We start from the raw sequence: 57671 nt of genomic DNA, 5'->3' as shown, positions 1-57671 counted from the left end.
TGCCTCCTTGCGACATGGGCCCGCGCTTGCTGCCGGGCCCCGCTGAACGATGCCGGTGGCGCTTCGGCCGCCCGGCTCAGCCAACGTAACGACGGCGGGGGCCTGAACCGGCCCGTCAGCCGGGGTGCAGTACACCCAGGCTGCCGCGGCGGCCGGTTGGTTAACGTGGAGCCATGACGAGGGAGAACGCGCTGGGCGACTTTCTGCGGGCACGCCGGGACCTGCTCTCACCCGAGGACGTGGGGCTGCGGTCGTACACCGTCCGCCGGGTGAAGGGGCTGCGGCGCGAGGAGGTCGCGCTGCTGGCGGGGGTCAGCACCGACTACTACACCCGGCTCGAACAGGGCAGGGAACGGCATCCTTCGCACCAGGTACTGGACGCCGTCGCACGGGCCCTGCGCCTGGACGCAGCCGCAGCCCAGCACCTCTTCCGGCTGGCCAGTCCGGCGCCGTCCGGAGCCGCGGTCACCTCCGAGCCGACCGTCAGCGCGGAACTGCTGCTCCTGCTGGACCACTTCCTGGACGTGCCGGCCTGCGTCCTCAGCCCCGCGCTTGACGTCCTCGCCGCCAACCCGGTCGCGGAGCAGCTCTACGGCGGGTTCGCGCGCTTCGACAATCTGCTGCGGATGACCTTTCTCGACCCGTTCGCCCGACGGTTCTTCCGTGACTGGGAGCGGGCGGCGCGCGGCGCGGTCAGCACGCTCCGTGCCCTGTCCGCGCCGTTTCCCGGTGACCGGCGCGTCGCGGAGGTCGTCGGGGACGTGTCGCTGCACAGCCCGGCCTTCGTGTCGCTGTGGTCCCGGTACGAGGTGCGGCCCCGGACCAGCGAGGACAAGCGCCTGTGGCACCAGGACGTCGGCGAACTGCGGCTGCACTACGAGGCGTTCACCATCACCAGCGCACCGGGCCAGCAGCTCTTCGTCTACTCCGCGGAGCCGGGCAGCCCCGCCGCCGACGCCCTGGCCCTGCTGCGCACGCTCGCCGGTGACCGCGTGCGTGACGGCGATACCGGCGACGGTCCCGCAGTGGAGCGGCTGGGGGAGTCCCGCGGGTGAGGGCGGCCGTGCGTTCCGGCCGGCAGGCGTCGTTCTCCGTTGCCGTCGGCGGCCACGCGACGTGGACGGGGGCCGTCGCACCCGTCGACGGCCCCCGTTCGCCTCCCGGCCGCGTGGTCAGCCGGTGGTCCGTCCCTCGGACGGGGTGAACGCGAACAGGCCGGGGGCAGTCAGCCGGTCGAAGCAGTCGAGCAGGTGCTCCGGGCGGTCGGCCACGGCGATGGCGGCGGCCAGGTAGTTGGTGCTGCCCCTCTCCGGCGACAGGCGGGCGCCGGCCTGATGCGGCAGAACGACTTCCTGGGCGCCGGAGACGGCCAGCACCTCGGGGGCTGAGGGCACATGCGTGAGGACGACGGCGTGGTCGGGCGGCTGCGGTATCAAGCGGCCCGCGTAGCGGTGCGGCTCGGGGGCGGCGGGCAGCGGGCCGCCGGTCGCCACCGCAGCGGTGGCCAGGACGAAGTCGTATCCGGCGCTGTGGTGCAGCATTTCGGTCGCGCCACCGCCGATCCGGCAGTTCACCTCTATCACCATCGGTCCCGCGGCGGTGAGCTTGAACTCGGTGTGGACCGCGGAGTTGGTGAGCCCCAGCGCCCTGATGGCCGCCGTGGTGCGCGCCTCGATCTCCCGGATGCGGTCGGGCGGCAGGACCGAGGGGAGCATGCCGCCGTTCTCACGGAAGGGCGGCGACAGCGGGAATTTGTCGGTCACCGCGAGATGGCTGATCTCCCCGCGGCGCACGAGGGATTCGACGCTGATGTGGTCGCCGTACCGGGTGTCCGGGTACCACGACGAGCCGATCAGGCGCTGCTCCAGGATGAAGGCGGGGCGGGTGCCGCCGCGCGGGTCGTTGAGGTACGCCTCGCAGGCCCGCGCCCAGATCGCGTCCGCTTCGTCCTCCGCGTCGACCGCGTGGGTGGCCATGCTGCCGGCGCCGACCACCGGTTTGAGCACCGCGGGGAGGCCGACCGTACCCCGGGCCTGCCGGAACTCATCCGCCGTGCGCACCTCCGCGAACCGGGGGACGGGCACACCGGCCGCCTGGAGCCTGGACCGCTGCTGGAGCTTGTTGCGCAGGGCGGGCAGCGACTCGGGCGGATTGCCCGGCAGGCTCAGTACCGCGGCGGCGGTGTGCGCCGCGACGACCGGTATCTCGCTGAACGCGACGATGCCGTCCGCCGCGTGCTGCTTGGCGTACTCCACGGTGAAGTCGGTGAGTTCGGCGCCTTCGGGGACGACGGTGTGCGTGCACCACGCGTCGAAGACGCGCTCGCGCTGCGCGTTCACGGCGGGGTCGGGGCCGTGGTGCCAGAGCATGTGGACGTCGTAGTGGGGGCAGAGCCGGGGCAGGTACCAGGAAGGGGTGGGGCCGCCGGGGCCGTCGGTGATCAGGAGTGTGGGGGAAGACATGGTGCTCTCAACAATCAGGTGGTGTACGCGGGGTGGTCGGGGGCGCCGGGGAGCGTCAGGTCGACGCTGTCACCGAGGTGACGGAAGCCGATGCGGGTGAACATCCGGCCGGACCTGACGTTGCCCGCGGTGACCGACGCGCCCAGGCTGCGCAGCCCGTTCCCGGCCGCCGCGGCGAGCGCGTACCGGATCAGGGCCGAGCCGAGACCCCGGCCGCGCGGCGCCGGATCCCGGAAGATCTGGGTGATCCACGGCGATTCCAGCGCGTGGACGGTCAGCGCGGCGGCAGGCCCTTGCTCGTCCGCGGCCACGGCACTGAACGGCATTACCGGGCCCAGCAGTTCGCCCCGCCACAGGCTCGCGAGGACCGCGAGGCCGTCCTCCGCCTGCGCGTAGCGCGTCCGGTCGGGGTGGCCGTGCGCGTAGGCGGCGAGCCACAGTTCGCGCAGGCTGTCCACCGGTGTTTCCGCGGCGGGCCGCAGGACGAGCGGGGCGGCGATGCCGGGACGCAGCCAGGCCGGGTCGGGAGGGTTCAGGGACAGGTCCCAGCCGTAACGGTGGGCCCGCCGCTGGACCGTGGCCCCCGCATCGATCAGCCCCGTGGCCACGCTGTCATCGGTGACCACCAGCCAGCCGGGTAACTCCCGCAGCAGCAGGGCGGCGGCCTGTACGGGTGTGCCCGCCTCGACCCGGACCGAGGTGGCCCGGGGGTGCCCCCGCCACTCCCCGGCACGGAAGCTGACGACGGCCGGTCCGTCCGCGCACCGCAGTGCCGTGCGGCCCGCCGGATCCTGGGAGCCGGTCGCCTCCCCGGCGCCGTCCCGCTCCCGCCTCTCGTCCATCAGGCCGTGCTCCACGTTCCGCTCCTGAATCCGTCATACCTGCGGGAACTGCCGGGCTGCTGTTCAACTCGGCAGAATTCGCCCCGGTTTCAGCATCACATCCACCGGCGGTGCACTTCAAACGATCTTGGAGATGCTGCCCCTTCGCGCCCTTCCGGTTGCCCTGAAGATCATCGTGACAATTGTTCAAGTCAACTTTCACAGATTAAGTTGTGCAACCTGGGTTGTCTATTTATGGTGGGGCCATGAAGGAGACGGTTGGCGGCACCGCCGGAAGGCTCATGCACCCATGACGCCCAGAGCCATCAGGCTCGTCCGCGCGCTCCGCCCCGGTTCCGGGGCCGCAGCCCGGGGCGCCTTCGACCGCAGGCTGCTCGCTCCGATGGTCCTGGGTTCGGTGCTGAACCCGGTCAACTCCTCGATCATCTCGGTGTCGTTGGTGCCCATCGGGGCCGCCTTCGGGGCACCGCCGTCGCAGACCGCCTGGCTGGTCTCCGCGCTCTACCTGGCCACCGCGATCGGCCAGCCCGTCATCGGGCGGCTCATCGACCTCTACGGCCCCCGCCGCCTCTTCCTCATCGGAACGTCCCTGGCGGGCATCGCGGGCCTGGCCGGCGCGCTGGCCCCGAACCTGTGGGCCCTGATCGCCGCACGGGTGCTCCTCGGATTCGGGACGTGCGCCGGGTACCCGGCCGCGATGTTCCTCATCCGCAGCGAGGCCAGGCGCACCGGACACGACAGCCCGGCAGGGCTCCTGACCCTGCTCGCGGTGGCCGGTCAGACCATCGCCGTCATCGGCCCCACCCTGGGCGGACTGCTCATCGGCATCGGCGGCTGGCGCACCACCCTGGCCGTCAACATCCCGCTGGCGGCGGCCGGTCTGCTGCTGGGCGTGCGGCGTCTGCCGAAGACACCCCCGCGCGGCACGGGCAGGCGCCCGGCGGCCGGTCTCGACCTGGCGGGCATGGCGCTCTTCGCCGCGCTGCTCGTCTCCCTGCTGCTGTTCCTGATGTCCCTGCCGGCCGCCCGCTGGTACCTCCTGGCCGTCACGGCCACGGCGGCAGCCGGATTCGCCCTGCGCGAGCTGCGGGCGGCGGAGCCGTTCATCGACCTGCGGGTACTCGGCGGCAACCGCCCCCTGCTGACCACCTACGCCCGTACCCTCCTCGCCTACGTCGTGTCCTACGCCTTCCTCTACGGCTACACGCAGTGGCTGGAGGAAGGCCGCGCGCTGACCGCGTCGCAGGCGGGACTCGCGCAACTGCCCCTGTTCCTCACCGGAATCCTCGTCTCGACCACCACCGGCCGCCGCACGGAGATCCGCGGCAAGCTCATCGCCGGTGCCTTCGCCCAGATCGCCGCCTGCGGCATGCTGCTGCTGTTCAGGACCGGCACCGCGGTCTGGCTGCTGCTCGCCGTGGCGCTCGTCTTCGGCATTCCGCAGGGCCTGAACAGCCTCGCCCTCCAGAACGCCGTCTACCACCAGGCCGACCCGGAACGAATGGCTTCATCCGCGGGGCTGCTGCGCACCTTCTTCTACCTCGGAGCGATGGTCGCCTCCAGCGCCAACGGCGTCTTCCTCTCCGCCCGCGCCGACACGAACGGCCTGCACCACCTGGCCTGGTTCATGCTCGCCTGCAGCGTCCTGTTCCTCGCGATCACCGTCGCTGACCGCTCACTGGCCAGGACCGGAACCGGCAATCCGGCGGCCCGGGATCCCCTGCCACCGACAGCCCGCCCCCAGGGCGCACCCGATGGGTCGGCCCCTGAGGCAAGTCGCCAACCGCACCAACGAACACCCGAAAGGCCACGCCACATGACGAACGACACCGCCCTGCTCGTGATGGACGTCCAGAACGCCATGGTGAGCCGCGTCGACGACCCCGGCTGTCTGCCGCGGCTCGCCCGAGCCGTCGCCGCCGCCCGCGAAGCCGGCGTCCAGGTCCTGCACGTCGTCATCGGATTCCGCTCGGGCCACCCCGAGGCCCACCCCCGCAACAAGTCCTTCGGCGCCCTGCCGTCCGGCGCCTTCACCGCGGACGATCCCGGCGCCGCCATCCACCCCGACCTCGCACCCAGGCCCGATGAGACCGTGGTCACCAAGAAGCGCGTCAGCGCGTTCAGCGGCAGCGACCTGGAACTCGTCCTCCGCTCCCGCGGTATCGGCCACCTCGTCCTGACCGGCATCGCCACCAGCGGCGTCGTCCTGTCCACCCTGCGCCAGGCCGCCGACCTCGACTACCGGCTCACCGTCCTGGCCGACGCCTGCTACGACCCCGACCCCGAGGTCCACCAGCTCCTCACCGCCAAGGTGTTCCCCCGCCAGGCGGATGTCGTCACCATCGACGAGTGGTCCACGACCCTCGGGTGACCCCCCGCCCTTCCGGTGGTGGTACGGCACACAGGGACCGCCGGCGGGACGGCGCGCTCGCTACCTGGCGGCCACCCTGACCGGGCCACCGGGGGACCAGCGCGCGCGGATCCGCATCCACCAGCACGCCGCGACACCCACCGGACGGCGGGAGATCTACCGCGCCCTGTACACCGCCCTGTCCGGCCGTCTCGCCGCCGCGGGCAGATTCGAGCACACCGTCCTCGTCGCGGCCGGCCACCGCGACGTCATCGACTGCCTGACCGAACTCGGCTTCGGCATCGACCAGATCAAGGGCATCAGGCCCCCGGATCCACCACCCGTCACCGCACGGGCCACCCGCGTACGCGCCGCACGGGCCGAAGACCTCGCCGAACTCCTGTGTCTCACCCTGGAGTTGCAGAAGTTCCACGCGCAGCCGCCGATGCTCAGCCCCGCGCTCATCGACACCCGAGTGGCCTGGGCGCACGCGGACTTGAGCTGTCGCGGCTTCCTCCCCGAGCCGTAGAGCGGGGTGCCCGGTGCCAGGACCGCACACCGGGGGCGGCCCACGTGTCACTCCTTCGTGGAGGTGGCGCGATGCGGGCTTTCGCCCGTGCCGCGCGTCCGTCAGACTTTCCCTTGTTGATTTCCGGGGGAAGGAAGCAGCCCATGGGCAAGCACGGAGACGGCAAGGGCGGATCCGACGGGGACAAACAGCAGTCCCCTCGCGAGGGGGACGGGCAGTGGCGTAAGCCGGTCCCCGACCCGCCGAAGAAGTAAGCACGTGAGTTCACCGGCACGGTTGTTGAAGACCCTCGGGGACAAGGGCTCGATCCCGCCCGGCTGGGCGGACACCGTGGGGAGCGTGCCGCGCGAGCTGTTCCTGCCGGACACCGTCGAGGTGCGGGGCCGTACGGTCGCGCGCGGCGAGCGCCCACAGGAGTGGCTGGCCGCGGTCTACGACGACGTGCCGGTGATCACTCAGGTCAATGACGGGCAGCAGTCCCCCCAGGGCGCGTTCCGGCTGCCGACCTCGTCCAGTTCGATGCCCACGATCATGCTGGAGATGCTGGGCCTGCTGCATGCCGAGCGCGGCCACCGCGTCCTGGAACTGGGCACCGGCACCGGCTGGAACGCCGCCTGGCTCGCCCACCGTCTCGGCTCGGACGCCGTGACGTCCGTCGACGTGGATCCCGCGCTGGTCGCCGTGGCCAGGGCCAACTGCCGTGCCGCCGGGCTGAGTCCGCGGATCGTCTGCGGGCGCGGGGAGCAGGGCCTGTCCGACGGCGCCCCCTACGACCGGCTGATCGCGACCTACACCTCCCCGATTCCCTACGCGTGGGTGGAGCAGGTCCCTGACGGCCGGATCGTCGCGCCCTGGGGCGGCAGCTTCTTCTCGCACAGCTTCGCTGTGCTGGAGACCGCTGACGGCCGGGCCCACGGCCGGTTCCACGGCTACCCCGCCTTCATGGGCACCCGTACCGGACGCCCCGCCCGCGGCTACCTCAGCGACTTCCTGCACCACCGCGGCGAGGAGCGGGAGACCCGGAGTCCCCTGTCGCCGCTGAGCATCGCGGGCGACGCGGAGGCACTGTTCTTCGTCGGACTCGACCTGCCGGACGCCTGGTACCTGCTCGCCGAGGCGGACGACGACAGCGGCGAATCGACGCTCTGGATCCTCGGCGACGACCGGCGGTCCTGGGCCTGCGCCGACTATGAGCCAGGGGCCGGCGAGTTCGTGATCGGCCAGTACGGGCCGCGGAACCTCTGGGACGAGGCGGAACGCTCCTACCGCAGGTGGGAGGGGCGCGGCCGGCCCGAAAGGGACCGCGCCGGGATCAGCGTCACCCGCGCGGGAGAGCAGGTCTGGCTGGATACGCCGGAGAACGTCATCGCCTGAGGGTCCGCCCGGCGGCCCGTACCGCCGGGTGCGCCCCCGGCCGGCCGGTCACGTCCCCGTGGCGGTCGGCAGTTCCGCACCGCACCAGCAGCAGAAGCGCGCCTCCGCTTCCCGGCTCGGGCGCCCGCACGACGGGCAGTCCCGCGCGGCGGATGCGGGTGCCGCTCCGGCGCTCCGGCGGCCGATGCTCAGACCGGGACGGCGTCGGTGGACGGTCAGATACGTCAGGCCGTCCGGGCCCGCGGACAGCTCCCGTCGCGCCGACCTCGGCAGCCACACCACGGCCCCCGGCTCAAGCGCCTGGTGGGTCACCCCGTCACCGAGCCGCCCGGCGCCCTCGACCACGATCAGCAACACGTCCAAGGCGGGCTCGACATGGGCGGCCACCGACCCGCTCCCGGGCAGCCGGACCAGGTTCGCGTCAAGCTGCCTGTCCCGCTCCGCGAGCCGCCACAACGCCCCGCTCTGCCCCTCGTGGGCCGCGGCGACGCACTCACCGATGACGGCCAGAATCCGGGACATCTCCTGCGGGGACACCACATACCTCCTCGTACGCCCGGCCGACGCGACCGGCGCGGCAAACGGTCCGCTCTTCCTGACGACATGCCCATACCTAGCACGTCCACGGTCCGCGCCTGACCCGTGTGCCACCGGCGGCACGCGCACGACACCCCCGGCGGGGAATGTGCCGGCGTCCGGGCGCCGTTGGGGCGGAGAGGAATGTGATCACGACCGGCCGGGTGGGGATCAGGGCCGGCGCGGACGGAGGGATGTCGATGACCATCTTGATCACCACGCCGAACGGCGGGGTGGGGCGCCATCTGACCGAGGCACTGCGCGAGCGGGGCGACGTGCGCTACCTGGTGCGCTCCGATGCCGGTGCCAAGGCGCTCGACGGGGTCCGTGGCGAGGTCTTCCGGGGGGACGTCACGGACGCGGCGGACGTCCGGCGTGCGGTCGTCGGCGTGGACCGGCTCTACCTCGCGCATCCCTTCGCCGACGATCAGGTCGCCGCCGAGACGAACCTCGCGACCGCCGCGGTCGAGGCCGGGGTACGCCGGATCGTCAAGCTCGGCGCCCGCGCGTTCACCGGCGACGGGATCGTCCCGGATGCTGTCACCGGCGCCCACGACCTCATCGCCGAGCGGCTGCACAGCGTGAGCGTCCCGGAACTGACCGTGCTGCGGCCCGACCGCTTCCTTCAGAATTTCCTCCCGGCCGCGGCCTCGATCGGCGGGGGCACGCTGGCCGACCCGGCGGGGCCCGGCGCCCGGGGGTATGTGGACGTGCGGGACATCGCGGAGGTCGCGGTCGCCGAACTTCTGGCGGAGCGTCCCGTCGGCGGGGACATCGAGATCAGCGGGCCGCAGGCGCTGACCCTGCCGGCGCTCGCCGGTCGTTTCGCCGCCGCCCTGGGCAGGCCGGTGCGGTACGTCGACGTCCCGCTCGACGCCGCCTGGCGGGACGCACTGCTGGCGCAAGGCGTCACGCCCGGTGTCGCCGACGGCCTGTACGGGCTGTATGCGAACTACCGCAGCGAAGGCGTGGCCGGTCTCGGTGACGGCGTCCAGCGGGTGCTCGGCCGCCCGCCCCGCTCGGTCGACGACTTCGCGGCCGACCTGCTCGTGCCGGCCCTGTCGGGTACCTGACGCGGGCCCGCCGTCGGCCCGTGCCCTTACCGCCGGGCCGCCGGGGAGGCCGTAGCGCTCAGGTCGCGGTGGATGACGCGGGAAGCGCCTTCGATGGTGGCGATGCCGTCGGCCATGGTGCGGTTGCCTGACGAGAGGACGGCCATGCTGTAGTCGCGGCCGTGTCCGGTGAAGGAGCCGACGCTGTGCACCCGCCACCCCTCGGTCGCGCGCGGCAGCCAGCCGTTCTTGACCTGCGTCGTTGTCGTGGCGGGCGAGCCGGTGGGCACTCCCCACCGCTGATCGGGGACGACGTGCCGCATCAGGCCGAGTGCGTAGTGGCGTGCGGCCGGGCTGAGCACCGGGTTGTCCGTGTCCAGGAGCCGCATCAAGGTGAGCTGGTCTCCGGCCGTGGTCTGGGTGAGGCCCCATGACGTGCCAGGACCCGGAACGGTGTGCCGCAGGTGCGCCAGGGCCAGGAAGCGCTTGATGCCGGCGGGGCCGATCCGGCGCCACAGGGCGGAGGTCGAGTCGTTGTCCGACTTGGTGATCATGGCCGTGGTCTGCCGCACCTCGGTCGGCGTCAGCTTGCGGTGTGCCTCATCGGCCTGCCGCAGCAAGGCGCTGAGCACCGTGACCTTCACCACGCTCGCGGAGTCGAAGTGCGTACCGGACTTGAACTCGCAGTGGGTCCTGGTGCGCCGGTCGTACAGGGCGAGCGCGGAACGGCCGTGCCGGGGCGCGAGGGCACGGGCGATGTCCCGCGACAGCTCGGGCGCAAGACCCGGTGTGCGGGAGGTGCACACGACCCGCGTGTCGCGCACGGTGGCGGTCGAGGTGTCGGCGAGCGCCGGGGTGGCGGTGGCGAGCCCGGTGAGCAGTGTCCCGGCGGCCAGGAAGGCGGCCAGTCCGCGCCGTGCGCAGCGCGCTGTGCGTGATCGGTGCATGAAGGCGTGTGTCCTGTCCGCTGGGTGTCGGAGGCTGCGCTGCGGGTCCGATGGGACCGGCGGGCGCCCGGCCGGCGGTGCGGGCCGGGGTGGATGTCCTCCGTGGTACATGGCGACCATACGGGCGGTCGGTGTGAGTGCTTTGAGGAGATGGGGAGAATTGATGCGCTTTGTCCTATTTGTCGGCGTGTGATGTTCGCCAAACCGGGACAAGTGTGGAGATCTTCGGCATCGGGTTAGGCGGGCCGGGTAGGCGCGCCGTCTTGATCGTCGCCACGGGGGCGGTCGGAGCTGTCGCCGGGGCGGGTGAGGGTTCCGGCGGGCAGGCCGAGTTCGCGTTCCGCGGTGGTGACGGCCATGCCGGTCACCGCGGGCGGGCGGTTGCCGGTTTCGGTGTTGGCGTGGGCGCCGAGCCCGTCGAGCACCACCAGGATCTGAATGGCCGTCACATACGGGTCGCCCGTGCGGAACTCGCCCCGTTCGGCGCCTTCGCGGAGTAGGCCGGCCAGCCGACCGCGCCACGCGGCCTCCTGCTCGCCGACCCCATCCCGCAGGGCGGGCCGGTAGCGGCTGAGGTGCCGGGCGTTGATCCAGAGGCGGCTGATGTCGTCGTACGCCTCTCCCGTCGCATGCGCCAGGAGCCGGGCGAGGTGACCCGTCGGCGTGCCATCGGGCCGATCGGCGGGGAGGAGGGTGTCGAGTTCGGCGCTCGCGGCGCTGCCGAACGCCTCGGCCACGAGATCATCGACCGCGGGGAAGTAGTGGCTGATCAACCCCGGCCGCACGGTGAGCCGTTCGCCGATCCGCCGCAGGGTGACGCACTCAAGACCCTCGGTCAGCGCGACCGATGCTGCCGCGTCGACGATTTCCGCACGGCGGTCGGCCGGCGACTTCCGGATGCGCTTGCGGGGGGCGGATGACGGCATACCGGGATGCTATTGAGCGCGTAACCAGCAAGCAAACCGGTGGGTGCCCCCGTCACCGCCAGGACCGGGGCGGTCAGAGCCCCTTGAAGAAGTGCGAGGTCGCGAGGAGGACCGTGTGCTCGGCGTCGCCGATCACCCCGTCCGCGCGCAGGCGTTCGTACGCGGCGAACACGGTCGCGCTGCTCCGCTCCCAGACGTGGCCGCGGCGGCAGAGCCGGGTGAACCACACGTCCGCCGCCGCGTCGTCCACCACCACGGCACTCCCGCCGGAACCGGTCAGCGCACGGTGGGCCTGCACGGTCGTGGTGTGCCCGCCGATCGAGTACAGCCGTCCGCTGTCGCCGGGGAAGTGGCCGGTGACCGGCGCGCCGTCCAGCACCGCGGCGAGGCGGGGAATCGGTTCCACCAGGTGGAGCCGTGGCACCGACGTCCCCCGCAGGGCGCTCAGCTCGCAAAAGCCCCGGTGGACGCCCCAGGCCAGGTCGCCCCTACAGGTGGGCAGGACGACGTGACGGACCTCGGCGGGCGCCTGACCGGCGATCTCCCAGGAGATGCGCTTGTAGCCCTCGATGCCCACCGGATGGCAGCCGACGAACGGCGTCGCGATGTTCGACACGGCCAACGTGTCCGCCCGCGCGCCCAGTTCGCGTACGCACCCGACGCGTTCCCGGTCCGTGTCGAAGAGCCGGAGGTCCGCACCCAGATCCGTCAGATGCTGCCGGGTCGCCTCCGGAAGCCGGCTGAAGCCCGCGACCGTACAGCGCAGCCCCGCCGCGGCGGCGTAGGCGGCCAGCGCGATCCCCGCGTTGCCCGATGAGCCGATGGCGACCGCGTCGAAACCCGAAGCGGCGGCGTGCGCCACGGCCATCGCGGCGAACCTGTCCTTGTGCGAGCCGGTGGGATTCGCGGCCTCGTTCTTGACGGAGGCGCCCGCCAGCCACGGCAGCCGCAGCAGCGGCGTGCCGCCCTCGCCCAGAGCGGGCGTGTTCCGGTACGGCAGCCGGTCCTCCAGGCCGTCCGCACGCTCGTCGTACACGCAGAACAGGTTGGCGTTGCGCCCGGCCGCGTCACACGCGGGGCAGCCCCGGGGATGATCGTCCACCGGGTACCTCGCAGAACACTGGATGCACTCCAGCGCGCGCAGCGCCGGGGACCGGACGAACTCCGGTGCTGTGTACGTCTCGACGTCCTTCATCGGGCACCTCCGGTACGGCGCGCCCGGTGCACGAGATCCCGCATCAGCGCGGCCACCTCACCGGGCGCGAACTCCATCGCGTTTTCCCCCACACAGACCTCGAAGGAGCAGTGGCCCTCGTACGGGGAGGTCCGCAGTCGCAGGTACAGCTGGACACCGTGCTCCCGGAGGATCTCCTGTGCGGCGTCTTCGGTCGCTTCCGGGGCGGCGGGCACATGGATGTGGAACAACGGCGTCTGCGGCGGGTCGGGAACCACGCGGACCACCCCGTCGGCGCGCAGCGCAGCGGCGACCGCCACCGCGTGGTCCCGGAAGACGGACATCCGGCCCGCCACGGTGTCAAGACCGACCAGGGCGGCAGCGGCGAGCGGCCAGGCGTCGTCGATGGTGCCGCCGAGCCGGTGCCGCCAGAGCGCGGCGTCGTCGATGGTCCTGGCATCGGACGCCAGGATGGCGCCGCGGATGCCCTCCAGGCCCTTGTAGAGCGAGACGTACACGGTGTCGAAGAGCGCCGCGATCCCGGCGTGCGGACGCCCGTAGAACGGCTGCGCCTCCCACAGCCTGGCACCGTCCAGATGGGCCGCCGCGCCCCGCTCCCTGGCCCAGGCCACCTGCGCCACCAGGTCGTCCCAGGACGGCAGTTGGCCGCCGATGTCACGCTGGGGCAGCTCCAGCAGCAGGGCCGCGAGCGGCTCCGTCACGGCGTTGAGATCGGCCGTGGTCAGCAGGTGGTCTCGGTCGCCGACCGGCCGGAATCGCAGCCCGTGCACCGCCGCGTACCCCCGCTCCTCCCAGACCTCCAGGTGGGTCAGCGGATGGGCGGCGAAGGTACGGGTGCCGCGTCGCTCGGCGTGCAGCCGCAGCGCCACCTGCTGTGCCATCGTGCCCGTGGGGAACAGCAGCGCCGCCTCGGTGCCGAGCAGCCGGCACATCCGGCGCTCCAGCTCGGCGACCGGATCATCGGGCAGACCGTCAGCGGGCAGCGCTTCCAGCATCGCGCGCAGCATCCGGTGCGGCGTCCTGCGCAGGGGAGCGTGCAGGGACAGTGAACGGACGATGCCCGCCCGGTTCGGGACGTGCGCCGGGCCGCTTCCGTTCTCCTTCACGCGGTCGCTCCGCCCCGGGGACGCAGCGTCAGCAGGCTTGCCGCTTCCCCTCGCGGGCCCTCAAGGCGGACCGGGTACAGCCGGCCTGCGGCGTGGAACGGGGTCTGGTCGTCGTAGTGGGGCGAGCGCGGATGCCCCGAACTGCCGTGCCGCAGCACGTCCCAGAGCCGCGGCCCGTCCGGCCGCAGCTCGGCGACGAACCGCCAGGGCGCCCCCTCCACCACCGTGCCCGTACGGTCGGGTGTCATCAGGCAGACGGAGTGCCCGCTGCCGCCGGACGGCGTCGTGACACCGCCGAACAAGGAGCCCAGCGCCGGCACCGCCTTCGCCAGCGCGTGCCGGTCGCGGATCCGGTGGGTCAGGTCGTAGCGCCAGCGCTCGGGTTCCGTGCCCTGCTCCTCGGCGATCCAGGCGGCGGCTTCAGTGAGCGCGCGGCGTACGACCACCGGCAGCGGGTCGGGTTCGCCGAGCCCCGCCCTGGCGGCGGCGGTGGTGACGAGATGGTCGACCTGGAGCGTCACGTCGGGCATGGCCGCCGCCAGGTCGGGGCCGAGCCGGTCGCGCACCCACCGGTCCGTCAGCTTCTGGAGGAGGCGGAAGAAGACCAGCGGCGCGGCCAGTTGACCGTGATCGTGGCCGTCCCAGTCCGCCAGCAGCCGGTGGCAGGCCGCCGCGAGCGGTTCGGCCGGGGGATCGTCGGCCAGCGCGGCGAGGAGCGTGGGCAGCAGCTTTGCGGCCCGCCCGTTGGCCACGTCGCCCTGCCACCGGCCGCACGCCTCCGGGGTGATCTCCGGCGCCGTGGTGATCAACTCCTCGATCCGCTCGGCACGGTAGGGGGCGACCCAGTCGGCTCCGACGTCCACCGGGTCGTCGTCGGGCAGCATCTTGTGGTTGGCCGAGACGACGTAACCCCGTTCCGGATCGGCGTCCTCCGGGAGGTCGTCGAAGTCGAGGAAACCGCGCCAGGACGCCGCGACCTGCTCCTTCTCCGCCGGGGCGCGCCCGCTGCCGGGCACCCGCGCCGGGACGTGACCCGCGGTCTTGACGGATACGGTGCCGTCCTGGCAGGCCAGGACCACATTCAGCACCGGCACCCCGAACCCCCGCAGCACCTCGCGGAACTCCCCGGGTCCGCCCGCCCGCCACATCAGCTGGCAGCACGCGACCTCCGCCGACGGCTCGAAACCGCTCCAGAACAGGCCGTACCGGTCCTCGTCGCCTGCCGTCGGCGGATCCATGGCGACGTAACGGTCCCCGCCGGCCGCCCGCACCGGGACGGCGGCGCCGCCGCGGACGGCGACCGTGCTCTCCTCCTGCCAGCTCTCGGCAGGCGAGTGCGGCAGCACGCACAAATCCTGGGTGTCGACAGTGGAGTTGGTGATGCCCCAGGCGAGCTGACGGTTGGCGCCCGCGATCAGGCCCGCGACGCCTGGCACCGTGACGCCGTACCCGAAGGCGCCTTCCCCGTCGCCCCCGTTGAGGTGCAGCCCCATCTGGTACCACAGGCTCGGCTGGGTGAAGGGCACGTGCGGGTCGTTGGCCAGCAGCGGGTGCCCGGATGCCGTACGGCTGCCGGACACCGCCCAGGCGTTCGAGCCGATCGGATGCTCGCCGTCCAGCAGCCCGTCGAGCCACCGCCGGGACTCCCGCGGCAGCGAGCCGATCGCCGGGGGCGGCACGGACGCGGCGCCGGGCCGGGTGCGGGGCCTGCGGCTGCGCACCGTCACGGGCCCGTCCGCCGGATATCTGGGCTCGGTGAACGCGGCACGGTACTCGGGGTGTTCGGCCGCGAGGCGGGACCTGAACACCTCGTTCTTGATGTTCACGGCCAGGTCGAAGCCCAGGTATTTCACGATGAGGATCGAATCCAGCGGAGTCCACCGGACGGGCCGGTAGCGCAGCAGCAGGAACTCCACCGGCAGCCCGCCGCGCCGCCGCATCCGGTCGGCCGCGGCGTTCACCCCGGCGCTGAAGGCGGCGAGCGCGGCCCGGTGCTCCGCCCCGAGCAGTTCTTCGGAGCGGCGCGCGACCCGGGTCAGCGCCAGCTTGCGGGCCCGCACGTCCTCCTGCACGGTCGCGGCCCCGAACACCTCCGACAGCCGGCCGCGGGCCCGGCGGCGCAGCACGTCCATCTGCCACAGCCGGTCCTGGGCCTGGGCGAACCCGGCGGCGAAGTACAGGTCCCTTTCGTTGTCCGCATCGACCCAGGGCACCCCGCGCTCGTCCCGTCGGACCGCGGCGCCCCGCAGCAACCCGGCGAGCCGCAGACTCCCGCGGTCGGCGTGGGCCCAACGGCTGGGCAGCGCCGCCAGGTTGAGGCCGTGCCGCACCAATTCCTCACGCCGGCTCATGCGTCTCCTCCTTGTCCGTGCCACGCGGTGCGGCAGGGACCGGGATCCGCCGCCTGACGAGAAGGTAGATGCCCACGCTGACCAGCGCGAAGGAGCCCACCCCGAGGAACATCGCGGTGCCTCCTGCCCCGGCCAGCAGCAGCCCGCCGGCGGACGGGCCCACGAACCCGCCGAGCTGGGTGAAGGTCTGGGCGCCGAAGTAGCTGCCGCGGCCGTTCTCGGGCGCGATCCGGTCGATGATGGCGAACTCCGACGGGATGATGAACGTCTCGCCCACCGAGAAGACCACCATGGACACCACGAACTGCCAGGGCTCGGCGGAGGCCGCGAAGCCCACCATGCCGCCGAACAGCAGCAGCCCGCCGATGGTGATCGACGTGACGGGTTCCCGCTTGCTCGCGAAACGGGAGGCGAGCATCTGGAAGCCCACCACCGTCACGGCGTTGGTGGTCAGCAGGTAGCCGAGGATCGTCGTCCCGTTGTCGAAGCCGATCGCCAGGTGCTGGGCGAGCAGCGTCGAGATCCGGCCGTGCACCGCCTCCAGGAGCAGCCCCGCCACGATGAAGCACAGCAGCAGACGGTCCGTTGCCACCACCCGCGCGCTGCCCAGCAGACCGCGCGTCACCGCCCCGAAACGCTCGGTGTCCGGCGCCGCCCCGGCCCCGCCCGCCGCCCGCGCACCGCGGTTCAGCAGCAGGCTCAGCCCGAGCAGGGTGAGATAGCAGGCGTACACCGCGGCCGAGACCAGGAACGCCGTCCGCCCTCCGGACAGGCCGGCGAAGCCGCCGATGAGCGGGCCGACGGCGAAGCCGATGTTGAGGGCCAGGTACTGGTGCGAGAACCACTTCACCCGCTTGTGGTCGGGCAGTACGTCGCTGAGCATCGCCTTGCCGACCGGGCTGAACGAGGCCGCGCTCATCGACATCGCCGCGTTGCAGGCGAACACGGCCAGGACGTGATGGCTGAAATAGAAGCCGATGAACGACGCGATGACGCCGAGCAGGGAGAACAGCAGCAGCCGGGCGCGGCCCAGAATGTCGGACAGCGAACCGCCGACGAAGCCCGCGAAGACCGAGAAGAAGACGGACGAGCCGACGATGAAACCCACCGTCGACGGCGCGAGGCCCAACTCCCTGCGGAGGAACACCGCCAGGAACGGAACGGTGAACGAGTTCGCCAGGCTCATGATGCCGGAGCCGACGATCAGCAGCCTCGCGATGAACGGGGGCGAGGCGGTGGAACGTGTCATCGTGGCCGATGTCCCTTCACAGTTGCGTCGGCGTGCTCGTCGGGGCGGCGCCGCGGTCGTACGGAGCGAAGAAGCGCCGCATCAGCCCGGCGAGCGTCTCCGTGTGCGGGTGGCGCAGCATTCCCTCGTGATCGGCGGGAACGCTCCCGCAGGTCAGCCGGCCGGACAGCAGACGCTCCCAGTCCGGCCGGGGATCCGCCCTGCCCTGGCCGTTCGCTTCGGCGGCTTCCACCAGCAGTGTGGGCACACCCGCCCCGCCACCGGTCCGCGGCCAGCGCAATCCGGCCAGGCGCAGGTAGCGGTCGAACGCCTCGTGCAGCGTGCCGCCGAGCAGTTCGACCGCCGGCCCCATGATCTTTTCCGCCTTCCGCAGCACCTCGGCCTCCGGCAGCGTCCGCAGGTCGCGGGCCACCCCCTCGGCGTGCTGCCGGCCGATCTCGGGGAAGGCCGCCGCCAGACTGCCGAGGAAGAACGCCAGCAACTCGCCGCGGGGTGCGGACAGTTCCGCCTGGAGCGCTTCGGGAACGAGCGAGTCCAGCAGTACCAGTGACAGCACCGGGTGACCGTGTTCCGTCAGGGCGGCGGCGACGTGATGCCCCAGGGCCCCGCCGAAGGAGTGGCCCACCAGATGCACAGGACGGCCCGCCGCTTCGGCGGCGATGATCCCCGCACACTCGGCGGCCAGCGCGGGCACCGTCAGGCTTTCGCCGTGCGCCCGCACCAGTTCCTTGGTGGACAGGGCGTGGAAGGACCGCTCGGGGAAGCAGGCGGACAGCTGGGCGTAGGAGGCGCCGAGCCCCAGGATGCCGGGGAACGCGAACACGGGCGGTGCGCCGCCCGGATTCCTGCGCAGCGGGAACAGGGCGTCCGCGGCCCGCCGTGCCGTGCCGGCGGCTGCATCGGACGGCGCGACGAGCGGGGTGCGCGGGTCGCCGCAGACCCGCGCCAGCAGCTCGGCGAACTCCCGGGCCATCCCCGCCACCGTCTCCCGGTCGAACAGGTCCGTGTTGTACCGCCAGCGCAGGTCGAAGTCCTCGCCGTCCTCGGCTACATCGAGCACCAGGTCCGTCTTCGCCTCCTGCTCGGGGAACCGCACGGGCGTCACCGACAGCCCGTCCAGGCCCAGCGGCACCCGCTCGTTGTTCTGCACCACCAGCATCAGCTGGAACAGCGGAGTGTGCTGCGCGGAGCGCCGCGGGTTCAGCCGCCTGACCAACTCCTCGAAGGGCACGTGCTGGTGCTCCAGATCGCGCAGCGTCTGGTCACGCACCTGCGCCAGCAGGTCACCGAACGTCCCGGACGTGCCGACCCGGGTGCGCAGCACCATGGTGTTGACGAACATCCCGATGACGTCGTCGAAGTCGGGCGACGGACGGTTGGCCACCGGCGTGCCGAGCACCACGTCGGGCTCCTTGCCGCGCCGCGCGACGAACAGCGCGAAGGCCGCCTGCAGCAGCATGAACAAGGTGACGTCGGCCGACCGGCACGCCTGGCGCACCGCCGTGGCCGCCGCGCCCTTCACGGGGTGGGTGAGGGTGCTCCCGTGGTGCGTCATCCGCTGCGGACGCGGCCGGTCCATGGGCAGACCGTGCTCGTCCGGCAGGTCCGTCAGACGCCCCTCCCAGTAGTCGATGTCCGGCTCGGAGGACGGACCGCCGAGCCACTCCCGCATGCTGTGCGCGTAGTCGGCGTACGTCGCGGGCAGCGGCGGCAGCGGGTCGCCCCCGGCCTGCGGCTGTTCCTTGAAGTGGGCGTAGAGCAGCCGCAGTTCCCGGCCGAGCACGGCGTTGGACCAGCCGTCGCCGGCCGCGTGATGGATCGTCACCAGCAGCGCGTGCAGCCGCGGCCCGAACGGGATCAGCCGCACCCGCAGCGGCAGGTCGGCTTCGAGGTCGAACGGCCTGGCGGTCTCCTCGTCGGCCAGCCGCCCGACGATCCGCGCCACCTCGTCCGGCGTGCCGCCACCGGCGTCGGCCGGCGGCTCCTCCACCACAGGACGGAACTCACCGGCCGGCCGTGTGACCGCGGTGACCTCGCCGTCCACCAGGCGGAGCACCGTGCGCAGCGGCGTGTGCCGGTCGGCCAGCGCGCCGAAGGCGCGGCACAGCGCCGCCTCGTCCAGGTCGCCTTCCAGCAGCACGGACAGGTGCAGGTTGTACGCCGAGCTGTCCGGCTCCAGACGGGAGAGGAAGTACAGCCGCTGCTGGGCGGAGGTGGCGGGTTGGCGGTCGCCTTCCGGTGCCTTCAGGAGGGGAGGCACCGGTCCGTCGCCGCGGCCCGCAGCGGACCCGTCGCGTACGGCGGCGGCCAGGGCACGCGCGGTGGGATCGCTCAGGAAGTCGCGCAGCGCGACGGTCACCCCGAAGTCGGTGCGGATCCGCGCCAGCAGCCGGATGGCCAGCAGCGAATGCCCGCCCAGGTCGAAGAAGTCGCCCGCCGGGGTGACCTGTTCGGTGCGCAGCAGGTCGGACATGGCCGCGACGATACGGGCCTCCACCGGGTCACGGTCCGCGCCCGCGGGGCAGTCCCCGACGGCGTTTTCCGGTTCGGCCGGGTGGCCCGCCGACGGGTCGGGCAGCGCCCTGCGGTCGAGCTTGCCATTGGCGGTCAGCGGCAGCCGGCCGAGCGGGACGAACACGCCGGGCACCATGTAGTCGGGCAGCACCCGCGCCAGCCGCCGCCGCAGTTCAGCCGCAGGAACTTCCGGGCCGTCCGCGACGACGTAGGCCACCAGCGTCCGGCCGAGTTCCGGCAGGTCGTGGGCCACCACCGCGGCCTCGGTCAGGCAGTCCAGGCCCCGCAGCGCCCCTTCCACCTCGCCCAGTTCGATGCGGAAGCCGCGGATCTTGACCTGGTCGTCCTTGCGGCCGTGGTACTCGAACTCACCGTCGGGGACGATCCGGGCCAGGTCGCCCGACCGGTACCCGCGCCCGCCCGGCAGCTCGACGAACCGTTCCCTGGTCAGCTCGGGCCGCCCCAGGTAGCCGAGCGCCACGCCGGGTCCTGTCACCACGATCTCGCCGATCTCACCGACGGGGACCGGCGCCAGATTCTCGTCAAGGAGCAGGAAGTCCAGGTCGGGCAGGGGGCGGCCGATGAGGGAGACGCCCCGGTCCAGGTCCGGCAGGCGGACCCGGCGGAAGGAGGCGTGGACGGTGGTCTCGGTGATGCCGTACATGTTCACCAGGGCCGGGGTGTCGTCCCCGTACTTGGCGGTCCAGCGCTTGAGGTCGGAGAAGTGCAGGGCCTCGCCGCCGAACACCACCCAGCGCAGCGGCAGCCGGTCGGGGTGCCGGACGTCCTCGGCGATGAGCTGGTTGAAGGCGGTGGGGGTCTGGCTGAGCACCGTCACCCGCTCCTCCCGCAGCAGCACGCGGAAGGCGGCCGGGTCCTGCACCGTGTCCTTGGGAACCACCACCAGCGTCCCGCCGTACAGCAGCGCGCCCCACATCTCCCACACCGACACGTCGAAGGCGAAGGAGTGGGACAGCGACCAGACGTCGTCGGGACCGAACCCGTAGTGCCCCTCGCTGCTGCTGAACAGCCGCAGCACATTGCCGTGGGTGACCTGGACGCCCTTGGGGCGGCCGGTGGTGCCCGAGGTGAAGATGATGTACGCGCGGCTGTCGCGGTCCGCGGCCGGCCCGCCGGTGCTGCCCTCGACGGGCGCCGGGGCCGGCTCGTCCACGTACAGCACCGGCTGGTCGGCGGGCAGCGCAGCCGCCAGGTCGCGGGAGGTGAGGACCACGGCGGGCGCCGCGTCCTGAAGGATCAGCCCGAGCCTGGCGGGCGGGGTCGAGGGGTCGAGCGGCACATAGCAGCAGCCGGTCCGCAGTACGGCGAGTGCGGCGGCCACCATGTCGGCCGACCGTTCCAGCAGGATGCCCACCGGTCTGGCAGGGCCCCCGCTGCGGGGAGCCAGCGCGGCGGCGAGCGCGGCGGCCCGCTCGTCGAGCTGCCGGTAGGTCAGCGACTGCGCGCCGCAGCGCACGGCCACCCGGTCGCCGTACGCCCGCACGGCCGCGGCGAAGGCTTCGGTCAGCGATCCGGCGTCCTTCACCCCGGACGGGGCCGGCGCGGCGGCGGTCGCGGTGCCGCCCCGCCCGGCGCGCAGCGCGACGCGCCGGCGCAGCTGTTCCACACGGTCCTTGTTCATCGATGTGTTCCTTCCGCCCTCGTCACGGGCACCTGGTCCGTCAGAGTGCGAGCAGCAGGGCGCACAGCAGGCCGCCGTCGTCCACCCGCCGGAGGAACTCCTCCCAGTGGGGCGATTCGGCCACCTGCACGGCGTCGGCCGAGTCGCCGAAGTCGAGCAGCCCGCCGCTGACGTCCTGCCAGATACGCCGCAGCGCCTCCTGGTCGGCGGTGTCGATCAGCGCGATGCGGTGCGGTTCGCGGTCCGGCGTGGCCAGGAAACCCGCCAGCATCGCCCCGACCGCCCGCAGCAGCCGCCCGGCGCTCTCCTCGGTGAAGAGCGTGGTGTCGTACTGGAGCGTCAGCCCCGGCGCGCCGTCCGCCACGAACCGGAACGACAGGTCGAACTGGCTGGTGGCCGACGGCACTTGCTCCAGAGCGCCGACCAGACCCGGTATCCCGTCCAGGCGCAGCGGATAGTTGTCCACCGTCACCAGCACCTGGACCAGCGGCGAGGTGCCGGGACGCCGTTCGGCCCCCGTCACCCGGACGATCTCCTGGAACGGCAGATGCTGGTGCTCCAGCGCCTCCAGCGCGCTCGCCGTCACCGTCTCCAGCAGCCGCGTGGTGCTCAAGCCCGGCTCGACGTGGTAGCGGAACGGCAGGGTGTTGGCGAAGAAGCCGATCAGGTTCTCGGTCTCCGGCAGGGCACGCCCGGCCACCGCCGCGCCCAGCACCAGGTCGGACTGCTGGGCGAACCGCGACATGACCGCCGCGACCGCCGCGTGGAAGACCATGAACGGCGTGCTGTCGTGGGCGCGGGCCAGCGCCCGGATCCCCTCCGCCGTGGCACGATCCCAGACCGTGGTCAGCTGCCCGGCCGCACGGGAGCGGTCCTCGGTGCGTTCGCTGTCGGTGGCCAGTGCGAGGGTGTCGGGGCAGCCGTCCAGGTACGCGCGCCAGAACGCCCGCTCCTGGCCGGCCTGTGCGGCCAGGAAGTCCCGCTGCCACACCGCGAAGTCCCCGTACTGCGCCGGAAGTTCGGGCAGTTGAGGCTGCCGTCCCTCGGCGGCGGCCAGATACGCCTCGGTGATCTCCCGGACCGCCACGTCCGTTGACCAGCCGTCGGAGACGGTGTGATGGCTGCTCCACCGCAGGATGTGCTCGGTGGGGGAGAAGCGGTACAGGCGCGCGACGACCAGCGGCCCGCGGGCCAGGTCGAAGCGGTGCGCCAGCGCCTGCTCCCGCACATGCGCCACCATCGCATCGGGCGCGTCGAGCCCGAGCCCGACGGCGTCCTCGGTCTCAAGCCGCACCCGCGCCTCCGGATCCGCCGCCTGGTACGGGACGCCGTCCCTGGCGCCGAACCGGATGGACAGGATCTCGTGGCGGTCGGCCAGCAACTCCACGGCGCCGCGCAGCGCTTCGGCGTCCAGCGGGCCCGACAGGCGCAGCAGTGACGTGTTGTCGTAGGCACGGTCGTCGGGATCGACCTGGTTCAGGAACCACAGGCTCGACTGGCCCGCGGTGAGCGGGAAGGTGTCCGTCCCCGCGGCGCGCGGCGGGATCCGCAGGCCACCGGCGTCCGCGGACGAGCGGCCGGACGTCACCTCGTCGAGCCGGGCCGCCAGGGCGCGCGGCGTCGGGTTCTCGAACAGCAGGCGCAGCGGCAGGTCCTGCCCCAGACGGTCCCTGAGCCGCGCCATGACCTGGGTCGCGTGCAGCGAGTGGCCGCCCACGTCCAGGAAGTGGGTGCCAGGGGACGGCCTGCGGTCGAGGCCGAGCACCGCGGTCCATACGTCGATGACGGTGTTCTCGGTGGCGGTCGCGGGTCCGCCGTCCTGCTCGTCACCTGCGGCGACGGCCGTCAGGTCCCAGCGGGCGAGCGCCGCGGTGTCCACCTTGCCGTGCGGGGTGCGCGGCAGCCCGTCGAGCGGGACCAGGTAGTCGGGGACGGCGTACCGGGGCAGCGTCTCGGCGAGCCGGTCGCGCAGCGCGGCGGCCGTGACGCCGATCCGGCGGACCTCCGCCGCAGGCGGTGCGGCCTCGTCCGGCGCCCGGTTCTCGGCCGCCTTCGGCACGAAGAAGCCGACGAGCTGCGCGCCTTCGCCGCCGTCGCGGACGACCACGGCGCTCTCCTGGAGGTCGCCGACACCGGCGAGGGCACGCTCGACCTCGCCCAGTTCGATGCGGTGCCCGCGGATCTTCAGCTGACTGTCGATACGGCCGATGAACTCGAAGGTGCCGTCCGCGAGTTGACGCCCCCAGTCGCCCGTGCGGTACGCGAGGGCCGACGGGGCACCGGCGAACGGGTCGGGGACGAACGCCGCCGCCGTACGCTCCTCGTCGTTGACGTAGCCGGCCCCCACGCACAGCCCGCCGACGTACAGCTCGCCCGGGGTACCGAGGGGCACCGGCTGCCGGTCCGCGTCGAGCACGTACACCTTGGCGTTGCGGATCGGGCGGCCCACCGGCACCGACGCCGCCCGCTCGTCCGCCTCGCCGACCAGTTCGTGGTGGGTGCAGTCGTCGGACACCTCGGTGGCGCCCCACATGTTCAGCAGCCGCACCTGCGGCAGCTGCCGCCGGAAGGCGTTGGCACAGCGCGGCGTCAGCGTCTCGCCGCTGGAGACCACCCAGCGCAGCGCGAAAGGACCGAACGCCTGCGCCCCGTGGTAGGCCAGCTCGGAGCTGAAGACGCTGAGGACGGACGGCGAGACCTCAAGGACCGTGATGCCGTCGTCGGCCACCGCCCGCAGCAGGCGGGGCGGGTCCTGGCTGAGTTCATCGGGGTAGATCACGGTGGTGGCCCCGACCACCAGCGGGCCGAGCAGCTGCCACACCGAGATGTCGAAGGTGCTCGCCGCGTCCTGGGACAGCAGATCACCCGGGCCCATCTCCAGGTCGCCGAGCTTGGCCTCCAGGTGGTTGAGCATCCCGTCGTGCCGCAGCAGCGCACCCTTGGGCTCGCCCGTCGAACCCGACGTGAAGATCACGTAGGCGGCGTCCCGTCCCGTGGGCGCGGGGCCGGTGTACGGCGGGTGCCCCGCGGACTCGCCCAGCGCCCGCGCCAGGTCGAGCACCGCAATCCCGTCGCCCGCGGCTTCGGTGACGGCGGCCCGGAACGCGGTATCGCACAGCACCGTACGGGCGCCGCTGGTCCGCAGCATGCCGGCCACCCGGCGGACCGGACCGCCGGGCAGCGGCAGGTACACGGCGCCGGTGCGCAGCACGGCGAGCACGGCGGTCAGATGGTCGAGCCCGCGGGCGGCGCCCAGCGCCACCACCTCGCCAGGCCGCACCCCCTGCTCGTGCAGCCACGCCGCCAACGCGCCCGCGCGGTCGGCGAGTTCGCGGTAGGTGAGCGCGTCGTCCCCGCACCGGGCGGCGGTCCCGTTCGCGTACCGGTCTACCGCCTCGTCGAAGCGGGTGAAGAAGCCCGGCGCCGATAGCGGCACCGGCGGCTGCCCGGCCCCGTCCAGCAGCTCCTGCCACCGGTCATCGCCCAGCAGCTCGCGCTGCGTGGGCAGTGCGTGCGGGTGCGCCGCCACATGGGCCAGCGCATTGCGGTACATCAGGCCGATGGTGCGCAGCTGATCCTCGGTGACCCGCTGGACGTTGGCTTCCAGGTCCAGCGTCAGCAGCTTGCTGAAGGGGTCCTTGTTGAACTCGGTGCGCAGCGTGAAGTGCGTCTGGATGTACGCCTTGGCGTCCAGCACCTGGAACCCGGTCGCGTCCGCCAGCCGCTCGTAGCTGTGGAAGTGCGTGTAGTTGAAGCTGACGTCGGTCAGCTCACGGGCCCCGGCGAGCCTGATCAGCTCGGCGTAGGGGTACCGGCGCACCGGCAGCAGGGCGTTCTCCTTGTCGAAGGCGGCCCTGATCAGGTCGTGCCAGACGACGCCGCGGGTGGGCAGCAGGTAGGGCACCACGTTCAGGTGCACCCCCAGCACATCGGTGCCGCCCTCGCCCTCGAACCGGCCGTTGGACTCCACGCCGAGCAGCACCCGGTCGCGCGCGGTGAGCGCGGCCAGCACCCGGGCGTGCACGGCCAGCAGGACGTGCTTGAGCGAGACGCTGTGCTCGCGCGCCAGGTCGTCCAGCGCGTCCGACAGGTCGGGGTCGATGTCCACGGCCAGGAAGCCCATGGTCCCCTGGTGCACGTCGGACGGGCCGTCGGCCCCGCGCGGCAGCAGCGTCGGCTCGGCGTCGGCCAGCTCCTTGGCCCAGAAGTCCGTCACCGTGCCGTCGTCGAGCGCCTGCTGCTCCAGGGCGATGTAGTCGGCGTAGCGGCGCACCGCCCGCGGGGCGGCGGGCAGCTGCGGGTCGTCGCGGAGCGCCCAGTAGTCGGCGAGGATCTCGGTGATCAGCGACGACTCGCTCCAGCCGTCGAGCAGCGCGTCGTGGAAGCTCATCGAGAACAGGAACTCGTCGTCGCCCAGCAGGTGCACGGCGAAGCGGATCAGCGGGGGCTCGGCCCAGTCGTACGGGATGAGCCGCTCGCGCTGCTGCCACTGCGCCAGCTGCGCCTCCTGGTCCTGCGGCGCCTGCCCGCGCAGGTCCTCCACCGCGACGCGCAGGGTGGCCGAGCGGTGCACCAACTGGAGCGGCCGGGAGTAGCCGGAGAAGTGGAACGAGGTCCGCAGCACGTCATGGCGATCCACGGCACGCGCCACTGCCCGTCGCATCGCCTCGTCGTCGTACGCCGTCCCACGGAGCCGGAACATGAAGATGTCGCAGTACATGTTCACCTCGCTCTCGTAGGCGCTGTGGAAGAGCAGGCCGGCCTGGAGCGTCCCCACCGGGTAGGCGTCCTCGATGCCGTCCGCGGGCAGCGCCCTGCGGTCCGCCGCGTCGAGCAGAGCGAACGGCTCGGCGGGCGGCTGCTGTTCGGACTCCGATACCCACTCGGCGACGGCGGCCAGCGCCCGCGGCGTCTGGAGGGCGTAGATGTCGCCGAGTTCCAGGGAAATCCCGCGCTTGAGCGCCTGGGAGCGCAGCTTCAGCGCCAGGATCGAGTCGCCGCCCACACTGAAGAAGGAGTCGTCATCCGTCATCCCGGCCACGCCCAGGACATCGGCGAACACCTCGCGGATGGCGCCCGTCCCGGCATCGGACGCACCCGCGGGGGCGGCCTTGGGGGCCGACTCCCGCAGGGAGTTGGCGGCGGTGGGCGCGGGCAGCCGGTCCTGGTCGACCTTGCCGTTGTGGTTGACGGCGAGCGCGTCGACGGGCACCACGAACGCGGGAATCATGTACGGCGGCAGGCGCCTGCGCAGCCGCGCGAACAGGTCGTCGGCGTCGAGCCCGCCGTCGCCCACCACGTACGCCACGATCCGGGGGACGTCGCTCCCCGGCCTGCGGGCGCGGGCCTTGCCCCGTACGAGGTCCCGCACGTCCGTGATCCGCGGCGACAGCTCGGGCTCCTTGACCACGGGACCGGCCGGCGGCGTCTGCGGCCTGGTCACCACCACGGCGGCTTGGCGGACGGCCGGGACGTCGTTGAGCGCCGCCTGGATCTCGCCGAGTTCGATGCGGAACCCGCGGATCTTGACCTGGTCGTCCTTGCGCCCCTCGTAGGCGAACTCCCCTTCCGGTGTGAGCCGGGCCAGGTCACCGGAGCGGTAGCCACGGCCGCCGCCCGGCAGGTCGACGAACCGCTCGCGGGTGAGGTCGGGGCGGCCCAGATAGCCGGACGCCACGCCGGGCCCGGTCACCAGGATCTCGCCGGTCTCGCCGTCCGGCACCGGCGCGAGCGCGTCATCGACCAGGACGAAGTCCAGGTCGGGCAGCGGACGGCCGATCAGCGAGCGGCCGTCCTTGAGGTCGGCGCCGCGCACCCTGCGGTGGGAGGCGTGCACAGTGGTCTCGGTGATGCCGTACATGTTGACCAGCGCCGGTCCCGCATCGCCGTACTTGGCCACCCAGCGGCTCAGGTCGGAGAAGTGCAGCGCCTCCCCGCCGAAGACCACCCAGCGCAGCGGCAGCCGGTCCTGGTGCCCGGTGTCTTCGGCGATGAGCTGTTTGAAGGCCGTCGGGGTCTGGTTGAGCACCGTCACCCGCGCCTCGTCCAGCAGCCTGCGGAACGCCTGCGGATCCTGGGCGGTCTGCCGGGGCACCACCACCACGCAGCCCCCGTACAGCAGCGCGCCCCACATCTCCCACACGGAGAAGTCGAACGCGAACGAATGGAACAGCGTCCACACGTCGTCGGGCCCGAAGCCGTAAAGGGACTCGGTGCTGGTGAACAGGCGCAGCACATTGCCGTGCGAGACCTCAACTCCCTTGGGGCGCCCGGTGGTTCCCGAGGTGAAGATGACGTACGCGCGGGTGTCGCGGCCCACGGCCACCGGAGCCCCCGCCGCGGGCGCGGGCAGCGGATCGTCCACGCACACCGCAGGCACCCCGTCCGGCAGCAGACCCGCCAGGTCACGGGAGGTGATGACCACCGAGGGCGCCGCGTCCTGAAGGATCAGCTCCAGGCGCGCCGCGGGGCTCGACGGGTCGAGCGGCACGTACGAGGAACCGGTCCGCAGCGCGGCCAGGGCGGCGGCCACCATGTCGGCCGACCGCTCCAGCAGGATGCCGACCGGGCGTTCGGGATCCCCGGCCCGGTCCTTCACGGCGGCGGCCAGGGACCTGGCCCGCTCGTCGAGTTCCCGGTACGTCAGCGACAGGTCGCCGCAGCGCACCGCGGTGCGCCGGCCGTGTGCCCGCACCACGGCGTCGAACGCCTCGGTCAGGCTGTCCACGTCCGCCAGAGGCGAGGTCGGCACGGTGTTCTCCTTCATGTCAGCCTCCAGCGATTTCGGTACCGCGGGGTGGGGCGGCGGGGCCGGTGAACTCGGCCAGGGCGGCCTGGAACGCGTCGCGCACCCGGTGTGCGGTCTCCGCGGGGACCAAGTGCTCCTGGTGCTCCAGGCGGAACACCAGACGGTCGCCGTGCCGGGCGCCGTACAGGCTCACCGCGAAGGCCGCATCGCGCGGCGGAATGTCGACGGCGCCCACCTGGACGTCGCCCAGCGTCTGCCGGCACCCGCTCCACGGAATCGCGAACCCGTCGTCCAGCAGCCCGTCCGCGGACTGCTGGAAGGTCAACGTCGCCTGGAACAGCGGGTTCTGGCCGTGCCGTGGCGGCTCCAGCGCCTTGACGAGCCGGGAGAAGGGCACGTCCGCGAGCTCCATGGAACGCCGCAGCTCCTGCCAGGTGCGGGCCCGCAGCTCACCGGCCGCGTCACCGGAACGGAAGTCGCCCAGCAGCGGCACCATGTTGACCAGATAGCCGACCGTGCCGGAGAACCGCCAGTCGGAACGGTTGTGGTACGGCGTCGCGATGACGATCCGCTCCTGGCCGGTGACCCGGTGCAGCGCACGCAGATAGGCGGCGGCGAGCACGGCGAACGGGGTCTGCCCCTGAGCCCTGGCGTCCTCGTACACCCGGCGGGTGAGGCCCGCGTCCACCGCGAAGTCCACCACCCCCGCCGGAGTGCGGCGGCGCGGCGCCGGCCGGTCCGAAGGGAACAGCAGATGACCGCGGAACGGCCGCCACTTCTCCGCCGCTTCGGCGACCCGGCCCCTGGCGTCCGGGGTGTCCAGCGCACGGGCCTGGTGCCTGGCCCAGTCCACCGCGCCGCGGGTGGCACCCGCGGCGTCCTGCCCCGGTCCGTGCAACGGGGTGTCAAGGAGCGAGGACAGCAGTTCGGCCAGGACGATCCGCAGTGACCAGTAGTCGACCACCGCATGATGGGCCGTCAGCAGCAGCACGGTGCTGCCGGGCGCACACACCGCCGCGGCACGCACCAGCGGACCGCCGGTGAGGTCGAACCGCCGGTGCGCCACGTCCGCCAGCAGCCGCCGCGCCGCGCCGTCGTCGTCGGCGCCGGTCTCCCAGTGACTGAAGTCCAGGCGCAGGGCGCCCGGTTCGTGCAGCACCTGTGTGCCGGTTCCCGGTTCGCCCAGGGTGGTCCGCAGCGCCGGATGGCGGGCCATGACGGCGCCGACCGCGGCACGGATCCGCTCCGGATCGAGCCGGCAGCCGATGCGCAGGGCGACCGGCAGGTTCTGGGCCGTGTCGTCGGGCAGCAGCTCATGACGGAACTGGAACTGGACCTGCCCCTCGGTCGCCGGATACGGCCGGTCCGGGTCGGCCGGGGGCACCTCGCCCTCGCCGTCCGCCGCCCCGGTCCCGGCGGGCGCCCCGGTGGCCAGCGCCTGCGCGACGTCGTCGAGCGACCGGTCACCGAAGAACAGCTCGGCACCCACCCGCCGCCCCGCATGCCGCTCGATGCCGGTACGCAGCGCCACCAGCTTGAGCGAGTCGAGCCCCAGCGCCGCCAGCGGCTGCGCGAAGTCGTCCGGCGTCGGCGCGGCACCCACGTGCGGCGCGACCAGTTGGGCCAGGGCCGCCCGCACCACCTGCGGATCCGACGCGGCCAGGGCCCGTACGTCCACCGCACCGGCCTCCGGGCCTGGCTGCTCCGCCGTCGCCTCGCCGACCCGGCGCAGCCGTCCTTCGATGAAGCGCTGCCGTGTCTCGGACCTGCGGATCTTCCCGCTGGACGTCTTGGGAACCGAACCGGGGAAGACGAACACCACCTCGGCAAGATCGAGACCGCATTCGGTACCCACCCGGCGGCGCACCGCAGCCGCCAGCTCCCGCACCGCCCCGGCGTCGGCCCGCAGCCGGGACAGCGCGGCCCGCGCCGCCTCCAGCACCAGCACCACCCGGGGCTCCGCCAGATCAGGCTGGAACGCCGCCGCGCAGCCGCGCCGCAGATCGCCGGAGACGGCGGAGGCGACGTTCTCGATGTCGTGCGGATAGAAATTGCGCCCGGCGACGATGATCAAGTCTTTGCGCCGGCCCACCGGATACAGCTGGCCTTCGCGGAGCGCACCGAGGTCGCCGGTGCGCAGGAAAGTACCCTCCTGCCCGGCCACCCGGGCACGGAAAGTGTCTTCGGAGACCTCAGGACGCCCCCAGTAGCCGCCCGCCACACTGGCGCCGCGCACGCAGATCTCGCCGACCTCCCCGTCCGCCAGAGCGCGTCCGTCGTCCGAGCGGATCACGATGCCGGTGCGCGCGGCGGCCTTGCCGCAGGACACGACGGTGACGACGTCCTCGTCCCGCCCCGCCACCGCGTGATCGAGACGCCCGCGCTCCACCGTGCGGCGGCTCACCTGAAGGCTGCGGTAGCCGGTCATCGGCTCGGCGCCGGAGACGAACAGCGTGGCCTCGGCCAGCCCGTAGCACGGGTACACCGCCCGCTCGTCGAACCCGTGCCGGCCGTACAGCGCGGCGAAGCTCTCCAGCGTCGCCGGGATGATCGGCTCCGCCCCGTTGAACGCGATCCGCCAGGAGGCGAGATCGACACCGGCCAGCCGGTCCGCGTCGTACCGGTCGGCCAGCAGCTGGTAGGCGAAGTTGGGCCCGCCGGAACAGGTCGCCCCGTACCGGGAGATGGCCTCCGGCCAGATCAGCGGATCGTGGATGAACGCGAAGGTGTCCAGCAGCACGGCCTTGATGCCGAGGTACAGCGGCAGCAGCGCGGCGCCGATCAGCCCCATGTCGTGATAGAGCGGCAGCCAGCTGAGGATGACGTCGTCGGGACGGATCCCGAACCCCTCGGCGATGGCCCGCTCGTTCTCGACGAGATTGCCGTGCCCGACCATCACGCCCTTGGGCTGCCCGGTCGACCCCGATGTGTACTGGAGGAAGGCCAGCTCCCCGCCGTCGAGCGCGACGGTACGGTACGGGCCGGGCCCGGCTTCCCTGACCGACTCGACGCTGTGCAGCTCCAGTTGGTGCGTCCCGGCGAACCGCGGGATGTCCTGAAGGTGTTCCAGCAGCCCGGCGCTGGTGAGCGCGTGGGACGGCCGGCAGTCGCGGACCACCGCCTCGATCCGGTCGAGCTTCGCCCCGGGGCGCGGCGGGTACAGCGGCACCGCCGCCACCCCCGCGTACAGGCAGCCGAGGAACGCGGTCAGGTAGTCGAGGCCCGGCGGCAGCAGGAGCAGCACCCGGTCGCCCCGCTGTGCGGTCGACTGGAGGAACGCCGCGACGCCGAGCGCTGACTGCTCCAACTCCCGGTAACTGACGCGGTGTTCACCGTCCTGGGACGCGAAGACGTACGCGACGTCGTCGGGCCGCTGCGCCGCCCAGTGGGAGAGCGCGGCGGGAAGGGAGGGGAACGGTGTGTTCGGCTGCTCAGACACGGTTCCCGGCTCCTGCCTCGGTCGAGAGGGGACCGGCCGGCTCGGCCAGTACGCGTGCGACGACGTCGACCGCGTCGGCCACGTCCTGTTCGCTCAGCCCGCGGTGGGTGACGGCCCGCAGCCGCCCGTGCCCCAGCTCGGCAACGGCAAGACCGTGCCGGCCTGCTGCCTGCGCGAAGGTCTGCACGGTGAACCGGTCGTCGATGACCCGGAACATGACGATGTTGGTCCGGGTGGCGGCCGGGACGACCTCGATGCCCGGGATCTTCGCCAGACCGTCGGCCAGGCGTCCGGCGTTGCGGTGGTCCTCGGCAAGCCGCCCGGCATTCTCGATGGCCAGGATTCCGGCCGCGGCGACCACCCCGGTCTGCCGCATGCCGCCGCCGAGCATCTTCCTGATCCGGTGCACCTTGGTGATGAAGGGCCTGGTGCCCACCACCATGGAACCGATGGGCGCCGACAGCCCCTTGGAGAGGCAGAACTGGACGGAGTCCGCGTGCCGGGCGATGTCCGCGACCGGAACGCCGGCGGCCACGGCGGCGTTGAAGATCCGCGCACCGTCCATGTGGACCGGAGTGTCCCGTTCCCGGGCGAACTGCCGCACCTCGCGCAGGTAATCCAGCGGCAGGACGGCGCCGCCGCACCGGTTATGGGTGTTCTCCAGGCAGATCAGGCCGGGCAGCGCGAACTGCGGGTCGTCAGGATCGTCCGGGTACCCCTTGGCGAGATCGTCCAGGAGCAGCCGCCCGTCCGGCTGCGTGGGAACCGGCTCGCAGACGACGCCGCCGCACACCGAGGCACCACCGGCCTCGTAGATGTAGATGTCGCTCTCGTCGCCCACCAACGCCTTCGCGCCACGCGGCACATGCGCCATGATCGACGCCAGATTCGCCATGGTGCCGCTCGGCATGAAGCACCCGGCCTCCTTGCCGAGCGTGGCGGCGGCCAGCTCCTCCAGCCGGTTCGTCGTCGGGTCCTCACCGTAGACGTCGTCCCCGAGGGGCGCTTCGCCCATGGCCCGGCGCATCTCCCGGGTCGGCAGGGTGAACGTGTCGCTGCGCAGTTCGATCACTGTGCGTGCCCCTCTCGTGCGTCGTCGCCCTCCAGGACGACGGCGGTCCGGCCGACGGCGTCGGCCAGGATCTTGGTGACCTGTTCGTAGGTGTCGGCGTGGGCGATGACATAGCCCAGACGGTCATAGGCGTTGCGGGGCGCACGCACCTGTGCCCCCTGCCCGGCGGTGACCACCACCCGGTCCACCCCCGGGGTGTCCTGCGCACGGTCGGCCCCGGCCAGTTCGGCGAGGCTCCCCTCGCGGTCCGCCAGCAGGAACTGGATGCCTGCCTGCCGGGCGGGCGCACGCACCGGCTCCGGCGGCAGCCCCGCGGCGACCCGCACCTGCTGGTCGAGCAACTGCGTGCCGGTGGCCAGTTGGACCAGTTCCGGGATCATCCCGCCGGCCAGCCGCGGATTGATCTCGATGATCATCGGTCCTTCCGCGGTGAGACGCACCTCGGTATGGGTGGCGCCGAGCGTGATGCCCGTGGCGAGCACGGCGCGACGCACGGCGTCCTCCAGGGCAGCCGCCTCTCCCGGCGTCAGCGCGGCGGGGAAGACGTGCCGGTACTCCACGAAGTGCGGCAGCCCCGTCACGCTCTTCTCCGTGATCCCCACGCAGCGCGCCTCGCCCTCCCAGCTGAACATCTCGACGCTGAACTCGGGAGCGTCGACGTACTCCTCGATCAGGACGGCGCCCGCGGTGGGCAGCCCGCGGACGTTGAAACGGATGCCGAGGATCTTTTGCGCCTGCGCGACGGCCTCCTCCTCGGTCCTGCACAGCAGCACGTTGTTCGACCCGGAGTCATCGGCGGGCTTCACCACACAGGGCAGCCCCACCGCGGCCACCGCCGCGGGCACCGCCGCGACATCGGTGAGCGTGGCGAACCCGGGCTGCGCCACACCGTGCTCCCGCAGCCGCTCGCGCAGCAGCGCCTTGTTACGGCACACGGCCACCGCTTCGGCGGGATTGCCCGGCATCCCCAGCCAGGCGGCCAGCTCCGCGACGGCGGGCACGTAGAAGTCACTGGTGGTCGTGACACCCGCCAGATCCTCGCGCCGGAACCGCTCCTGGATCGTCCGGCGCGATTCCGCCGGGGAGTTGGTGTCGCAGACGATCACCTCGCAGCCGGCCTCGTCCAGCCCCGCGTAGCGCTCCGGGGCGCTGGTCAGCAGCACGGGCTCGAAGCCGAGACGCCGCGCGACGGACAGCGCCAGCATGCCGGTGCCGGTGGTGTTGGACTCCACGAACAGCAAGTGGCGCGGCTCGTCCGGCAGTTCACGCAGGGACGCGGTGGACCAGCTGTGGACGACCTGCCCCAACGGGACGGTCACCGGGGCACTGCGGGACTCCAGCCGGGACAGTTCCTTCTCGGCCCAGAAGTCCTCGCTGTGCACGGTCCCGACGTAGCGGTCACCCCGGTCCGGCAGGATGCCGACGACGCGGGTGCCCGGCTCCGCGTGCGCCGCCAGATGCGTCAGCACCCGGTACACCGACCCCGAGGTGTTGCCCGCGAACACCTGCTGCTCCCTCGCGAGGGCATGGGCGGACTCGAACGCCTCACGGTCGTTGAGCCAGTGCACCTCGTCGATGACCCGCCGGTTCAGGTTCTTCGGCAACAGGCTGTTGCCCAGCCCGCTCTGCAGCCGGCCTGGGACGTCCGGCTGCCCGAACAGCACACTGCCGACCGAGTCGACGCCCACCACGCGCAGTTCGGGCAGCGTCTGCCGCAGCGCGGTGGCCGTTCCGCACAGCGATCCGCCGCTGCCGACCGAGCCGACCAGCACGTCCACCGGACCGAGATCCGCCAGGATCTCTTCGGCCAACAGCCGGTACGCGCCGGGGTTGTCGGGATTGCTGTATTGCTGGGGCCAGAACGCGCCAGGCAGACCGGCCATCAGCCGCTCCAGCTCCTCCAGCCTGGCACTCTGCCAGCCGTGACTGGTCATCGCCCGCACGACGTGCACCTCACACCCCAGCGCACGCAGCTTCGCCAGGGTCAGGGCATCGATCCGGGGATCGGTGACGATGTGCACCGGGTGACCGAGCGCCGTCCCGACCAGCGCCACACCGAGCGCCATGGTGCCGGACGAACTCTCCACGATGGGCGCGCCCTCGCGCAGCGCCCCCGTGCGCCTGGCCTCCAGGAGCATGTTCCTGGCGACCCGGTCCTTCATCGCGAACGGATTCTGTAACTCCAGCTTGGCGTAGATCTCGACGCCGGGCGCTGCGGTACGCAAACGCACCAGCGGCGTATGGCCAATGGCATCGACCAGGCTGCCGAACAGCATGTCATATCCCCCGCGAATTGTTGGATACGGTCACTTCTTCATCGGCGTCGTAGCTGTGCGGACCCATGGAGCGGTAGAGCGAGACGACCCCGGGAAGCGCCTCACAGGACTTCCGGGCATGAGACAGGCGGTCCGCATGGTCACTGATGTCGTCGCGCAGCAGAATTCCGAGATTCGTGCCGCTGTGCGCCAGCACGAGACCGAGTCCTTCGACCTCGTGACAGATGCGCAGGATGTCGTCGAAGTACGCACGCGCCATGATCTTCGAATTCATGTGTGCGCTATGGGTGGAAATCTCGCCCACCGTTTCGAGATCGCCGCACGAGACCGCCTCACGCAGTCGGTCGAGCAGCTTGCTGTACTTCTTCCGGTCCGCCGCATCGAAGGGTTTGGGGGACCGGTTGAAAAGGACCGTGTCCACCATCCCCCCGATGTCATGGGCGACGATCGTCAACGGGGGCAGAAAGCCCAGCCGTTCCTTCAGCTGGACCTCCCGGTGGTAGAAGGCCACGATGCCCCGGTACATGACGCCGTCCGACGGCTCCACTTCCCTGAGCAGCGCTTCGATCTCGCTCTCCGTGAAGCGCAGCCCGAGGCAGTCGCCCACCGCGTGGGCGGTGGCCACCAGATCGGCGGACGAGCTGGCCAGCCCCTTTCCCTCCGGGAGCGTGCTGGTCAGCGTGAGGACGCCGCCGCTGTCGATCCGCCGGCTCCGCAGGATGCGCTGCGCCAGAGCCTGCGACTTCCTCTTGTGCACGGGGCTGACCTTCACCTCGCCTGCGCCCTCGGTCAGCCGGAATTCGGCGGTGGAGGACAGGGATATCGGCAACGTGACCAGAAAGTCGCGGCCGTTCCCTTCGAGCACCCCCTGCAACAACTCGCCGAACGTACCGTGAGCGGCACCCGCCCCGACCGCTTCCCCGGAAACGGAAACGTGACGATCCGTTCCCACGGAAAGGGGACCGGTACGACGCGTTCCCACGTCTCCCGCACCTCCCGCGCTCACCGGGTCACGCCTGGCGCGTCCGCAGGAGCGGATTCCGGCACGGCGCCGTCGATACCGAGCAGCCGGTCGGTCTCCGCGAGAGCGACGTCAGTCCTTTCCCCGCACGCGGCCCATTCCTCTTCCAGCGCCTCGAAACGGGCGGACTGGGTGTCCAGGAGAGCGCGGACCGCGTCCGGGTGTGCGGATCCCGGAGAGTTCTTCCGGAGAAGTCCGCGGCGGACGTCGAAGGCTTCCGCCAGGAGATGTTCCGGCCTGGAGAGGGTGAAGCCGCTTTTCAGGGCGACTTCCGACAGCAGGCCCGGATCGGCCTGCCGGGGCAGCAGTTCGCGTCCCACCGCTGCGGTGATGTACTGACCCGCGATGACCTGCGCCTTGCGCCACGGCACCCCCTCTTCAAGGGTGAGCAGATTGGCGAGGGAGAACCCGCCCAGATACTCGCGCTCGCACACCGCCAGCATGCGCGGTTCCCGGAATCGGAGATTGTCGAGAACCGTGGTGAACAGATTCAGCGTGGAGCACAGCGTGTCGAACGACTCCAGTACGTGGGAGCCGGCCTCCTTGGAGACCTCGACCGAGTTCGAGTACGGCGTGTTGCGCTGCCCGAGCAACACGTCCAGGTGCAGTGAGGTGAGGTGCGCGGTCTTTCCGCGGATGCGCTCCAGGATCGGATAGTTCTTCTTCTGCGGCATGGCGGACGATATGCCGGAGAGTTCGTCCGGAAGCTCGATCAGCCCGTACTCGGCACTGCCCCAGTTCATCAGGTCGGTGCAGAAGCGGCCCAGCGAAGTGGCGAGTATGGAGAGTTCCGCGGTGATTTCCACGACCCAGTCACGCGATGCCACCGATGCCAGGGCGTGCGGATGGGCCGCCCGGAAACCGAGCAGGTGCGCCATCCTTTCGCGGTCCCAGGGAATTTCCTGACCGGCCATGGCACCGGCACCCAGCGGGCAGAGATCGATTCCCCGATAGGTGTTGAAAAAACGTTCCAGCGAGTGAAGTACCTGGCCGGACACGGCCGCCAGGTAGAAGCCGGGAGTGATGATCTGGGCCGATTGAAGGTGCGTGTACCCCGGCATCGGAGTGTGCAGATGACGGGCGGCGAGCCGGTGGGCGGACCGCCCGAAAGCGGCGAGTGACGCGGCGGCCCGCAGCACCTGGCTCCTGCCGAAGAGCAACTGCGCACAGGCTTGAAGATCGTTGCGGCTCCGGTCGACATGCCACCGGGGCACGGGAGTGGTGAGCCGACGCTCGATATACCTCTCCATGGCGAAGGCGATATCCGAGTGATTGGCCTGCGGGTCCGCCTGGATCCGGTCGGCTGTGACCTCGTTCAGCAGTCGCCCGATGAGCCGGACGTCTTCCTCCTCGATCAGCTCCATGCGCCCGTATTCGGTCGCCAGGACCTTCTCGATGGCCACGTACCAGGGAAGAAGATTTTTTGCCTCGTACCGGAACTGGGGCTCCAGGATCTCTTCATGGAGTAACGCACTGGGGCTTGCGGAAATGCGTCCGCTCAAGCGTTCAGAAGCAACGTCGCGCTCAGGCATCGAACCCCCCGTAGATACGTGTCAGTACCTCGCTGCGGCGCTAAGAAGTCGAGACCGGTGAGCTCTCTCTCCGACCTCGACTGCTGTGGCCGACATAGCTTCGATTGGCGCTTGGGGTGGGTCAAGAGTGAAGTGGCGGTTGAGTCCCCGGATTTCTGACGCGGAATGTCTTATTCCTGCTGTTCAGTGGCGGTCGACCTGCACTGGACCGGCGTCAACACCCGTCTGCAGCTTGTCGCAAAACATTCACAGTGGCGAGATCCGGTTGCCAGGGCCAGGGGCACATGCCGTCTGCGCCCGCGATCGGCATCGCAGCAGGTCGGAGCCATCGGGGGACGCCGGCCACACCGAGCGAACGCCGCACCGGCCGACGGCTGACGACACGGGGCGGCCCCCGGCACACCACCGCCTGTATACGGCCGACCGGTCTCGAAGTCGCCGTCGCCTCGGGGGAGTGGCAGGAGCCATGAACGAGCAATCAGGCGGCCAGAGTTGACCGATCCAGCGCACGCGACGACGGCCACCGCCACCCACCACACCGCCATCCTGCGCGAGGCCGCCTCATCACCTCCCACCGCTCGGGCGGCCCTCGTGAGCGGCCCGCCGTGCGCGCGGGATCGTCGCCCCGTCGAGCGGCGACGTACGGGGTGCGTGCGGCGGGAGGGCGATCGACCGCGGCGTGCGGGAACTCCGGGACGCTCAGTAGGATCACCGGCTGAGTCACCTTCAAAGGGCCGGGGACGAAGGCCGGGGGAGCACACGGCATGACACGCGAGGGACGCCGTCCGACGGCAGGGGCCTTACCGTCACGAGGATCCGCCGCCCGGCGCAAGCGCGTCAGAGACCGGGCCCTGACCGAGGTCCGCGGGTGCCTGCGGGACTGGGACGACGGCCGGGAGGCGGCGCGCGAGGCCAAAGCCGTCGCCGAGACGATCATCTCGCCCGAATACGAGGGGCGGGTGCTCATCGAACTGCTCCAGAACGCGCACGACGCCCACCCCGCGCGAGCCGCCGACGGGCGCGTCGAGATCGTGCTCGACGACGACGAGGGAGAGCACGGCACCCTCTATGTGGCCAACCGCGGAAAGCCGTTCGGTGGCGGGGACTTCAAGGCGCTGTGCAGCATCGCCCTCTCCAGCAAGCGCGCCGACGAGGGCATCGGCCACAAAGGAGTCGGCTTCAAAAGCGTGCTGCACCTGTGCGACGCACCCGAGGTGTACAGCGTGGCGCAGGCCGGGGCCCGCGCCTTCGACGGATTCACCTTCCGCTTCGCCCTGCTCGACGACTTCGACGCGCTGGCCGCCGAAGTGGCCCCCGAACGCCCTGGATTCGCCGCGTACTTGAGGCAGAACCTCCTCCGGCTCAAGGTGCCGGTCTTCCTGGAGGAGGCGCCGCCGGCCGCCCGGCGATTCGCCCGCCGCGGCTTCGTCACCGTCGTACGCCTGCCCCTGAAGTCCGCCGACGCCCGCTCGGCCGCCGGGGCGCAGTTGCAGGAACTCATGGATGACGCGGCCCCGTTCGAGCTGTTCCTCGACCGCCTGCGACGTGTGACGCTGACACGGAAGACCGCGGGCAGGACCCGGAGCAAGACGTGCGAGCGCGAGGTGGAGACGCTCCACAGCTCCCGCGGCCTCAAGGTCCAGCGGGTCACTCTGCGCCGGCGGAAGCAACTGATCGTCGTCTGCGGGAAGGCCGACGCGAACCGGGCACGGGACGCGATTGCCACGTCGATCGAGAAGCGCATGATGCGGCACGACTGGGCGGCGTGGGAGAAGAAGGCCGAGGTGCGGGTCGCGGTTCCGGTCGGTGACCCGCTGGAATCCGGGCGGCTCTACACCTTCCTGCCGATGGCCGAGCAGATACCGGCGCCGGTCCGCGGCTATGTGCATGCGCCGTTCCTGGCCGAGATGAACCGCCGTTCGTTCAACGAGGCCGTGCCGTGGAACGGTCTGCTGCTCGACACCCTCGCCGAACTGTGCGCCAAGGCCGCACTCGCCGCGGCGGAAGGCCGGGTGCAAATCCCCCCGGGCGCCCTCGTCGACCTGATGTGCTGGCGGCGGGACGCCCTGCGACGGCTGGTCTCGGCGTTCCAGGCACTCGACGGCGACCTCGACGACGTGCCCTTCATCCCGGTGCTCGGCACCCGGCCCGACGCGCGCACCTCGCTGGCACGGGCAGCCCTGTGGAACCCCGGGAGCGCCGCTCTCGCCTTCACCCCGCACGCGGTCGCCGCCACCGGAGTCACCGACCTGACCGACCCGGACCTCCACCCCGGCCGGCTGCGGCGGCTGACGGACCTGGCCGGCGCCAGAGGCCGGCGCCTGGAACCGCCGGCCCGCCTCCTCGCCGACTGGGCACAACGGCTCGCCCTGGCCGCGGGCCGCGGTGCGTTCGCCCCGGGCTGGTGGGCGGACTTCTACCACGACCTGTCCCAGCTCTTCCCCGACGGATCCGCCCTGAAAGGCAAACGGATCGTCCTCAGCACGACGATGACGCTGGCACCGGCCGGCGGCGAAGGCGTCTTCCTCGACCGCGGCACCACGGAGAGCGGCGCACTGCCACCGCCGCCCGACGGCCTGTCCGACCGCCTGTTCTTCGTGCACGAGTCGATCGACTGGACCGGCAAGCGGCGCAAGCGCAGAACCCAGGCACGGAACTGGCTCAGGGCGGTCAACCTCGTCCACGACTACGGGGCCGAGCGGGTCCTGGACGTCGTCGCCTCCGTCCTGAGCGGGGACGACGAGGACGGTGATGTACGGCTCCGATGGCTGCGCTACGCCTGCGTGGTGTCACACGCGCTGGAACGCGGCGGGCGCAGGCCCCCCGTCCTGCCGAAGCTCCGGGTGCCCACCCGGTCGGGCTGGTGCGACGCGAACCGGGCCATGTTCGGGCCGGGTTGGCCCGGTGACCACGCCTCCGTCGACGACACGCTGACCCGGTTCCTGGACAGCGTCCTGGGCCTCTCGGCCGTGCTCGCCACCACGGCGGGCCGCCTTCTCGAAGACCCGGGGCACCTCTGCGCGGACACCGGCATCCCCGTAGACGCCATGCGACGCTTCCTCGAACGGCACGGCGTCTTTCACGGGCTGCGCCCCCGCTACGAGTCCTTCACCGGGGAGATCAAGGGAGAAGCCCTCAACCGGCCCGGCTGGTTCTGGTGCCGGACACCCGACAGCGGCGCCGTCCGGCTGTCCCAGTGGCGGGCCACCGCCGAACGCTGGCCCACCCGCCGCCGCGTCACCTACACCAGCGTCGAATACCGGCCGCGCACACCCCAGGCCGTCCTGCCGGGGCAGAACGACTACCCGGCCTTCTCCGACGAGGACCGCAGACGCTACGCGGAGCTGATCGTGCACGGCCTCGCCACCTGGCCCGACACCGCACTGCAGATGCGGTTCATCCGCCACAGCGACTCCAGCGGAACCCTGTGGCCCACCCCGCTGTCCGTCTTCCTCGCCCACGAAGCGTGGATACCGCAGACACCGGCACCGGGCGGGACGGCAGGCCCGACGTTCGCCACGAAGGACACCGCCTGGTGGTGGCTCGGCACCCACACCCCGCCCGCGTTCCTCACGGTGGCGCCGGCCACGCTGCGCCGCAGGCAGTCGGGCCGGCTCCCGGAACGGCTCAGCCTGCTCGGCATCCGCTCCTGGGACGACCCCCGCACCGCCGCGGCCCGGCTCCGCCACCTGCCGGACCTCGTGCACACCGGCCCCCACCTCCGAGAGGGCAGACTCGCCCACGAGATCAGGCGGGAGTACGAAAGGGCATGGGCGCAGTTGTGCCCACCGGACGACGGCGCTCCGGGCGCCGAAATCCCGCTCCGCACCGCACCGGAGCGGCTCGTGGTCACCCGGGCAGGCGTCCTGGAGACGCTCGGAGCCGACGCCGCGGGCGAACCCCTCTTCGTCCCCGACCCGGACGGCGCCCAGAACCGGGCCCTCCTGGACCGTGTCGCCGTCCCCGTGCTCCCGGTCGGCGACAAGGCACTCGGCGGCCGGATCCACGCCTGCCTCCAGCAGACGTCGGCGTTCGACGCCCGACGCTGCGCCGACGCCGAGCACGACATCCAGACCGACCGGCTGCCCGTCCGCGAAGCACCCCGCACGCCGCTGCCCGAGTACGCAGGACCGTGGCTGCGCACGCTGGTGGCGGCCCTCGTGGAGTTCGACGAGGAACGGGCCTTGCGCCCGGAGCCCGTGCCGGTGACGGACATCGACGGGCTGCTGCGGAGCTGTGACGTGACCGTGGCGGGCGAGGCCGTCGTCTGGATCGCCGGACACCGCCTCACCGAGAACGGAGCCGACCGCGCACTGCTCCACCCGCACCCCGACCGCCCCCGCATCGTCGTCGTCCACACCGGGCACCGCACCAGATGGCGGGTGGTGCGCAACGCCGCGCCCGCCGTGGCCTCGCTCATCGGCGCGCCCTACCTCGAAGGGAGCCTGTGGGCCGCGCTGACGAAGCTGGAGGAGCGTGGCCTGGACGTACGGCACGTCGCCGACGAGGACATCGCCGCCGTCCTGGACATCAGGCCGCACCAACTGGAGGCCGTCCTCGCCGACCGCGCCTCACAGCGTTCCGGCAGCGCACGGATCATCCCCCTGCTCGCCTGCCTCGACCTCGACCTCGCGGAGGAACTCCAGCAACGCGTGGAGGACTTCTCCGACCGGGCCGCCTTCCTCACATGGCTGGCCGAGGAGATCGGCACGGAGAACGCGGGGCTGCTCGTGCGGCTGCTGGAGGAGAGTGACCAGGAACGCCAACTGAGCGCCCTGTCCGTCTCGTTGGCCGACGCCAACCGGGCCTGGCGCACACTCGGCCTGCCCGGGACCGACAACAGGGAAAGCCACGAAAGGCAGTTCGCGGCCTGGCTCCAGCGAAACCGTACGGCGGTCACCACGAGGGTCAGGGACGCCCACGCGGACGCGTACCGCTCCGGCCGCTCCCTGACCGGATACGTGCGGCTGCGCTCCCTTCCCGGGCTCGCCCCCGACCCCGCGTGGCACACGACCCGCTGGAACCTCTCCGACGCACTGCTCCGGTCGCACGCCGACACATGGGCGCATGCCCAACTGCCCGCCACACCGGCCGTACCGGCCCGGCTGCGGCCCCTCGCCGACGTACGGGAGGCGTCCAGCGCGACGGTCCACAAGCTGCTGCCCCGACTGCGACAACTGATCGCCGAGTGGACGCAGCTCCACTGCGCCGGCCGGTACGCGGCGATGACGGACGCCCAGGACATCCTGCGCGAGCTGGACGGCGAAGGGCTGCTGGATTTCGAGACGCTGACCGCGAAGCCGCTGCTCCACTGGCTGAAGACCCACGGGTACTGGCCCGAAGGGATGCCGCTGTCGGACCGGCGCGCGGACCTCGGGCTGGGCAGGACGCACCAGCCCGGGACTCCCACGGGCAGCGGCGGCGCGGGCGGCTCGCCGTCCGGCGGGCCAGGGCCTGGGCCTGAGGTGCAGCTCAACGGCAGATCCCTGTCGGCGCGCCGCGACGATCTGCCGGCGCTCGCCCGCGAGGTGACCGCCGACCTCACCGCGGAGCAGCGGGCCACCCCCGCCCGGTCGCCCAAGCGGCTCGCCCCCCGGATTCCACGGCCGCGCACCCCGTCCGGAGGCGGATCCTGGAGCGGCGCCTTCCGGGCGTCCACCGCCGACCCTGACCGCACCGCCGCCATCGGACTCGCAGGTGAGGCAGTGGTGGCCGCATGGCTGCACGAGCAGTTCGGCGTGGCACCCCAGGACTCGTGGCGCTCCGGGCTGCGCGTCCACGGTCTCGCCGGCGGCGAGCAGGGCGACGACCGGCTCGGCTACGACTTCGTCATCCACGACGGCGACCGGACCTACTACTACGAGGTGAAGGCGTCCGTCGGCGACAGCGGCGAGATCATCCTCGGCGAGTCCGAGGTACGGCACGCCTCCCAACTGAAGCCGGGTGAGACGTACTTTCTCGTGTACGTCTCCCACGTACTCGACCGCACCCGCCGCCGGATCTCCGTCCTGCCCAACCCGTTCAGCGCACCGGACCTGGCCGGCTACGAACTGGTCAGCACGCAGATGCGGCTGCGGTTCGACGTCGGCACGGACAGACCCTAGTGGTGCTTGGTCAGCTCTACTCGCCGTCACATCCCGCCGCTACCGCCCGGTCGCGTCCCCGTACACCGGCCGGACGGGGCGTCCGGCCGGTGTACGGGACGGCAGGACGGCGGTCTCCCAATAGGCGGGAATGGGGCCGTTCAGGCGCGGCACGATGTGGTCGCCGAGCACCTCCAGGCTCACCGAATCCTGCCGGGCGAGCGGGTGGTCCGCGGCCACCATCAGGTGGAGCGGTTCCTCGCGCAGCACCACCCCGACGGTCAGGTCCGGCTCGCGGACCGGCAGCCAGGTGGTCACCGCGTCGACCTCGCCGGCCCGCAAGGCCCCGAACGGATCGCTGAAGAACACTTCCCTGAACCGGAGTTCGGCGGACGGGTGCCGGGCACGGAAGTGGGTCAGGACCGGGGCCATGTCGTGCATCTGCGCGCCCATGACTCCCAGCGTCAGCGTGCCGGCCGAGTGACGGGCGATGGTGGTCACCTCCGCCACGGCTTCCTGGATGCCCTCGTATGCCGGTTTCAGCCGCTGGAGCAGTGCCTCTCCGACGGGGGTCATCCGCACGTGACGGCTGGTGCGCTCGAAGAGCTGGGCGCCGATGGCGCGTTCCTGTTTCTTGATCGCCTGGCTGACACGGGCCGGGGAGACATGCAGGCGTTTGGCGCTGCGGCCGAAGTGGAGCTCCTCCGCGAGCGTCAGGAAGATCTCCATGTCCCGCAGTTCCATCCTGTCCCCCCGGTTCCCCCTGGCCCCCGGAATCGTGAACCTCTGGGTTAACGACCATAACAAGATCGGCTGTTGTTCCCGGACCGCCCGGTACGCATACTGGTTCCGGGCCGGGAGGCTGTCTCCCGCAGGTGACATGATGCGGCAGGACCGGCCCGCTCAATTCGGCCGACGACCCGAAAGGCGCGGACCGCGCGGAAGGCGCGTACCTCATTGGTCATGTGGCCCTGCCGCCCCGGGCTCCGCCCGCCGAGCACGAACCCCCACGGAGAGATTCCCGCGTGACATCTGACCCGAGCGCTGCCCGGATACCCGACCCGGCCACCGTCCATCCACTGCCCGCCCACGAGCGGGTCGTCTTCCTCAAGCCACTGGTCGCCGGGACGAACGTCGTGGTGGGCGACTTCACGTATTACGACGACCCCGACGGCGCGACCGACTTCGCGCAGCGCAATGTGCTGTACGCCTACGGCCCGGAACGGCTGATCATCGGCAAGTACTGTGCGCTCGCCACGGGCACCCGGTTCCTGATGGCGGGCGCTGACCACCCGTCGATGGGGGTGTCCACCTTCCCCTTCACCATGTTCGGCGGGGAGTGGACCGAGCGGACCCTCGACCTCGTCACCGGCATGCCGAGCCGCGGGGACACGGTGGTCGGCAACGACGTGTGGTTCGGATACGGAGCCACCGTGATGCCGGGGGTACGGATCGGCGACGGCGCGGTGATCGCGGCCGGAGCGATGGTCACCGCCGACGTGCCGCCTTACACCATCGTGGGCGGGAACCCGGCCAGGACGATCAGACAGCGCTTCGACGACAGCGACATCGAACGGCTCGTGCGCGTCGCCTGGTGGGACTGGCCCGTCGAGCTGGTGACCGCGCACGCCCGGACCATCATGGCCGGCTCCCCGCAGGACATCGAGCGCATCGCCGCCGCCGAAGGTCTGGAGCAGCAGCAGTGACGACGCAGCCCGTCGAGGAGTACGCGGTGTCCGGTCGCGACAGCGGCCCGTACGCGGTCACCACCGGCCCGGACGGCGCGCTGTGGTTCACCATGGTGCACAGCGGCAGGATCGGCCGGCTCGTCCCGGGACAGGAGCCGACCAGTCATCAACTCGCCCCGGACAGCGGTCCGACGGTCATCAGCAATGGGCCGGACGGCGCACTGTGGTTCACCGAGTACCGGGCGCACCGGATCGGCCGCATCACGACGGGCGGCCGGGTGACGGAGTTCGCGCTGCCGACCGCGGAGTGCGGTCCCTTCGGTATCGCCGCGGGGCCGGACGGCGCGCTGTGGTTCACCGAGACCGCCGCCGACCGCATCGGCCGCCTCACCACCGACGGAACGGTGACGGATTACCCACTGCCGCGCACCGGCGCGTTCCCCTCCGCAATCGCCGCGGCCGGGGACGCGATGTGGTTCACCATGAACCAGGCCAACGCCATCGGCCGCATCGGCATGGACGGCCGCACCACGGTCCACGAACTGCCCACTGAGGCGGCTGCACCGGTCGGAATCGCCGTGGGCCCGGACGGAAGCGTCTGGTTCACCGAGATCGCGGCCGGTCAGATCGGCCGGATGGCACCCGATGGCCGGATCACCGAGTACCCCCTGCCCGACCGCTCGGCCCGGCCGCACGCCGTCACCACCGACGCCGACGGCACGGCGTGGTTCACCGAGTGGGGCGGCAACCGCGTCGGCTCGGTCACATCCGACGGCACGGTCACCGTCCACGACCTGCCCACCCCGGCCTCCGAGCCGCACGGGATCACGGTGGGCCCGGACGGCGCCCTGTGGACGGCCCTGGAGACAGGCGCACTGGCCCGCATCAAACCGGTCACCACCAGAACCACCACCAGGACCACCATCACCACCCAGCACACCGAGCAGAGGAACACCTCATGAAGTACGCCCTCGTGATTTTCGAGACGCACGCGTCACGCGCCCGGATCCAGGCCGACCGCGACGCCTACCGGAAGGCGTACGAGACCTGGATCGGCCAGCTCGCGGCAGCGGGCAAACTGGCGGGCGGCGACGCCCTCGACACCGAGCACCAGGGCCCCGTCACCGTGCGCAAGACGGCGGACGGATCCGTAGCGGTGACCGAGGGGCCCGTGCACAGCGGCGAGGAGACCCTCGGCGGCTGGTTCGTGCTGGAGGTGGCCGACCACGCCGAGGCCATCGAGCTGGCCCGCGGCTTCCCCACTCCGGAGGCGCTCGAAATCCGCCCGATCCTCGAATCGGCCTGAGCCGCATGTGGCCCTCGCCGCCCTCCGCCCGGACACCCGACGTGCCTGACCGGCACGGCATCCCGGGTCCTGAGCGCTCCACCCCTTCACAGGAGTTGACTTGACTCTGACATCGGTGAGCTACCGCCCGCTGACCGGCCCCGAGGAGATCGATCTCTTCTGCCGGCTCTCCTACGTCCTCGATCACGAACTGACCGACGACTTCGCCGCCGGCTGCCGCCGCCCCGAGTGGTCCTGGGTGGCCCTGGACGGCGACCGTCTCCTCGCCCGGCTCGCCTGGTGGACGCCCCCGGGCGGTGACGCCCCGCTGCAGTTCGACTTCTTCGACGTCGATGACACGCTGCCCCGGGCCGACCGCGACGAGATCGGCCTGCGGCTGTTCAAGACGGCGACGGCGGCCGTCTTCCCGGCGGGCGCAAAGCTGCCGGAGTACGGCCGCTTCGTCCCGCCCGACTGGCACGAGGACCCCGCAGCGCACGAGGTGGTCGCATCCCGCACACGCGTGCTGGAGAGCACCGGCGCACGGCTGCTGGTCGAGCGGCTGCGGCTGCAGTGGACCCCGTCGTCCCCGCTCCCGGAGCCCAAGGGGCGACTCGTCTTCCGCCCGGTGGCCGACCGTGAGGACCTCATCGCCCTGATGGCCCCGGTCATGGAGGGCACCCTCGACGCCCACGGCCAGGCGGATCTGGCATCCGGACTGAGCCCGCGCGAGGCGGCGGAACGGCACTACGACGGAGAGCTCGCCAAGTACAAGAGCCCGCGCGAGTGGTGGCGCATCGCCGAACTCCCCGACGGTGGCGGCCCGGTGGGCTTCGTGGTCCCGGCCCGCAACAACTACCACCCGATCATCGCGTACATCGGCGTCCTGCCCGCACACCGCGGCAACGGCTACATCGACGAGATCCTCGCCGATGGCACCCGCATCCTGGCCGCCGAGGGCGTCGACCGCATCAGGGCATCGACGGACCTCGGCAACGTCCCCATGGCGCAGTCCTTCGCCCGCGCCGGATACGTCAACTTCGAACGCGCCCTCAACCTGGTCTGGGACTGACCCGGCCTGCACGCCATCGTCGACGAGGGGCCGGCCGATCAGACCCATGGCGCGACTGCTGACGGGAGCCTGACCGCAGGCGTTCAGTCGTCCGACAGTTTGAGGTTCGGTACCCGCCAGGCGGCGATCACGACGGCGATCAGGGTGACGGCCGCGCCGGTGAGGAAGACGACCTGCATGGCGCTGACGTAGCCCTCCAGGAAGGGCCGTGCGAGACGGGGGTCGAGGGTGTGGAGGAAAGCGGAGTCCTCCAGGCTCACGCTGCCGCCCGGACCGATGACACCCTTCAACGCGTCCGCGTTGCGCTTCTGTCCGGCCAGTTCGCGCAGGTGCGGCTGCTGGAGCGCGGTGGCCAGGTGCTCGCTGATGCGGGAGCCGGCGAGGGAGAAGAGGATGGAGAGGAAGGCGGCGGCGCCGACGGTCCCGCCGTTGGAACGGAAGAAGTTCACCGATGCGGTCGCGGCGCCCATGTCGCGGCCCGGCACCTCCGACTGGGCCAGCGTGGTCATGGTCTGCATCGACGCGCCGAGCCCCGCGCCCATGAAGAGCATGCCGATGGCGACGTGCCACATGGGGCTGTCGGCGCGCAGGGTGGCGTACGCCAGCATCGCTGCCGTGATGCAGACGACGCCGGTCACCAGATGCACCTTGAAGTTGCCGGTGCGCGAGATGAGGCGGCCGACGACCAGGGTGACCACCACATTCGCCGCCATGGTGGGCAGCATGGCGAGACCTGCGGCCATGGGGCTCATGCCCTGCACGAGCTGGAGGTAGAGCGGCAGCGTCGTCATGGCACCGAACATGCCGATGCCGACGATGAAGTGGAGCACGGTGCCGAGCCGGAACGAACGGGTGCGGAACAGCCGGAGCGGCAGCAGCGCGGCATCCGCCATCCGCCGCTCGATGAGGAGGAACGCGACGAGCCCGACCGCGCCGACGGCGTACATGGTCAGCGCGGGCGCCGATGACCAGCCCCAACTGCGGCCCTGTTCGGCGACGGTCAGCAGGGGCACGACGCCGACGGTGAGCGCGGCGGCGCCGCCGTAGTCGAGGCGGTGCCGGACGGGCTGGTGCGGCACGCGGCGCAGCACACGCATGATGACGGTGATGGCAACGGCCGCCAGCGGCAGGTTGAGCAGGAAGATCCACCGCCAGCCGTCGAGCCCCAGCAGGGTGTCGTGGCCCGCGAACACCCCGCCGATGACCGGGCCCACGATGCTGGATCCGCCGAACACGGCCATGAACCAGCCCTGGTAGCGGCCACGTTCACGCGGCGAGGTGATGTCGGCGATGATCGTCATGGCCAGGGACATCAGGCCGCCGCCGCCAAGCCCCTGCACGGCCCGGAAGGCGGCCAGCTGGTGGATGGACCCGGCGAAGCCGCACAGCAGCGACCCGGCGGCGAAGAAGAGGATCGCGACGAGGTAGATGACGCGGCGCCCGTAGATGTCGGACAGCTTGCCGTACATCGGTGTGGCGATGGTGCCGGTGACCAGGTACGCGGTGGTCACCCACGCCTGCGCGGTCAGACCGTGCAGATCGTCGGCGATGGTGCGGAGCGCGGAGGAGACCACGGTCTGGTCGAGCGCGCCGAGGAACATGCCGAGCATCAGACCGGACAGCACCACGGTGATCTGCCGGTGCGTGAGCCTGGCCGGGCGGCCGGTGTCGGCGGGTGGGCTGGCCGCGGGCTCGCGCGTGGGGGCGTCCGGTGACGTCACGTCGGTTCCTTGGGGTTGCTGGGGCGCGAGCGCTCGGCCACCCGGACGTCAAGAGCCAGGGCGGGCGCGCTCAACACCCTTTTGGCGTAGTGGAGTTGAGCATGCCAGGTGCGCAGCCGGGCGGGTAGCCGGAGGGGCCGAGGGCCTGAGCCCCCTGCCCCTCCGGCTACCCGGCGCTCTCCGGTTTCGGGGCCGGAGGGGCGCCGGGTCAGCCCACCAGCTTCTCCAGGTCGGTGACGGCGCTCTCGACCTCGGGAAGCGCGAGCATCGCCAGCCGCGCCCGGCGGACCTGCGTCTGGATGCCGGTGTCGGCGAGCACGTCGCGGCACACGGCGACGATGCCGTCGGCGGAACGGTCGGTGACCTCCCGGCCGAGTCCCAGCTCCTCGGACCGGCGCGCGTTCATGTACTGATCGCCGAACTGCGGCAGCACGGCCGTGGGCGTGGCGGTACGCAGCGACTCCCGCACGCTGTTGAAGCCGCCGTGGGTGAGGAAGAGGTCGGTGGCCTCCAGCAGGATGGGCTGCGGGAGCCGTTCGGTGAGGTGGACGTGCGGCGGCAGCCCGGAGCCGTCCACCGCCAGACCGGCGGTCGCGACGATGACGGTGCACTCGTCGAGCCGCGCCGCCGCCTCGGTGATCGTCTTCAGCGTCTCGATGGGATCGGGGAAGTCCACGGGCATCTTGTCCGAGGGGGCGTCGTCCGCCGACCGCCGGTGCAGCTCGGGAAGGGCGGTGCCGAGCGCCGCGAACACCAGGGGCCGGTCGGTGGGCAACTCGGACACCCACCGGGGCAGTACGGAGGTGCGTTCCACATTGACCGTCTGCCGGTACGCCAGCGAGCCGGGCAGGTGCTGGGTGTAGGAGAAGGCCGCCGGCACATAGTCGATGCGCCCGTGCGCGGCGAGCGCGAGGGGGTCGTCGACGGTCGGCAGGGAGAGTTCCCCGCGCAGCGTGTTGAGGCCCTCCACGGTGTGGGCGGGGTCGAGGGTGTTGCTGGTGCCGGACGGGGTCGGCAGCTGGGGTATGCCGAGCCTCTCGGCCGTGAGGACGCTGCTGAGGTCCATTCCGTCGCGCAGGATGAGGTCGGGGCGGAAGTCATCGACCACGGGGCGGAGCAGGTCGAGCAGCTTCTTGGCGAGCGTTCCGGAGATGGTCTCGGTCATCAGACGCCGGAACAGCTCCTGGCGCTGTGCCTCGTCGAGGTCGGTGCGCTCGGTCAGCTCGGCCAGCGCGGGGCCCGCGAAGGTGCTGGGAGTGAATTCGGGCAGGCAGCTGACGACGCGGACGTCGTCGTGCTGGAACACCGCGGCGAGCGTGGGGGTGGTCGCGACAAGGATCTCGTGCCCTGCGGCGGCGAGCGCCCGGAGTACGGGCAGTTGGGCGCGCCCGTGCGAAGGGCTGCCGAGGGTGGTGCACAGAACCCGCATGAGGGGACCTTCCTGTTTCGGTCATCGAGGGTGGGCCGGTACGGCGGTCCCTGTCCCGTGCGGCGGGACGCGGTACCGCGGGAGGAGGGGCGTCGGTGCCGTGGGTCAGCCGGTCATGCTGAGCGTGCGGCCGATGCCCTGCCAGGCCAGTCCCGCGTCCGCGAGCCGGCCGGGGTCGAGGAGGTTGCGGAAGTCGTAGACGACGGGTCCTTGCAACTGCCGGGCGATGGCCCGCCAGTCCAGGTCGTGGAACTCGGGCCACTCGGTGAGGACGACGCATCCGGCTGCCCCCGCGGCGGCGTCGGCCGGGTCGTCGACGAGCGTGAGCAGGTCGCTGAGGTCGGGACGGGTCTCGGAGAGTGCCGGGTCATAAGCGTACAACTCGGCGCCCTGTTCCCGCAGTTGACGGGCGATGGCCAGGGCGGGGGAGTCACGCAGGTCGGATGTGCCCGCCTTGAAGGCGAGACCGAACAGGGCGAGGCGGACGCCGTGCAGCGACCCGTCAGGGCCCGCGCAGCCCGCCGCGACGCGCTCGACGAGCTGCCGCTGGTGCTCGACGTTGGTCTCGATGGTGGCGCGCAGCAGCGGGAACTCCACCCCGGCCTGCTCGCAGACGGTCAGCAGCGCGTGGGTGTCCTTGGGCAGGCAGGAGCCGCCCCAGCCGGGTCCTGGCTTGAGGAACGCGCTGCCGATGCGGGGGTCGTGGCCGATGCCGACGGTGACGGCCTCGATGTCGGCGCCGAAGCGTTCGCACACGGTGGCCAGGTTGTTGGCGAAGGACAGCTTCATGGCGAGGAAGAAGTTCGCCGCGTACTTGGTGAGTTCGGCGCTGGCGGCGTCGGTGAGCACGACCGGCGCGTCGAGCGCCGCGTACAGCCCGGCGACGTGCTCGGCGGCCTGTGGGGCGTCCGCGCCGACCACGATGCGGTCGGGGTGCAGGAAGTCGTGGACGGCGCGCCCCTCGCGGAGGAACTCCGGGTTGCTGACGACCGTCGTGTCCGGGCGGCCGAGCAGTTCCGCGACGCGCTCGGTGGTCCCCACCGGCACGGTCGACTTGTTCACCACCGCGCAGCCCTGCGGCAGGACGGAGCGGATCTCGGCGGCGACGGACTCCACCGCGGCCAGGTCGGCCGCGCCTCCGGCACCCATGGGTGTGGGCAGGCACAGGAAGACGGTGTCCGCGCCCGCCGCCGCTCCCGCGGTGTCCTGGACGAAGCTCAGCCGTCCCGATGCGAGCCCGTCCGCGACGAGTTCGGGCAGTCCTGGCTCAAGGATGTCGACCTGGGCCTGCCGGAGCCGTTCGACCTTGTGGGGGTCGGCGTCCGCGCAGACCACGTGGTGACCGAGTGACGCCAGACAGGCGCCGGTGGTCAGTCCGACGTAGCCGGTTCCTATGACGGCGACATGTCGTGCGGGCACTGGAGATCACCATTCCTGCCGTGGGGTCCTGGGCGGGTCCGCGCCGTGGAGTGTGGGGGCCGGCGGGCGCCGGTCCCCGGTGGTGCGGCGTCGCGGCAGTTGTCGCGGCGTCGACGGGCAGGGCCGAACTCCGTTGTCCGGCCCGGGGAACACGGGAGCGATCGTTCGAATCGCCGCCCGTTTCACCGAACATAAGCCCCCGGCCCGAGAATCAGTCAACGATCGGTGACAACGACCGATGACTTCCGGACAGCGTCCGGAGGCAGGACCATGAGCCGTTGGAACACGGACCGAGCAGAGGTACGACAGGTGAACACGTCAACAGAGCAGGAAGAGACCGTCATGCATCCCCCACGAGCCCGCGGGCACGGCGCGGCGAGCACCCGCTCCGCCCTCATCGAAGCAGCGGCCGGGCGGTTCGGCAGGTACGGCTACGACGGCGCCAGCGTCCGGGACATCGCCAGGGACGCCGGTGTGGACGCCGCGCTCGTCTACCGCTATTTCGGCTCCAAGGACGCCTTGTTTCAGCTGGTGTCGACCAACATCACGCTGTTCGACCCGCTGTTGGAGATCCCGCTGGAGGAAGTCCCCGCCTGGATCTGCGCCTTCGTCACCCGCGGCCCCAAGGACGACGAGGTGCCGCACCCGGTGCTGTCCGTACTGCGCTCGTCGAGCCGAGGGGAGGCGTTGGACCGCTTCCGCGACGAGGTCACCGAGGTGTTCACCGAGCGCTTCGCGGCCCGCCTTGAGGGGCCCGACGCGCGGTTGCGGGCGGAGCTGCTGGCCGCGTGGATGCTCGGGACCAGCCTGCTGTGCAAGGCGTTCCGCACCCCCGCCCTCGACAACGCTCCCGAGGAGACGCTGCGCGAGCATCTGCACGCGGGCATCGCCGCCCTGCTCTGCGTCGCCCCTTCGTCCGACGGGGGAGGCATCTGCTACTGCGGCTGCCCGTCCCCCAGGACCGGCTGACGGCTCCGGGCCGCCCGGCTTGCCGGACGGTCCGGCCTCCGGGGACTGTCCGAAACGCGATGGGTATCGGGAGCCGGGACGTGGGCACTAACGGCCCCTTTAGTGTGCGGAGTTGTCGTGATCGGCACGCACCGCCTTGGAATTGAAGGACCTCACCGCCGACGCCCACCGTTTTACCGAGATCTCCCGGAGCCGTGGGTTCGCACGTCGACGGTGACGTCGTGGCGGTGACGCCGCGTGCGCCCGTGGCGTCAGGCGGTCTTCCGCTTCGGGGCGGCGCCGCCCGGGGCGACCCGCGGGTCGGCCGTGACGAGGAACGCCACGACGACGGCGCCGACCGCCAGCACCCCGGCGGCCCAGCCGCAGGCCACGGTCATGCCGTGCACCGTGGCCCAACTGCGCGGGGCATGGGCGTGCGTGGCCAGATAGGCCGCCGATGCACCGGCGGCGACACTGTTGAGGAGCGCCGTGCCGATCGAGCCGCCGATCTGCTGTGAGGTGTTCACGAACGCCGAGGCGATGGCCGTGTCGGCGGGGTCGGACACGGTGGTCGCCGTGCTCATGATGGGGGCGACGAGAAGGCCGACGCTGATACCGAACAGCAGCAGGGCCGGCAGGACCGACGTCGCGTACCCGCTGTCCGGCGTGAGGCGGGTGAGGACGAGCAGCCCGGACGCCTCGACCGCGAGACCGGACGCCAGCAGCACCCGCGGGCGGACGTGCGGCATGATCCGCCCGGTCACCCGGGTGGAGATCACCGCGGCGACCACCACGTACGGCAGGAATGCCAGTCCGGCCTTGAGGGACGAGTAGCGCATGACGTCCTGGAACTGGAACGTCATGAACAGGAACATGCCCAGCATCGCGAACGTGGAGATCACGATCGTCAGGAAGGCACCGGCCCGGTTGCGGTCGGCGAGTACCCGGGGCGGCAGCAGGGGATGGGTCACCCGGGACTGCACCACGGCGAAGACCACGAGCAGGACCAGGCCGGCCGCCAGCGAGCCGATCACCACCCCCGAGCCCCAGCCGCGGGCGCCCGCCTCCCCGAAGGCGTAGATACAGCCGACGATGCCCGCGCAGCCCAGAGCCGCGCCGACGACGTCCAGCGGCACCCGCGCGGGCCGCGGCGGGTCGGGGAACAGCCGCAGACCGCCGACGATGACGGCAAGGGCGATCGGGACGTTGACGTAGAGGGTCCAGCGCCAGTTGAGGTACTCGGCGATGGCGCCGCCCAGTAGCAGCCCCACCGCGCCGCCCGACATCAGTGCCGCACCGTACAGACCCAGGGCCTTGGCGCGCTCCCGGCCCTCGGAAAAGATGCTGGTCAGCAGGGCCAGCGTGGAGGGTGTGAGCAGCGCGGCGAAGACGCCCTGGAGGGCGCGGGCGGCGATGAGCATGGTGGCGTTCGACGCCGCGCCGCCCAGGACGGACGCGGCGGCGAAGCCCGCCACCCCGATGAGCACGGCGCGCCGTCGGCCCAGTACGTCGCCGAGCCGGCCGCCGAGCATCAACAGCCCGCCGAAGGCAAGGGTGTAGGCGGTGATCACCCATCCCTTGGAGGCGTCGCTGAGGTGTACGTCGGCCTGAGCGGTCGGCAGGGCGATCGAGACGATCGTCATGTCCAGCGCCACCATCAGCTGGGCACCGCTGAGCATGGCCAGCGCCCACCAGCGCCGGGCACTTCCCGCGGGATCCGCCGATGTCTCCGCGGGCGCGCTGTTCGCGGCTGTCTCCGTCATGGAACCCCCGTATCCCGAACCTATCTGGACGAAATCTGTCCGCTTCATGTCTTACGATACAGTGAGTGGACGGAAAGTGTCCCAGTTTCCAGCCGGCCGCAAGGTAGGCAGGGGCGCTTCGCAGGGCCGGCGGTGAACCGGCCGCGGGAGAAAGGCGGTGCTCCGCGATGGGAGCGACGGGGGAAGCTGCCACGGGCACTCCCGACGGCACGGAATCCGGGCCCCTGCGGGCCGACGCCCGGCGCAACCGGGAGCGGATCGTGGCGACGGCCCGCGAGGTGTTCATGACCCAGGGCGTGGACGCGTCGATGGACGAGATCGCCCGCAGGGCCGGGGTCGGCAAGGGGACGCTCTACCGCAGGTTCCCCGACCGGACCGTGCTGGTGGAGGCGGTGGCCCTCGACATCTACGAGCGGCTCACGGCCATGGCGCAGCAGGCCATGGCGGAAGGGGGCAGTGCCTGGAGTTCGCTCAACCGCTTCCTGCGGGAGTGGGCGGAGTTCCGCTTCGGACTCGCCAACTCCCCGCTGTGCCACCCGATGCGTGACGCACTGCGCGCCAACCAGCGGCTGCGCGACGCCCGCGACGTCTGGATCGGCCTGTTCGAGCGCATGGTCGGCGATGCCCAGGACGACGGAGTGCTGCGCCGCGACGTCGGATGCGGGGACATCGTGATGTTCATGGACCGGCTCGTCCAGGAGACGGGCGCGCCCGCCGATGTGGCCGACTCCGTACCTGCCCGGCTGCTGGAACTCCTGCTGGACGCCCTGCGTGTCCAGCCCGGCTCCGTCCTCCCGGGCAGGGCCATCACCGGAGCCGACCTGAACCGGCCGGTGTCCGTCCTGGGGGCGGGCCGACCGGGATGACGGGGACAGGTCAGGAGAATGGCTCGTCAACTCCTTGGCCTCTACCGGCAGTTCGCCACACGGGCCACAGCGATTGACGAGATGTGTGCCAGGGGAGGGTCGAAGGGGGGCCAAGGCCGCTTCGAGAGCAAATGCAAGGGTCGATTTCCGGACAGGGAGACCGCTGCGGCGAGGCGGTGCTGCCACCGTACCGCCGACATGAACTGCGGCTTCTCCCCAGCGAGCGAACAGCGCCGATTGGCCTCCGGAGCACTGTGAACTGACCGGCGGACGCCTCTAGTCTCGGATTCTGGTCACGCGGCAGGGGCCGACGAAGAGTGCCGGGGGGAACGGCAGGCAACGACACCGAGCGGCTGCGGTCGAAGGAGACCCACGCCGGCCGACGGTGCTGCGCAACCACCGGATTTCCTGTCGCCGACCGCTCCGATGGAGGGGTGAGGGGGGTTGGGAGCCGCGGTGTCCACCGCGGTCACTAAACGGATTCCAGACGTCACGTCATTCTTGTGCAGCCGCCGACCCAGGTGGTCAGGCTTCGACAGCGAGGCCGCGCCATCACCTGCGCGCCTTGGGGGACGGGGACCGGCCGGGCCTTCGCACGGCCACCGGTGCGGCGTTGGCGACATCGCTACGGGGGAAAGAGCATGACACGTCACATGTCGGGTACCGCTGCGCGCACAGCGCTCCACGGATATCTGGCCGAAGTCCACGCGGAGAACGGTCGCTTCGTCCTGCTGACCGGACCCGTACTGTCGGGAAAGACCACACTCGTCGACCAATTCGCGCGCGCCTCCCAGGAACGAGGTCTGCGCGTACTCACCGCGAACTGCTCCAAGTTCAGCCGCCACGACCTCCTCGGAGTACCCGGACAACTGCTGCGCGACCGGCACGGACCCGCGGACCCGCACCCCGAGCCCCGCTCACCCGCACGGGCCGCCGAGACCGCCGTCCGCGGCATCCTGGAACTGGCCGCGGCGGGCCGGCTGGTCGTCTGCGTGGACGACATCCGCCACGCGGACCCCGCCTCCGTACGCTTCATCGAATCGCTCGCGGCGAGCATCACCCGCCATCCCGTCCTGGTCGTCGTCACCGACAGGACCGACGCGACACACAACTCCATCCGGCTCCGCGGCCACCTCGACCGGCTGCCGCACGTACGCGGACTGGCCCTCACCCCGCTGTCGCAGGCCGACGTCACCGACATCGCCCGCACCGAATTCGCCCTGCACGCCGCCGACTACGGCTTCGCCGAGCGGCTGCGGCGGCTCTCCGGCGGGAACGCCTCGCTCACCAGGGCACTCCTCCACGACCACGCCGCCTGCTGCGGCTGCCGCGGCGAGCAGGAAGACACCAGGCCGCCCCTCATCGGCCCCGCCTACCGGCAGGCCGTCCTGGACTGCCTGCACCGCCTCGACCCGGACACCAGGGAAATGGCGGAAGCCCTGGCCGTGGCCGACGGGTTCGGCGCACCTGACGTCATCGCCGAACTCGCCCGCATGGACCTGCGCGCCGTCCAGGAGTCGGCGGCCGAACTCACCACCTGCGGACTGCTGGCGGACGGGGCGTTCCGCCACCCCGCCGTACGCGGGGTCGTCCTCGGCGACATGCCCCGCAATCGCCGCACCGGACTGAGCGCACGCGCGGCGACGGTCCTCAGAGCCGCGGGCGCGACCACGGAGGACGTCGCCCGCTGGCTGAGCGCCATGGACGACGTCGACCACGCCGGTGCACGGGCGCCCCGCACCCCACCCCGGGCCCGCTGGGAGGCAGCCGAAGGGCAGGTGAGGACCGCGGCGCCGGCCAGGACCTTGATCGCCGGCCCCGCGGCCGACGAGAACGAGCGGGTACCCGGACAACGCCGCCGCCCCCCGGCGGGTTCACCGGCGGACACGGGCGACGGGAAACCGCGCTTCGCGCCCGTCCCCACTGCCGAGCCGACCCCCGAGCTTGAGGACCACCGCACCCTGTGGCTCGCCAAGGACGAACTCGCCCTGCTGGACCGGCGCACCGCCGCCGTCGGCCGCCCCGAGAGCGCCGAACTGCTCGCGCTCCTCGCCAGGCGGCTGCTGCTCGCCTGTGACTTTCCGGTATTGCTGCGGGAGGTGTGGGCCAGGGAGCGGCCGGCCCGCCGGACCCTGGAGGAACGCCTCACCCGTGCCCCGTACTACGCGGCGGCCTGGGCCCTGTCGGGTGTGCT

The 57671-nt window shown here is 71.7% G+C and carries 34 protein-coding genes and 1 pseudogene (1 of these 35 only partly in view); 14 read left to right on the top strand and 21 right to left on the bottom strand.

Annotated features, from left to right (window positions below; translation table 11 throughout):
- The first annotated feature begins 173 nt into the window (after positions 1-173).
- A complete protein-coding gene (locus tag ACGFNI_RS18190) occupies positions 174-1055 on the top strand; it encodes a helix-turn-helix domain-containing protein (protein ID WP_393684884.1) in 882 nt (293 codons plus the stop codon).
- Positions 1056-1172: 117 nt separating this feature from the next.
- On the opposite strand, the gene ACGFNI_RS18185 is transcribed toward ACGFNI_RS18190, so the two are convergent.
- Both ACGFNI_RS18185 and ACGFNI_RS18180 read right to left on the bottom strand, forming a co-directional pair.
- Positions 1173-2462, bottom strand: coding sequence for an acetyl-CoA carboxylase biotin carboxylase subunit family protein (locus ACGFNI_RS18185; protein WP_393684882.1), 1290 nt, complete (start codon positions 2460-2462; stop codon positions 1173-1175).
- A gap of 14 nt (positions 2463-2476) precedes the next feature.
- Positions 2477-3319, bottom strand: a complete 843-nt coding sequence (locus ACGFNI_RS18180; RefSeq protein WP_393684881.1) for a GNAT family N-acetyltransferase — start codon at positions 3317-3319, stop codon at positions 2477-2479.
- A gap of 274 nt (positions 3320-3593) precedes the next feature.
- Here ACGFNI_RS18180 and ACGFNI_RS18175 point away from each other — a divergent pair.
- The 4 genes and pseudogenes from ACGFNI_RS18175 to ACGFNI_RS18160 form a co-directional block, all read left to right on the top strand.
- Positions 3594-4997 (top strand): annotated as a pseudogene (locus ACGFNI_RS18175) (MFS transporter); the annotation flags it as partial.
- Between the two features lie 123 nt (positions 4998-5120).
- Complete coding sequence (locus tag ACGFNI_RS18170) at positions 5121-5675, top strand: cysteine hydrolase family protein (protein WP_393685232.1); 555 nt, start codon at positions 5121-5123, stop codon at positions 5673-5675.
- Positions 5635-6183 carry a hypothetical protein gene (locus tag ACGFNI_RS18165; protein WP_393684879.1) on the top strand — a complete coding sequence of 183 codons (549 nt, stop codon included), beginning with the start codon at positions 5635-5637 and terminating at the stop codon, positions 6181-6183. The genes ACGFNI_RS18170 and ACGFNI_RS18165 overlap by 41 nt, the downstream gene beginning before the upstream one ends.
- A gap of 258 nt (positions 6184-6441) precedes the next feature.
- Entirely contained in the window at positions 6442-7557 is a 1116-nt protein-coding gene (locus tag ACGFNI_RS18160; protein ID WP_393684877.1) for a methyltransferase domain-containing protein, read from the top strand.
- A 48-nt stretch (positions 7558-7605) separates the two neighbouring features.
- Here ACGFNI_RS18160 and ACGFNI_RS18155 read toward each other — a convergent pair whose 3' ends face one another.
- Positions 7606-8079: a hypothetical protein gene (locus tag ACGFNI_RS18155; RefSeq protein WP_393685231.1), complete on the bottom strand. Its 474-nt coding sequence runs from the start codon at positions 8077-8079 to the stop codon at positions 7606-7608.
- A gap of 254 nt (positions 8080-8333) precedes the next feature.
- Between ACGFNI_RS18155 and ACGFNI_RS18150 the strand changes: the two genes are divergently transcribed.
- Positions 8334-9206 carry an NAD(P)H-binding protein gene (locus ACGFNI_RS18150; protein WP_393684875.1) on the top strand — a complete coding sequence of 291 codons (873 nt, stop codon included), beginning with the start codon at positions 8334-8336 and terminating at the stop codon, positions 9204-9206.
- 26 nt (positions 9207-9232) lie between these two features.
- On the opposite strand, the gene ACGFNI_RS18145 is transcribed toward ACGFNI_RS18150, so the two are convergent.
- From ACGFNI_RS18145 to ACGFNI_RS18085, 13 genes are all read right to left on the bottom strand, one after another.
- Positions 9233-10132, bottom strand: coding sequence for a serine hydrolase (locus tag ACGFNI_RS18145; RefSeq protein ID WP_393684874.1), 900 nt, complete (start codon positions 10130-10132; stop codon positions 9233-9235).
- 236 nt (positions 10133-10368) lie between these two features.
- The gene (locus ACGFNI_RS18140; protein ID WP_393684873.1) at positions 10369-11058 is read right to left on the bottom strand and encodes a TetR/AcrR family transcriptional regulator; all 690 of its coding nucleotides are present in this window, start codon (positions 11056-11058) and stop codon (positions 10369-10371) included.
- A gap of 73 nt (positions 11059-11131) precedes the next feature.
- The gene (locus ACGFNI_RS18135) at positions 11132-12253 is read right to left on the bottom strand and encodes a pyridoxal-phosphate dependent enzyme (RefSeq protein WP_393684871.1); all 1122 of its coding nucleotides are present in this window, start codon (positions 12251-12253) and stop codon (positions 11132-11134) included.
- The gene (locus tag ACGFNI_RS18130; protein WP_393684869.1) at positions 12250-13359 is read right to left on the bottom strand and encodes a threonine aldolase family protein; all 1110 of its coding nucleotides are present in this window, start codon (positions 13357-13359) and stop codon (positions 12250-12252) included. The genes ACGFNI_RS18135 and ACGFNI_RS18130 overlap by 4 nt, the downstream gene beginning before the upstream one ends.
- Positions 13356-15710, bottom strand: coding sequence for a penicillin acylase family protein (locus tag ACGFNI_RS18125; protein ID WP_393684868.1), 2355 nt, complete (start codon positions 15708-15710; stop codon positions 13356-13358). Before ACGFNI_RS18125 ends, ACGFNI_RS18130 begins: the two co-directional genes overlap by 4 nt.
- Positions 15697-16959: an MFS transporter gene (locus ACGFNI_RS18120; RefSeq protein ID WP_393684866.1), complete on the bottom strand. Its 1263-nt coding sequence runs from the start codon at positions 16957-16959 to the stop codon at positions 15697-15699. Before ACGFNI_RS18120 ends, ACGFNI_RS18125 begins: the two co-directional genes overlap by 14 nt.
- Before the next feature lie 16 nt (positions 16960-16975).
- Complete coding sequence (locus tag ACGFNI_RS18115; protein ID WP_393684865.1) at positions 16976-21115, bottom strand: amino acid adenylation domain-containing protein; 4140 nt, start codon at positions 21113-21115, stop codon at positions 16976-16978.
- A 40-nt stretch (positions 21116-21155) separates the two neighbouring features.
- A complete protein-coding gene (locus ACGFNI_RS18110) occupies positions 21156-27881 on the bottom strand; it encodes an amino acid adenylation domain-containing protein (RefSeq protein ID WP_393684863.1) in 6726 nt (2241 codons plus the stop codon).
- 1 nt (position 27882) lies between these two features.
- Positions 27883-31302: an AMP-binding protein gene (locus ACGFNI_RS18105; RefSeq protein WP_393684861.1), complete on the bottom strand. Its 3420-nt coding sequence runs from the start codon at positions 31300-31302 to the stop codon at positions 27883-27885.
- A complete protein-coding gene (locus tag ACGFNI_RS18100) occupies positions 31295-32374 on the bottom strand; it encodes a GntG family PLP-dependent aldolase (RefSeq protein WP_393684860.1) in 1080 nt (359 codons plus the stop codon). The genes ACGFNI_RS18105 and ACGFNI_RS18100 overlap by 8 nt, the downstream gene beginning before the upstream one ends.
- Entirely contained in the window at positions 32371-34650 is a 2280-nt protein-coding gene (locus tag ACGFNI_RS18095) for a pyridoxal-phosphate dependent enzyme (RefSeq protein WP_393684858.1), read from the bottom strand. Before ACGFNI_RS18095 ends, ACGFNI_RS18100 begins: the two co-directional genes overlap by 4 nt.
- A 1-nt stretch (position 34651) precedes the next feature.
- Complete coding sequence (locus ACGFNI_RS18090; RefSeq protein ID WP_393684857.1) at positions 34652-35632, bottom strand: kinase; 981 nt, start codon at positions 35630-35632, stop codon at positions 34652-34654.
- A gap of 20 nt (positions 35633-35652) precedes the next feature.
- Positions 35653-37203 carry an argininosuccinate lyase gene (locus tag ACGFNI_RS18085; protein ID WP_393684855.1) on the bottom strand — a complete coding sequence of 517 codons (1551 nt, stop codon included), beginning with the start codon at positions 37201-37203 and terminating at the stop codon, positions 35653-35655.
- A gap of 764 nt (positions 37204-37967) precedes the next feature.
- On the opposite strand from ACGFNI_RS18085, the gene ACGFNI_RS18080 reads away from it, so the two are divergent.
- Complete coding sequence (locus tag ACGFNI_RS18080) at positions 37968-43307, top strand: sacsin N-terminal ATP-binding-like domain-containing protein (protein WP_393684853.1); 5340 nt, start codon at positions 37968-37970, stop codon at positions 43305-43307.
- 39 nt (positions 43308-43346) lie between these two features.
- Here ACGFNI_RS18080 and ACGFNI_RS18075 read toward each other — a convergent pair whose 3' ends face one another.
- Complete coding sequence (locus tag ACGFNI_RS18075) at positions 43347-44030, bottom strand: LysR family transcriptional regulator (RefSeq protein ID WP_393684852.1); 684 nt, start codon at positions 44028-44030, stop codon at positions 43347-43349.
- 281 nt (positions 44031-44311) lie between these two features.
- Here ACGFNI_RS18075 and ACGFNI_RS18070 point away from each other — a divergent pair, with 281 nt between their 5' ends.
- The 4 genes from ACGFNI_RS18070 (at position 44312) to ACGFNI_RS18055 (ending at position 47331) form a co-directional block, all read left to right on the top strand.
- Positions 44312-44992: a CatB-related O-acetyltransferase gene (locus ACGFNI_RS18070; protein WP_393684850.1), complete on the top strand. Its 681-nt coding sequence runs from the start codon at positions 44312-44314 to the stop codon at positions 44990-44992.
- Positions 44989-45936, top strand: coding sequence for a virginiamycin B lyase (locus tag ACGFNI_RS18065; RefSeq protein ID WP_393684849.1), 948 nt, complete (start codon positions 44989-44991; stop codon positions 45934-45936). The genes ACGFNI_RS18070 and ACGFNI_RS18065 overlap by 4 nt, the downstream gene beginning before the upstream one ends.
- Positions 45933-46280 (top strand): YciI family protein, encoded by a 348-nt coding sequence (locus tag ACGFNI_RS18060; protein ID WP_393684847.1) that lies wholly within the window; start codon positions 45933-45935, stop codon positions 46278-46280. Before ACGFNI_RS18065 ends, ACGFNI_RS18060 begins: the two co-directional genes overlap by 4 nt.
- Before the next feature lie 115 nt (positions 46281-46395).
- Positions 46396-47331, top strand: a complete 936-nt coding sequence (locus ACGFNI_RS18055; protein WP_393685229.1) for a GNAT family N-acetyltransferase — start codon at positions 46396-46398, stop codon at positions 47329-47331.
- Positions 47332-47414: 83 nt separating this feature from the next.
- On the opposite strand, the gene ACGFNI_RS18050 is transcribed toward ACGFNI_RS18055, so the two are convergent.
- The 3 genes from ACGFNI_RS18050 to ACGFNI_RS18040 form a co-directional block, all read right to left on the bottom strand.
- A complete protein-coding gene (locus tag ACGFNI_RS18050) occupies positions 47415-49052 on the bottom strand; it encodes an MDR family MFS transporter (protein WP_393684846.1) in 1638 nt (545 codons plus the stop codon).
- Positions 49053-49260: 208 nt separating this feature from the next.
- A complete protein-coding gene (locus tag ACGFNI_RS18045; RefSeq protein WP_393684844.1) occupies positions 49261-50481 on the bottom strand; it encodes a glycosyltransferase in 1221 nt (406 codons plus the stop codon).
- A 105-nt stretch (positions 50482-50586) separates the two neighbouring features.
- Entirely contained in the window at positions 50587-51900 is a 1314-nt protein-coding gene (locus ACGFNI_RS18040; RefSeq protein ID WP_393684843.1) for a UDP-glucose dehydrogenase family protein, read from the bottom strand.
- A 309-nt stretch (positions 51901-52209) separates the two neighbouring features.
- Between ACGFNI_RS18040 and ACGFNI_RS18035 the strand changes: the two genes are divergently transcribed.
- A complete protein-coding gene (locus ACGFNI_RS18035; RefSeq protein WP_393684841.1) occupies positions 52210-52869 on the top strand; it encodes a TetR/AcrR family transcriptional regulator in 660 nt (219 codons plus the stop codon).
- Positions 52870-53120: 251 nt separating this feature from the next.
- Here ACGFNI_RS18035 and ACGFNI_RS18030 read toward each other — a convergent pair whose 3' ends face one another.
- Complete coding sequence (locus tag ACGFNI_RS18030; RefSeq protein WP_393684840.1) at positions 53121-54611, bottom strand: DHA2 family efflux MFS transporter permease subunit; 1491 nt, start codon at positions 54609-54611, stop codon at positions 53121-53123.
- A 167-nt stretch (positions 54612-54778) separates the two neighbouring features.
- Between ACGFNI_RS18030 and ACGFNI_RS18025 the strand changes: the two genes are divergently transcribed.
- Both ACGFNI_RS18025 and ACGFNI_RS18020 read left to right on the top strand, forming a co-directional pair.
- Positions 54779-55477 (top strand): TetR/AcrR family transcriptional regulator, encoded by a 699-nt coding sequence (locus tag ACGFNI_RS18025; RefSeq protein ID WP_393684838.1) that lies wholly within the window; start codon positions 54779-54781, stop codon positions 55475-55477.
- A 641-nt stretch (positions 55478-56118) separates the two neighbouring features.
- Positions 56119-57671, top strand: the 5' portion of a protein-coding gene (locus ACGFNI_RS18020; RefSeq protein ID WP_393684836.1) for an AAA family ATPase. The gene runs 1066 nt beyond the window's last position; 1553 of the gene's 2619 nt are visible here — the first part of the coding sequence; it begins with the start codon at positions 56119-56121; its stop codon lies beyond the right edge, outside the window.

Source organism: Streptomyces sp. NPDC048644 (assembly GCF_043199105.1).
Lineage (GTDB): Bacteria > Actinomycetota > Actinomycetes > Streptomycetales > Streptomycetaceae > Streptomyces.
This window is presented reverse-complemented; position numbering and strand designations above follow the sequence as displayed.

Coding starts and splice junctions, on each gene's coding strand:
- ACGFNI_RS18190 (WP_393684884.1), top strand. CDS start 174: ATGACGAGGGAGAACGCGCTGGGCGACTTTCTGCGGGCACGCCGGGAC.
- ACGFNI_RS18045 (WP_393684844.1), bottom strand. CDS start 50,481: ATGCGGGTTCTGTGCACCACCCTCGGCAGCCCTTCGCACGGGCGCGCC.
- ACGFNI_RS18170 (WP_393685232.1), top strand. CDS start 5,121: ATGACGAACGACACCGCCCTGCTCGTGATGGACGTCCAGAACGCCATG.
- ACGFNI_RS18185 (WP_393684882.1), bottom strand. CDS start 2,462: ATGTCTTCCCCCACACTCCTGATCACCGACGGCCCCGGCGGCCCCACC.
- ACGFNI_RS18165 (WP_393684879.1), top strand. CDS start 5,635: ATGTCGTCACCATCGACGAGTGGTCCACGACCCTCGGGTGACCCCCCG.
- ACGFNI_RS18155 (WP_393685231.1), bottom strand. CDS start 8,079: ATGTCCCGGATTCTGGCCGTCATCGGTGAGTGCGTCGCCGCGGCCCAC.
- ACGFNI_RS18135 (WP_393684871.1), bottom strand. CDS start 12,253: ATGAAGGACGTCGAGACGTACACAGCACCGGAGTTCGTCCGGTCCCCG.
- ACGFNI_RS18075 (WP_393684852.1), bottom strand. CDS start 44,030: ATGGAACTGCGGGACATGGAGATCTTCCTGACGCTCGCGGAGGAGCTC.
- ACGFNI_RS18150 (WP_393684875.1), top strand. CDS start 8,334: ATGACCATCTTGATCACCACGCCGAACGGCGGGGTGGGGCGCCATCTG.
- ACGFNI_RS18120 (WP_393684866.1), bottom strand. CDS start 16,959: ATGACACGTTCCACCGCCTCGCCCCCGTTCATCGCGAGGCTGCTGATC.
- ACGFNI_RS18125 (WP_393684868.1), bottom strand. CDS start 15,710: ATGAGCCGGCGTGAGGAATTGGTGCGGCACGGCCTCAACCTGGCGGCG.
- ACGFNI_RS18080 (WP_393684853.1), top strand. CDS start 37,968: ATGACACGCGAGGGACGCCGTCCGACGGCAGGGGCCTTACCGTCACGA.
- ACGFNI_RS18115 (WP_393684865.1), bottom strand. CDS start 21,115: ATGAACAAGGACCGTGTGGAACAGCTGCGCCGGCGCGTCGCGCTGCGC.
- ACGFNI_RS18145 (WP_393684874.1), bottom strand. CDS start 10,132: ATGCACCGATCACGCACAGCGCGCTGCGCACGGCGCGGACTGGCCGCC.
- ACGFNI_RS18095 (WP_393684858.1), bottom strand. CDS start 34,650: ATGCTGTTCGGCAGCCTGGTCGATGCCATTGGCCATACGCCGCTGGTG.
- ACGFNI_RS18110 (WP_393684863.1), bottom strand. CDS start 27,881: ATGAAGGAGAACACCGTGCCGACCTCGCCTCTGGCGGACGTGGACAGC.
- ACGFNI_RS18085 (WP_393684855.1), bottom strand. CDS start 37,203: ATGCCTGAGCGCGACGTTGCTTCTGAACGCTTGAGCGGACGCATTTCC.
- ACGFNI_RS18140 (WP_393684873.1), bottom strand. CDS start 11,058: ATGCCGTCATCCGCCCCCCGCAAGCGCATCCGGAAGTCGCCGGCCGAC.
- ACGFNI_RS18030 (WP_393684840.1), bottom strand. CDS start 54,611: ATGACGGAGACAGCCGCGAACAGCGCGCCCGCGGAGACATCGGCGGAT.
- ACGFNI_RS18025 (WP_393684838.1), top strand. CDS start 54,779: ATGGGAGCGACGGGGGAAGCTGCCACGGGCACTCCCGACGGCACGGAA.
- ACGFNI_RS18060 (WP_393684847.1), top strand. CDS start 45,933: ATGAAGTACGCCCTCGTGATTTTCGAGACGCACGCGTCACGCGCCCGG.